The sequence below is a fragment of the Kitasatospora sp. NPDC059646 genome (genome assembly GCF_042734615.1).
Taxonomy (GTDB): domain Bacteria; phylum Actinomycetota; class Actinomycetes; order Streptomycetales; family Streptomycetaceae; genus Kitasatospora.
Map to the genome: position 1 here is coordinate 45,786 of NZ_JBHWDS010000002.1, position 56,039 is coordinate 101,824.

Sequence of the window (56,039 nt, forward strand, 5' to 3'; positions counted from 1 at the left end):
CCTCCTTTTTTTTTCATTCCCCCCCCCCCGGTCTCTTGTAATAATAACCCCCCCCCCCCAACCCCTCCCCGGGGCCCCCCTGCGGGGGGGGGGGGGGGCCCCCCCCCCCCCCACCCCTCTTCCGCGTTCCGCGCCCGCGCGGGTCAGAAGCGGTCCACCGGCGTGTAGGTGCCCCACACGCCGCGCAGCGCGTCGCACACCTCGCCGACCGTCGCCCGGGCGGCCAGCGCCTCCTTCATCGGGTACAGCACGTTGTCGCTGCCCTCGGCGGCCTTGCGCAGCGAGGTGAGCGCCCGGTCCACCGCCGACGAGTCCCGGTCCGCGCGCAGCCGGGCGAGCCGCTCGGCCTGCTGCGCCTCGATCGCCGGGTCGACCCGGAGCGGCTCGTAGGGCTCCTCCTCGGCCAGCTGGAAGCGGTTGACGCCGACCACGGTCCGCGCGCCGGAGTCCTGCTCCTGCTGGATGCGGTACGCGGTGCGCTCGATCTCGCCCTTCTGGTAGCCCTGCTCGATCGCGGCGACCGCACCGCCCATGTCCTCGACCTTGGCCATCAACTCCAGCGCGGCGGCCTCCAGTTCGTCCGTCATCGCCTCGACGACGTAGGAGCCGGCGAACGGGTCGACGGTCGCGGTGATGTCGGTCTCGAAGGCCAGCACCTGCTGGGTCCGCAGCGCGAGCCGCGCGGACTTCTCGGTCGGCAGGGCGATCGCCTCGTCGAAGGAGTTGGTGTGCAGCGACTGGGTGCCGCCGAGGACCGCGGCGAGCGCCTGCACCGAGACCCGGACCAGGTTGACCTCGGGCTGCTGGGCGGTCAGCTGGACGCCGGCGGTCTGGGTGTGGAAGCGCAGCATCTGCGACTTCGGGTTCTTCGCGCCGAACTCCTCCTTCATGACGCGGGCCCAGATCCGGCGCGCGGCACGGAACTTGGCGACCTCCTCCAGCAGCGTGGTGCGGGAGACGAAGAAGAAGGACAGGCGGGGCGCGAAGTCGTCCACGTCCATGCCGGCGGCGACCGCGGTGCGCACGTACTCGATGCCGTTGGCGAGGGTGAAGGCGATCTCCTGCGCGGGGTTCGCCCCGGCCTCGGCCATGTGGTAGCCGGAGATGGAGATGGTGTTCCACTTGGGGATCTCGGCCCGGCAGTACTGGAACACGTCGGCGATCAGCCGCAGCGAGGGCTTGGGCGGGAAGATGTACGTGCCGCGGGCGATGTACTCCTTGAGCACGTCGTTCTGGATGGTGCCGGTGAGCCGGTTCGACGGCACGCCCTGGGCCTCGCCGACCAGCTGGTAGAGCAGCAGCAGCAGCGAGCCGGGGGCGTTGATGGTCATCGAGGTGGAGACCTCGCCCAGCGGGATGCCGCCGAACAGCACGCTCATGTCCTCGACGCTGTCGACGGCGACGCCGACCTTGCCGACCTCGCCGTGCGAGATCGCCGCGTCCGAGTCGTAGCCCATCTGGGTCGGCAGGTCGAAGGCGACGGACAGGCCCATGGTGCCGTTGGCGATGAGCTGCTTGTAGCGGGCGTTGGACTCGGCGGCGGTGCCGAAGCCGGCGTACTGGCGCATCGTCCACGGCTTGCCGGTGTACATGGTCGGATAGACGCCGCGGGTGAAGGGGTACTGGCCGGGGGCGCCGAGCCGGCTCGCGGCGTCGAAGCCGGCCAGGGTCTCGGGGCCGTACACCGGCTCGATCGGCAGGCCCGACTCGGTGCGGCGGGGCTCGGCTGCCATGGGGGTCCTCCGCGGAAGATGGTGAAGGGTCAGCGCCGACGAACGGCTCGGCTGGATACGCAATGTAGTCGCGCCCCCCACGGCCAGACAGATGCCACGGCTGGGAGCTTGCTCACAACACCGGCCGACCGCTCCTTGGGATGATCGCTGCACCGAACACGGGCCGAACACACGAGGAGTGGGACATGAGCGAGCAGAAGGTGGCCGTGGTCACCGGCGCCAGCAGCGGCATCGGGGCGGCGACCGCCCGCCGGCTGGCCGCGGACGGCTTCCAGGTGGTGCTGACCGCCCGCCGCACCGAGCGGATCGAGGCGCTGGCGAAGGAGCTCGGCGCCCGCGCGTACACCCTGGACGTGACCGACCGGGCCGCGGTGGACGCGTTCGCGGCCGAGGTCGGCCGGGTGGACGTGCTGGTGAACAACGCGGGCGGCGCGATCGGCGCGGACAGCGTCGAGGCGGGCGACCCGGCGGACTGGCGCACCATGTACGAGGTCAACGTGCTCGGCGTGCTGCACCTGACCCAGGCGCTGCTGCCCGCGCTGCGCGCCACCGGCGACGGCACCGTGCTGATCGTCTCCTCGACGGCGGCGCTGGCCGCGTACGAGGGCGGCGGCGGCTACGTGGCGGCCAAGCACGCCGTCCACTCGGTGGCGCAGACGCTGCGCCTCGAACTCGTGGGCGAGCCGCTGCGGGTGATCGAGATCGCGCCGGGCATGGTGAAGTCCGAGGGCTTCGCCCTGACCCGGTTCCGCGGCGACCGGGAGAAGGCGGAGGCGGTGTACGCGGGCGTCGACCGGCCGCTGACCTCGGAGGACGTCGCGGACACCATCTCCTGGGCGGTGACCCGTCCGCCGCACGTGAACATCGACCTGCTGGTGGTCAGGCCCCGGGCGCAGGCCGCCAACCACAAGGTGCACCGGGCCGGTTGAACCGCGCTCCACCGGGAGCGGTCGGGAACGGAAACGGCGGCGGGTCACAACTTGATAGCTCGATCGGATGAAATCGGCCCGCCGCCTCCACAACTGATGAACCCTCAACTACCGTGGAGGCGCTGCCCCGCCGAGCCGCAACGGCCCCGCGCGGCGGCGCCGCCGCACGCTTCCCTGTCTCTGCAGCATCCCCCCTTCCCGCCCTCACGAGGAGGATCCGCTGGCCAGCGACATCCCGCCGCAGCGCCTGGACGCGCGGACGGACCCGTCCCTGCTGGGACTCCACCGGTTCAACGAAGCCGACTCCGGTGCGGTCGAGGAGGCGCTGCTCGCCTGCTGCGGCAGCCACCGCTGGGCGCTGCGCCTGACCGCCCACCGCCCCTACCCCGACATCCCGTCGCTGCTCGCGGCCGCCAGCGAGGCCAGTTACGACCTGCGCCCGGCCGACCTCGCCGAGGCGCTGGCGGACGAGAGCTGGATGCCGCAGCCGCTGCTCGGCATGCGCGCCCCCGGCAGCCAGGCGGCGCGCACCGCGCTGCGGGCCGCGCACGCCGCGTACGAGGCGCGGTTCGGCCACGTCTTCGTGGTCTGCCTGGAAGGGGTGGACCCGGAGGAGATGCTGGACGCGGTGCTGACCTCGATCCGCACCCGGCTGGCCAACGACCCCGACGAGGAGCGCCTCGTCTCGGCCGAGGAGCTGCGCCGGATAGCGCTGTCCCGGCTGGAGCACCTGGTGGCCGTGAAGAGCTGACCCGGCGCCGGCGCGCCCGCGGCGCTTTCATTCGTCGGAGTGAACGCGCCGGCGCCGGGGCGTTCGCCACCCGTTCGGTGCACACGCACCGCGCACGCGTGCTCACGGAGGGTGCGGGTTCCCGTTCCGATTAGGCCGTGCGTGCCTGATTGATCACACCAGGGGCCCCCGACGGCGGCGCGGGACGGCGCGTCGATAGGATGCTCGCGGCCGGTGGACCGTATCCGGCCGGGCTGACCGACAGAAAGCCGGCCGAGCCCCCAAACCGCTTCCGGAGGGTTTTCCGTGCCGGCTGGAACGCTGTACCGCGGCCGGGAAGGCATGTGGAGCTGGGTGGCTCACCGAGTCACCGGCGTCCTGATCTTCTTCTTCCTGTTCGCACATGTCCTGGACACCGCCCTGGTGCGGGTGTCGCCCGAGGCGTACGACTCGGTGATCGCCACGTACAAGATGTGGCTGGTGAACCTGATGGAGTACGGCCTGGTGGCCGCCATCCTGTTCCACGCCCTGAACGGCCTGCGGGTCGTCGCCGTCGACTTCTGGGCCAAGGGCCCGAAGTACCAGAAGCAGATGCTGTGGACCGTGGTCGGCATCTGGATCGTCCTGATGGGCGGCGCCTTCTACCCCGTTCTGCAGCACACCCTTCGCACCTGGTTCGGGGGCTGATCCCGCATGTCCGCTGAGACCAAGGACCTGGTGGTCCCCTCGCTGCAGGCCCACACGGGCCAGGGCCTGGGCACCGGCAACCCGGCCGACGCCTTCGTGGTGGAGCCCGCCCGGGCCCGCACGAAGAAGACCCCGCGCCGCACCCGCACCAACTTCGAGATGCTCGCCTGGCTGTTCATGCGCCTGTCGGGTGTCGTCCTGGTGGTGCTGGTCCTCGGCCACCTGCTGATCAACCTGATGCTGGACGGCGGCGTCTCGAAGATCAGCTTTGCCTTCGTGGCGGGCCGCTGGGCCTCCCCGTTCTGGCAGATCTGGGACCTGCTGATGCTGTGGCTGGCGATGCTGCACGGCTCGAACGGCATGCGCACCGTCATCAACGACTACGCGGAGAAGGACGCCACTCGTCTGTGGCTGAAGGGCCTGCTGGCTGTCGCGACCGTCTTCACGGTGGTCCTCGGCACCCTGGTGATCTTCACCTTCGACCCGAACATCTGACGAGCCACCAGAGGCGACTGACCCCATGCAGATTCACCAGTACGACACCGTCATCGTCGGCGCCGGCGGCGCCGGCATGCGCGCGGCCATCGAGTCGACGCAGCGCAGCCGCACCGCGGTCCTGACCAAGCTCTACCCGACCCGGTCCCACACCGGCGCGGCGCAGGGCGGCATGTGTGCCGCGCTCGCCAACGTCGAGGAGGACAACTGGGAGTGGCACACCTTCGACACGGTCAAGGGCGGTGACTACCTGGTCGACCAGGACGCCGCCGAGATCATGTGCAAGGAGGCCATCGACGCGGTCCTCGACCTGGAGAAGATGGGCCTGCCCTTCTCCCGCACCGACCAGGGCCGGATCGACCAGCGCCGCTTCGGCGGCCACTCCCGCAACCACGGCGAGGCCCCGGTCCGCCGGTCCTGCTACGCCGCGGACCGCACCGGCCACATGATCCTGCAGACGCTGTTCCAGAACTGCGTCAAGCACGGTGTGGAGTTCTTCAACGAGTTCTACGTCCTCGACCTGCTGATCAACGAGGGCAAGACCGCCGGCGTGGTGGCCTACGAGCTCGCCACCGGCGAGATCCACGTCTTCCAGGCCAAGGCCGTGGTGTTCGCCTCCGGCGGCACCGGCAAGATGTTCAAGGTCACCTCGAACGCCCACACCCTGACCGGTGACGGCCAGGCCGTCGCGCTGCGCCGCGGCCTGCCGCTGGAGGACATGGAGTTCTTCCAGTTCCACCCGACGGGCATCTGGCGCATGGGCATCCTGCTCACCGAGGGCGCCCGCGGCGAGGGCGGCATCCTGCGCAACAAGGACGGCGAGCGCTTCATGGAGCGCTACGCCCCCGTCATGAAGGACCTGGCGTCCCGTGACGTCTGCTCCCGCGCGATCTACTCGGAGATCCGGGCCGGCCGCGGCTGCGGCCCCGACGGCGACCACGTCTACCTGGACCTGACGCACCTCCCGCCGGAGCAGCTGGACGCCAAGCTGCCGGACATCACCGAGTTCGCCCGCACCTACCTCGGCATCGAGCCCTACACGGACCCGATCCCGATCCAGCCCACCGCGCACTACGCGATGGGCGGCATCCCGACCAACGTCGAGGGTGAGGTGCTGGCCAACAACACCGACATCGTCCCGGGCCTGTACGCCGCGGGCGAGGTCGCGTGCGTGTCGGTGCACGGCGCCAACCGCCTGGGCACCAACTCGCTGCTGGACATCAACGTGTTCGGCCGCCGCGCGGGCATCGCCGCCGCCGAGTACGCCGAGAAGCACGACTTCGTCGAGCTGCCGGCGAACCCGGGCGCGCTGGTCGAGGCCATGGTGGAGGGCCTGCGGGAGTCCACCGGCACCGAGTCCGTCGCGCAGATCCGCAAGGAGCTGCAGGAGTCGATGGACACCAACGTGTCCGTCTACCGCACCGGCAAGACGCTGCAGCAGGCCGTCGAGGACGTCGCGGCGCTCAAGGAGCGCTTCAAGAACGTCTCGATCCAGGACAAGGGCTCGCGCTACAACACCGACCTGCTGGAGGCCATCGAGCTGGGCAACCTGCTCGACCTGGCCGAGGTCCTGGTCGTCTCCGCGCTGGCCCGCGAGGAGTCCCGCGGCGGTCACTACCGCGAGGACTTCCCGACCCGCGACGACGTGAAGTTCATGCAGCACACCATGGCGTACCGCGAGGTGGCCGAGGACGGCTCCACCTCCATCCGCCTCGACTACAAGCCGGTCGTGCAGACCCGCTACCAGCCGATGGAGCGTAAGTACTGATGTCCACTCCGACCGTCGAGACGCACTCGGCCGCGCTGGACGCGGCCGAGGCGGGCAGCGTCCAGCTGATCAGCGTCACCTTCCGGATCCGCCGGTTCAACCCGGAGGAGCACCCGGACCCGGTGTGGGTGGACTACCAGCTGGAGATGGACCCGAAGGAGCGCGTCCTGGACGCGCTCAACAAGATCAAGTGGGAGCAGGACGGCACGCTCACGTACCGCCGCTCCTGCGCGCACGGCATCTGCGGTTCGGACGCCATGCGGATCAACGGCCGCAACCGGCTGGCGTGCAAGACCCTGATCAAGGACGTCAACCCGGAGAAGCCGATCACGATCGAGGCCATCAAGGGCCTCGCGGTCCTCAAGGACCTGATCGTGGACATGGACCCGTTCTTCCAGGCGTACAAGGACGTCATGCCGTTCCTGATCACCTCGGGGAACGAGCCGACCCGCGAGCGCCTGCAGTCGCAGGCCGACCGCGAGCGCTTCGACGACACCACCAAGTGCATCCTGTGCGCCGCCTGCACCTCGTCGTGCCCGGTGTTCTGGAACGACGGCCAGTACTTCGGCCCGGCGGCGATCGTCAACGCGCACCGCTTCATCTTCGACTCCCGCGACGAGGGCGCCGAGCAGCGCCTGGAGGTCCTCAACGACCGTGAGGGCGTGTGGCGTTGCCGCACCACCTTCAACTGCTCGGAGGCCTGCCCGCGCGGCATCGAGGTCACCAAGGCGATCCAGGAGGTGAAGCGCGCGCTCGTCACGCGTCGCTTCTAGTCCAGCGCTGTCGAAGGGCCCGTCCGGAGTGCGCTCCGGGCGGGCCCTTCCGCGTCGTCAGGAGGCGGGGCCCCGGCCGTTCCTGACGGTGGCCAGGGTGAGCAGCAGCGGGCCGAGGAACAGCGCCGCGGCCATCGTCCGGTAGTCCTGGCCGGCCGCGGCGGCGGTGAGCGCCAGCTGGGTGCCCAGGACGGCCGCGCCGGCCACCGGGACGACCGCGGGCAGCCGGTGCCGCCAGGCGTACAGCAGGGCCGCCGCCAGGCCCAGGTACGCCCACAGGGCACCGCGCCACAGCAGCCAGTCCAGCTGCGGGGCGCGCAGCAGGGTGCGGCTCCACGCGGCGGCGGAGTGCAGCGGCCGCAGCAGGCCGGGCGAGGACGGGGACGCCTCCGGCACCTCGGTGGCCGCGTGCGGGCCGTCGGCGGCCGCCCACACCGACCAGGCGAGGCGGCCCCGGCAGAGCCGGGCGTCCAGCACCCGGTCCGGGTGGTCGCGCAGCAACTGCCGCCAGGCGGTGGCGAGTCCGTCCTGGTCGCGGCGGGCGGCCGCGGCGTCCCAGCGGTCGGTGAGGGCGGCGGTCGACGAGCAGTCCGCGCCGGCCGCGTCCCAGGCGGCGGGCGGCGCGACGGCCGCCGGCGCCGCGCCGCCGGGGTCGCGGTGCCGGGCGAGCGCCAGGTCGGCGGCGCGCAGGGTGTGCAGGTCGCCGGTGCGGGCCGCCGGGTGGCCGAGCAGCGCCAGCGCGATCGGCACGGCCAGCGCGAGGGCGGTGAGCAGCGCGAGCCGGACCCGCACCCGGGGCAGCGCCGCCACCAGGACCAGGGCGGCGACCAGCGCGGCGCCCGCGCCCCGGGTGCCGGTCAGGGCGAGCAGCGCGACGGCCCCGAACAGCACCGCCAGGTCCAGCCGCTGCGCCGGGCCGCCCCGCTGCAGCGTGCCTCCGGCGCGCCGGGCGAGCAGCCGCAGGCCGGCCGCGGTGAGCAGCAACGCGCCTGCGGTGAACGGCACTTCGGGGCTGAGCGAGACCACCAGGCTGCCGGTCGGCGGCAGCGCGGCCAGCGCGAGGGCGACCGGGCCCGACCAGCGGCCGCGCACCCCGAACCGGGCCAGCGCGGCCACCAGGTACCCGAGTGCGAACGCCACCGCCACGGTCTGGGCCAGCGTCACCGCGCCCGGGTGCAGGGCGCGCACGGCGGCGTCGTACAGCGGTGCGCCGGTCGGTCCGCCCCCGGTGAACGCCGGGTACCCGGCGGCCCACCACAGCAGCAGGACCGCCTGGCAGGCCGCGGCCGCCGCGAACGGCAGCCGCAGCCGGGACTTGGCGCGGCGGTGCCGCCGTTCGCGTTCCTGGCGCTGCGCCCACTCGGGGCGGGTGTCGCCGAGGGTGGTGCTGGTGCTCATCGCGGAGCCTCCCACATCCCCTGCTCCCCGGCCCGGCCGCCGGCCCCTCGCCGCCATCCGCCCGGAAGTCGTGCCGGGCAGGCTAGCAGCAGGATTCGGCCACCTCCAGAGGCCAGGACGCGGACGTTCCAGGGGGCCCGCCCCGGCCGTGGCCGGAACGGGCCCCCTGACGTCGGATCAGGCCAGCGCGCCCAGGTCCTTCGGGTTCGCGACGCCCTTGAACGTCACCAGGTGCCGGCCGGCGGTGACGGCGTACAGGTCGGCCTGCCCGTCGCCGTCCAGGTCGCCGGAGCTGCCCAGGGTCGGGTAGTCGGCCACCGGGAAGCTGCCGATGACGGTGCCGTTCGCCGGGTCGGCGAGGCCGGAGTAGTCGTAGCTGCCGTCGGCGAGCTTCGGCACGGCGTGCGCCCGCAGGGTGCCGGTGGCCTGCTCGCGGGACCACAGCGCCAGGTTGCCGTCGGCGTCGGGGCCGGGGGCGACCAGGTCGTAGCCGTTCCACAGGCCGGCGGTGGTGAGCTGGGTGGACTTGCCGAACCGCGACGGGTCGCGCTGCAGCCACAGGTTGCCCTGCTCGACGTCCAGCAGGGTGATGCCGTTCGGGTTGGCGGCCTCCACGGAGCCGAACGCCACCAGCTGCTGGACGTCCTTGTAGCTGGTGCTGTGGTCGGCCGGGCAGGCGACGGCGAGCTTGGCGGCGTCGACGCACGAGGTGGCGTGGCCGACCAGCGACGGCGACCGGGTGCCGAGCGGCAGCCCGCCCTGGTTGACGTACTGGTAGAGGTAGCCGGAGTTGCCGGGGGCGGCGTCGCGGACGTACACGGTGTCGGCGGGCGCACCGCCGCCGCTCCAGCCCTTGTGGACCACCTGGAGGCCGCTCCAGCTGCCGCCGATCGGCGCCTGCGCGGCCGGGACGACGGTGGTCGGGGCGGTGCTGCCGGTGCCGCCGCCGATCACCAGCAGGTTGCCCTGCGAGTCGGGCAGCAGGATGTCGGGGACGCCGTCGTTGTCGACGTCGCCGAGGGCCTTCGGCGGGTTCGGGTTCGACGGGGCGTAGAAGGTGTAGGAGACCGGCCCGCCGGCGTTGCCCGCCCGGTCGACCGCCTGCACGGTGAGGGTGTGGCTGCCCCACGCGGCGGGCTTGAGGGTGACGCTCGCGGTGCCGTCGGCGGCGGCCTCCACGACGCCCTGGCCGGGGGCGCAGCCGCCCACGCCCGGGGTGTTGTCGAGCACGTAGCGGAAGCAGACCACGCCGGAGGACGCGTCCGTCGCGGAGAAGGTGAAGACGCCGTTCTGGCCGGCGTACTTGCCGCCGCCGGCCTCCGGGAAGTCCGTGGAGGCCACGGCGGGGCCGGCGGGCGCGGCGGTGTCGACGCCGAACCGGCAGGTCTCGGTGGGCGCGCCGGAGCCGGGCTGGAAGTCCGGCCAGACCTGCCAGGTGTAGCCGGCGCCGTCGGCCAGGCCGGGGACGGTGACCTGGACGGTGCCGTCGGCGGCGGTGGCGGCGGTGTCGTCGAACACCTTGGTGCCGGCGGCGTCCCACACCTTGAAGCGGGCGGAGGGCGCGGTGGTGTGCGCGGTGAGGACCGGGGAGGCGGTGGTCAGCCAGCCGGGCGTGCCGGTGGCGTCGCAGCCGTCACCGGCCAGGCTCGGCGTCGACCGGACGGTCGGGCCGGTGACGGCGTGGCCGGGAACCGCCTGTGCGGCGGGCGCGGCGAACAGGCCGGCGGCGAGGGCCGCGGTGGCGCAGGCGGCGAGCAGCCGCGGAGAGGTGGCGCGGGACATCGGGAGTTCCCCCCAGGAAGCGTTGCCCGGGCAGGTCGGTCACCTGCCCGGCCGGGCATCCTGACACCCGGCGTGACCTGCGCGCAAGCAGAATCTCCGCAGCCCGGGCGGCTACTGGGCGGCGGCCGCCCGGCGCAGGGCGCGCAGGCCGCGGACGCCGATCCAGCCGATGCCGAGGCCGAGCAGCAGGGAGGTGACGGCGAGCAGCAGGTGGACCCAGAAGAAGGCGGTCGGCTGGGAGTGGTCGCCGTTGACGAAGGCCTGGCCGCCGGAGTCCTTCCAGAGGTTCTTCGCGAAGGTCGTCCAGATCATGACCGACCAGGCGCCGAAGGCGGTGAGGAACCAGGAGACCGGGCGGCTGAGCTTCATGACGGGGTCCTTCGCGGCAGGCGGGTGGCCCGTCCAGTATGCGCGCCCGCCGTTCGGAGCAACCGCCGGTACTCGTTCGTGGCGACGGGCGGCGGCTCCGGCGGCGGGACGGCGGTCGGCCGGGGGGTGCGGGTTAGTTTCCCGGAATGCAGATAATCCGCCGGATCGTCCACGGTTCGTCCGCTGCCGCCCTGGTGCTGCTCGTGACGGGCCCGGTGACCGCGAGCGCCGCGACCGGTGACGCCCCGCCGCCCGCCGTGGTGGGCGGCGACCGGCTGGGCGCGGCGGGCGTGCAGGTCGCGCCGGGGCCCGGCGCGCCGCCGCTGCCGGGCAGCCTGACCGGCAAGTCCTGGATGGTGGCGGACGCGACCAGCGGCGAGGTGCTCGCCGCGTTCAACGCCCACGCGCAGCTGCCGCCCGCTTCGACCCTGAAGATGCTGTTCGCCGACACCGTGCTGCCCCGGTTCAAGGCCGACGAGGTGCACCGGGTGACCTGGGCGGAACTCCAGGGGATGGGCGCGGGCAGCAGCCTGGTCGGCATCAAGGAGGACCTGGACTACAAGGTCGAGGACCTGTGGCGCGGGGTGTTCCTGTCGTCCGGCAACGACGCCGTGCACGTGCTCGCGCACATGAACGGCGGGGTGGCGAAGACCGTCGCCGACATGCAGGCCCGCGCGGACCAGCTGCAGGCCCGCGACACCCACGTGGTCACCCCGGACGGCTACGACATGGACGGGCAGGTCACCTCGGCGTACGACCTGACGCTGTTCGCCCGGGCCGGCCTGCGGATGCCGGAGTTCCGCGGGTACTGCGCGACCCGCTCGGCGCAGTTCCCCGGCGCGGTGGACAAGAAGACCGGGCAGCGCGGCAGCTTCGGCATCGCCAACACCGACCGGCTGCTCGGCAAGTACCCGGGCCTGATCGGCGTGAAGAACGGCTACACCACCAACGCGGGCGCGACGTACACCGGCGCGGCCGAACGCGACGGGCACACCCTGCTGGTGACGGTGATGCACCCGACGAGCAGCCCGAAGGTGTACGACGAGGCGGCCTCGCTGCTCGACTGGGGCTTCGCCGCGGTCGGCAAGGTCACCGCGGTCGGCGTGCTCGCCGACGACCAGGCGCCGCCCGCCGAGGCCACCGAGGCCCCGGCCCGGCCGGTCACCGACGCCCCTTCCGCGCCGCCCGCCGCCGAACCGCCGACCGCCCCGCCCGCGCAGCAGCCCCCCGACCGGGCCGCCGCCCGGCCGGACGCCGTGCAGGCCGGGCACGCCGCGGCGGACGGGCCGGGCGCGGCGACCTGGTCGGCGGTCGGCCTGTGCGCGGCCGTGGCGGCGGCCGGCCTGCTGCGGCTGCGCGCGCTGCGCCTCCGGGCGCTGCGGGACGCCCGCCTCCCCGGCCGCCCGCCCGGCCCGCCCCGCCACCCGAGGAACCCGGGGCCGCGGCGCTAGCGCCGCCGTGTGCGGCCGGCCTGCAGGGCGCGGCGGACCGCCCGGGTGGCGACGGGGGGCAGGACGTCGAGGAGGACCCGGCGGGTGAGCGAGCGGCGGGGGCGGGGGCGGCCCCCGTTCTCGCCGCGGCCGTCGGGGTCGTCCCAGGCGAGGCGGTGGCAGCGCTGTCCGGCGAAGTGCTCCTCGTCGAGCCGGAAGCCTTCGGCGCGCCAGTCCCGGGCGAGCAGGTCGGCGCGGACGGCGTCGGGGTCGCCCCAGGTGCCGTAGAACTTCTCGGGGGTGAGCAGCACCGGTTTCAGTCCGAGGGTGAACACGGCCTCCCAGACGGCGGCGGCCACGCCGGGGGTGTGCGGGGCGCGGTAGTCGTCGAGGGCGATCACGCCGTTCCCGGCGAGGGCGTCGCGGGCCACCAGGATGTCGCCGGCGACGTGCTCGTACAGGTGGGAGGCGTCGACGTGGACGAAGCGGCAGCTGTCGGCGGGGATCCGGCCGCCGGCCAGCACCGAGGTGGGGCCCTGCACGATCACCGGGAGTTCGGCGTGGAAGGCGAGGTAGTTGGTCTCGAAGGCGCGCCGGGTGAGGGTGGAGCGGTAGGACATCGACATCTCGGCGGAGTTGTCGTCGTCGGGCGCGTCCAGGTCGAACAGGTCGCAGACGGTGAAGGTCTCGCCGGGGCGCAGGTGCTCGCCGAGCAGGATGGCGGAGCGGCCCAGGTAGGCGCCCATCTCCAGCAGGTCGCCGGTGACGCGGGCGGCGCTCTGCCGGGCGAGCAGCCAGCCGAACGCCTCGCGGTCGGCGCGGAAGAACCAGCCGGGGACGTCGGCCGGGGTGGCGGGCACGGCCGGTGCGGCGGTGGTGTCGGTGACGGACACGCGGCCTCCAGAGGAGCTGGCCGGGGTGCGGGGCGCCCCGGCGGTACGGTCGGCCCGGTGCACGGGCTCAGCAGAGTGTGACCGGGATCACGCTCCGTTGTCCGGCTGGCGTCCTTCCGGCGGGTTCGGCGTTTCGTTCGCCTTCGCGAGGGCGTCCTCGGCCTGCCGGACGGCCCGCGCCCGGGCGGCCTCGGGGTCGGCCAGGGCGGTCCAGGCGGCGCAGTACATCAGCAGCCGGGAGACGAAGTCGATCCACAGCAGCAGGGCCACCGGCACGCCGAACGCCCCGTACAGGCTGCGGCCGGCGACCGAGCCCAGGTAGGAGGAGAGCGCCAGCTTGAGCACCTCGAAGCCGACCGCGCCGATCAGCGCCCCCTGCAGCAGGGCCCGGCGGCGCTGGCCGCGGATCCGCGGGAACGGGCCGAGCAGGTAGGCGAACAGCAGCAGGCCGGCGCCGACCGCGATCAGGAAGCCGAGCGCGGACAGCAGCCAGCGGCCGATGCCGCCGTCGAGGCCGAGCCGGTCGGCGATCCGGTGCGCGAGGGTGGTGGCGAGCGCGGACGCGGCGAGCGAGGCCAGGCAGACCACGCCGAGGCCGAGCAGCACCAGGCAGTCCCGGGCCTTCACCAGGACCGGGTTGCCGCCCTCGTCGGGCAGCCGCCACACGGTGCGCACGGCGCCGCGCATGGTGTCCACCCAGCCGAGGCCGGAGATCAGCAGCAGCGCGCCGGAGACCAGGCCGACGGTGCCGGCGTTCGCGACCATCGCGTTCAGGTCGAGCGAGTCCGACAGGCCGGGCAGCTGTTCGGCGATCCTGTCCTGGAGCTGGTGCACCCGGGAGTCGGAGAGGGTGGCGAGTGCGATCGCCAGGGCCACGGTGAGCAGCGGGAACAGCGCCAGGAAGCCGAAGAAGGTGACCGCCCCGGCCAGCCGGTTGCCCTGCACGTCGGCGAACAGCCGGTACACCAGGTACGGGCGGCTGCGCAGCACCCGGGCGACCACCGGGCCGATCACGGGCAGCTTGGTGAGGAAGTCCACCTCCGCTGTATACCGGCCGGGCGGTGGCGGGAGCAGTGCTCGGCGGCGCGGCGGAAGAACTCGCGGCGGTCGGCGGCCGGGACGCGTCCGGGCTTGGTGACCACGGTGACGAGGTGGCCGAGCATCATCCGGTAGATGACGGGCCGCCAGCGGTCCAGGTCGGGGCGGGCGTCGAGGAAGGCGAACACCCGGTCGTACTGCTCGAAGACGTCGAAGTGCTTGCGGGAGGCGGTGGCGAGGATGTTGCCGCCCTCGCGGCGCTGCCGGTAGTGGACGCCGACCTGGTCGAGCAGGGTGATGGACCCGGCGGCGAGCAGCGCCGGGTAGGTCCACGGGGTGTCCTCGTAGTACCCGGGCGGGAAGGTCAGGCCCTGCTGCTGGACGAACTCGCGGCGGTAGGCCTTGTTCCACACCACCTGGAGCAGGTCGAGCAGGTCGCGGCGCTCGTCGAGGGTGAAGGTGTCGGCGCCGGGCCGGCCGAACACGGGGGCGGACGCGGAGCGCACCACCCGGCCGTCCCAGTAGCTGCGGGCGTAGTCGTACACCAGCAGGTCGGGGTCGCCGGTGGCACGCAGGCGGGCGTCGACGGCGGCCAGCAGGTCGGGGGTGAGGGTGTCGTCGCTGTCGAGGAACAGCAGGTAGTCGCCGGTGGCGAGCTCCAGGCCGGCGTTGCGGGCCAGGCCCAGGCCGACGTTCTGCTCCAGGTGGCGGACGGTGACCCGGTCGTCCCGGGCGGCGGCCTCGTCGAGGAGGGCGCCGCAGCCGTCGGGCGAGCGGTCGTCGACCGCGATCAGCTCGAAATCGGTGAAGGTCTGGTGCAGGACCGATTCCAGACAGGCCGGGAGGTACTCCTCGACGGCGTGGACGGGCACGATCACGCTGAACCGCGGCATCTCTCACTCTCCTGACCTGGCCTGGCCAGGCGCAGACTAGCAAGCCCGGAGAGGTAGGATCGCGGCCGGTGCCGGTCCGGCTTTTCCGCATTTGGCCGGGCCCACCCGGCCGCACTCCCTGAGGAAAGGCTCTGCGCTCCCGATGGCCCCCCGTCTGTCCGTCGTCGTCCCGATCTACAACGTCGAGCGTTACCTCGAGGAGTGCCTGGACTCGATCGCCGCCCAGACCTTCGACGACTTCGAGTGCGTCATGGTCGACGACGGCTCGAAGGACTCCAGCGCCTCCATCGCGGAGGCGTACGCCGCGAAGGACTCCCGTTTCCGTCTGGTCCAGCAGGTGAACAAGGGTCTGGGGGCGGCCCGCAACACCGGGTACCGGCACATCTCCGAGGGCACCGAGTTCCTCGCGTTCGTCGACAGCGACGACACCATGCCGCCGTCCGCCTACGAGCTGATGATCAGCACGCTGGAGGAGACCGGCTCGGACTTCTGCACCGGCAACGTGCTGCGCTTCCGCGCCGTCGGCCACTACCAGTCGGGCGGCCACCGCAAGCCGTTCGCGGAGACCCGGCTGCGCACCCACATCACCGAGATCCCGGCGCTGGTCACCGACCGCACCGCGTGGAACAAGGTGTACCGCCGCGCGTTCTTCGACCGGGCGGGCGTGCTCTACCCCGAGGGCATCCTGTACGAGGACGCCCCGGTCTCCGTGCCGCACCACTACCTGGCCCGCCGGGTCGACGTGCTCGCCGAGCCGATCTACCACTGGCGCGAGCGGGAGGTCGGCGAGATGTCGATCACCCAGATGAAGACCAACCCCAAGGGCGTCATCGACCGGGTCAAGTCGATGGAGCTGGTCCGCGAGTGGCTGGGCAAGCAGAGCGACCCGAAGTTCCGCAAGTACCTGCAGTCCTACGACGAGAACAACCTCGTCGAGGAGATCCCGATGTTCTTCGGGTCGGTGCTGGAGGGCGACCCGGAGTACAACGCCGCCTACCTGGAGTCGGCCGGCCGGCTGCTCCGCGCGATCGGCCCGGAGCAGGTCCGCAAGCTGCGCGCCCCGCTGCGCCTGAAGTACCACCTGACCCTGCAGGGCCGCCTGGACGAGCTGATCGAGCAGCTGCGCTTCGAGAAGGACAGCAACGGCGCCGCCCCGGCCCGCGGCCTGCTCCGCCCGTACGCCGACTACCCGTTCCTGCGCGGCGGCCGCAAGAGCGTCCCCGCGGACGTGCTGCGGCTGAACAACGCCCTGGTGATGCGCTCCCGGGTGCACGAGGCCCGCTGGGCGAACGGCAAGCTGCTCCTGACCGGGCACGCCTTCCCGGAGCACCTGGGCGCCGAGAACAAGCACGACATGGTCAAGGCGCTGATCCTGCGCGAGGCCAAGGGCCGTCGCGTGGTGGCCGTGCAGACCAAGGCGGAGTTCAGCCCGGAGGCCACCGCCAGCTCCCCGCACGACCTGTACAGCTGCGACTGGGCGGGCTTCTCCGCCGCCATCGACCCGCAGCGGTTCAAGCACCGCGGCGAGTGGAAGGACGGCTCCTGGCGGGTGCTGGTGGCCGGCGCCGGCAAGGGCGGCATCTACAAGGGCCGGGTGTCGGTCGGCTGGCACGACCGCGCCGAGTACCCGCCCTCCCAGTGGGTCGAGGACGACGTCCGGATCGTGCCCTGGCAGCGCGACAACCACCTGCTGCTGCGGGTGGAGCGGGTCCGGGCCCGCGCCGTGTCGGTGACCGCGCAGGGCGGCACCGTCGAGCTGCGCGGCCTGGTCCGCTCCGGCGCCGACCTGGCCGGCGCGGAACTGCGGCTCAAGCACGCCGAGTCCGAGCGCGACGTGTTCGCGGCGCTGGAGCTGGGCGTCCCGGTCGGCCGCGACGTCCCGTTCACCGCGCAGGTCCCGGTCGCCGAGCTGACCGCCGTCCGGGAGGCCTGGAACGCCCTCGACCCCGCCGCCGAGAAGCGCACCCGGGACCGCTGGGACCTGGAGCTCAAGCTCACCGACGGCACCGGACTGCCGGTCGTCCTCGACGACCGCACCGCGCCCGTCGAGCTGCACCTGCCGCTGGCCGGCGGCACCCGCGCGCTGTTCGCCAAGCCCTCCCCCAGCGGCTACCTGCAGCTGTGCGACCAGGTGCTGCAGCCCGTCGTCGAGGAGGTCACCCGGGCCAAGGACGGCGAGGGCTTCGTGCTCAGCGGCTCCTTCCCGCTGCCCGGCACCCACCGCTACGAGCTGGTGATCCACCACGTCAAGCGCCGCGAGGAGCACGCCTACCCGGTGGAGATCGCCGACGGCAGGTTCCGGGCCGCGCTGCCCGCCGTGCCGACCGCGTCCTTCGCCGGCCGGGTCCCGCTGCACAAGGGCACCTGGACGGTGCAGTTCCGCCCGGTCGGCGCCGCCGCCGACAGCAAGTGGCCGACCGCGGTGCTCGCCGCGTCCACGTTCGACACGCTGCCGCTGGAGGTCGAGGCCCGCGGCAAGCGGATCGCCCTGGAGCGCCGCCTGTTCGACAGCCTGTCGCTGGAGTCGCACGACCCGCTCACCCCGGCCGAGCGCAGCGGCTACCGGCAGCGGCAGCTGCGCCGCTCGTTCGCCGAGCTGCAGCGGCGCCCGCTCACCGACACGGTGCTGTACCACACCGTCCGCGAGGACTGGTGGGCCGCGGACGGCGGCCTGTACGCCGACTCGCCGCGGGCCGTGCACGAGGAGCTGGTCCGCCGCGGCGAGCCGCTGCGCCACCTGTGGACCTCCGTCGACCTGCAGGCCGAGCTGCCGCAGACCGCCGAGTGCGTCCGGCACCGCTCCCCCGAGTGGTTCGAGGCGCTGGCGACGGCCAAGTACATCGTCACCTCCACCCACCTGCCGACGTACTTCCGCCGCCGCCAGGGCCAGGTGGTCCTGCAGACCTGGCAGGGCACCCCGCTGAAGCGGATCGGCACCGACTTCGAGAAGGTCTGGTTCACCGACGCCGGCTACCTGGAGCACCTCAAGGAGGAGGTGCCGCAGTGGAGCCTGCTGGTGGCGGGCAGCCGCTGGGCCGCGCCGGTGCTGCGCCGCGCCTTCGACTACCGGGGGAAGCTGCTGGAGAGCGGCTACCCGCGCAACGACCTGCTGTTCGCGCCCGACCGGGAGAAGACCGCCGAGCGGGTCCGCGAGCGGCTCGGCCTGCCCGAGGGCAAGCAGGTGGTGCTGTACGCGCCGACCTTCCGCGAGGACCGGCGGCTGCCCGAGGGCGGCTACCAGCTGAACCTGCAGCTCGACCTGGCGGCGGCCCGGGCCGCGCTCGGCGACGACCAGGTGCTGCTGGTGCGCGGCCACGAGGTGGTCCGCGGGCAGCTCCCGGAGGCCGGCAACGGCTACGTCTGGGACGTCAGCACCTACCCGGACATGGCGGAGCTGCTGCTGATCGCCGACGTGCTGGTGACGGACTACTCCGCCGCCGTGTTCGACTTCATGAACACCGGCCGGCCGGTGCTGTTCTTCACCTACGACCTGGCGCACTACCGCGACAACCTGCGCGGTTTCAGCCTGGACCTGGAGGCCTCGGCCCCCGGCCCGCTGCTGTCCACCTCCGCCGAGGTGGTCGCCGCGCTCGGCGACCTGCCGCGGGTGACCGCCGAGTACGCCGACAAGTACGAGGCGTTCCGCGAGGCGTACTGCGACCTGGACGACGGCGGCGCCGCCGCCCGGGTGGTGGACGCGCTGCTCGCCGAGGGCGCATAGCGAAAACGCATCGCACACGGACAGAAGCCGGTTCCCACCCCCTTCCGGAGAGGGTGGGAACCGGCTTTTCCGTGCGCCGGCGGAATTCCGCGCGGCCGCGTCAGGCGACCTCCGCGCCGCGCTGGACCGGGAGCGCCACCGCGGGCCGCCCGCCCGGGGTGCGGGCGGCCGGGCGCTCGTAGGGGCCGGGGACGGGGAAGTACGCGGCCAGGAACTCGGCCATCGCCCGGTCCTGCTCGTCCGCGGGGCTGCCGTCGCCGGCGCCGTCGGCCAGGCAGAACACCTTGAGGTCGCGGTCCTCCAGCAGCCGGACCAGCCGGGCCCGGTCCTCGGCCCGGTCCACCGCCAGGTAGGCGTGGGCGATGGCCCCGTCGACCGCGGCGCCGCGCAGCTGCGCGTGGTACAGCGCCAGGGTGACGGGCGCGATGTCCGTCGCGGACCGGAAGACGGAGCGGCCGGTGGCCTCGGTCTCGGTGCGCCAGCGCCGTTCGGCGTCCTCCAGCAGGGTGCGCCGCAGCGCGTACGGGACGTGCGCGAGCACCCGGGTGAAGGCCCGGCCGTGGTCGCGTTCGAGGGCCCGGCGGGTGTTCTGCTGGACGGCGGTGTACACGTCGGCGGACCCGGCGCCGGCGGACGGCGGGACGATCCGGGTGTCCCGGAACACCCGGGGCAGCCCGTTGCCGAGGAAGAAGTCCTCGGGGGCGACCGGCCCGCCGAGGAACATGTCGTCGTTGAAGTACAGGAAGTGCTCGGCCAGGCCGGGGATCCGGTGCAGCCCGGTCTCGATGGCGTGCGAGTTGAACACCGGCCCGCCGGGCAGCAGCCGGCGGTGCGACACCAGGGTCAGGCCGGGCACGGACGGGTCCAGCCAGGCCGGCGTCTGGTCGTCGGTGACCAGGAAGATCCGCCGGATCCAGGGCGCGTACATGGCGATCGAGCGCAGGCAGTGGCGCAGTTCGTCGCGGTCGCGGTAGCGGTGGTCGGCGTCGTCGTGCCCGGGGTCGCCGTCCGGCGCGCGGTCGCCGAACAGCCGGGCGCGGGCGGCGTCGCGGCGCTCGCGCCAGGCGGGGTCGCTGTCGTCGACCCAGGTGATCACGGCGTCCACCGGGAAGCGGACGTCCTCCGGCAGGGCGTGCAGGAACGGCTCGGCGACCGGGTAGTCGCGGGCGCCGACCCGGACGGTGCCGGCCGCCTCCAGTGAGGGCAGCCACCAGCCGAACGGGGTGGCGTCGATCGACGCGACCGCGCCGTCGGCCGTCCCGTCGGCGTCCCAGAACTCCAGGTCGCAGCCGTGGTCCTGGCCGTAGTGGAGGGTGCGGGTGGCGGTCACCACCGGCCGGTACAGCCGCACGCCCTTGACCCGCTCGGGCGGGTCCGGCGGCTCGACGGGCTCGGCGGCGTCCTGCGGCGCCTCGGGCGCGGGCGGCGGCAGTTCGTGCGCGGCGACGGCGGCCGGCAGGTCCTCGGCGAGCACGGTGCGGTGCACGCTGCCGTGGCCGAGCAGGGCGGCGTACACGGCGGCGCCGGGGAAGGCGTCGGCGACGGCGGCCAGGGCCCGCTCCCGCTGCCCGGGGGGCACGGCCAGCCGGTGGCGCGGGCCGCGGTCGGGGATCAGCAGGTAGGGCACGCCGGCGGCGTCCAGCGCGCCGGCGGCGGCGGTCAGGTTGGCCTCGCGGGCCTGCGGGGCGAGCAGGTCGTCGCGGAGCTCGGCCAGCCGGCCGCGGTGGCGCACCAGGCGGCGGTCGGCGGCGAGCAGTTCGTCCTCGCGGACCCGCTGCGGGTCCGGCGGCGGCGGGGCCGGGGCGGGCGGCGGCGGGGGCGCGGGCAGCACGCCCAGCGAGCGGAGCATCCGGCCCGCCATGCGCCGTGCCGGCCTGAGCACCGACCGCCTGCTCACATCGTTCTCCCGCCGCGTCGATGATCCGTTTCGAAAGTAACAACGACGAAAGGCAGGGTGAAGAAATGGCAAAGGACTCCCAGACAACTCCGGGAATCCCCAGGTGGAACGCTCAGCCTCGGCCGAAGGCGTAACTGCGCCAGGGCCGCCACACGCCGTCCGCGCCGAACATCGACAGCACGAACTCGGTGACCTCGAAAACGGCGCGGAATCCGCGGGACTGCTCCTGCGCCCGGTCGAGGACGGCGTCGGGCAGCCCGTGGGCGACGGTGACGTGCGGGTGGTAGGGGAAGGCGAGCTCGCGGGCCAGCGGGCCGGAGCGGACCTCCGCCTCCAGCTCGCGGCACTCCTGCGCGCCCTCCTCGACCCGGACGAACACCACCGGCGAGACCGGCCGGAACGTGCCGCTGCCCTGCAGCAGCATCCGGAACGGGCGCTGCGCGGCGGCCACCGCCCGCAGGTGCTCCTCGATCCCGGGCAGCAGGGCGGTGCTGGTCGCGGTGGGCGGCAGCAGGGTGACGTGGGTGGGTATCGACCGGGCCTGCGGGTCGCCGTGGCCGGCCCGGGCGTCCTGCACCTGGCTGCCGTACGGTTCCGGGACGTGTATGGACACGCCGATGGTGACGGCCTCGTCGAGACCGTCACCGTCGGGGGCGGCAGCCGTCGGCATCAGCGCTTCGGCGCCAGGAAGCCGACGCGGTCGTACACCTGGTCGAGCGTCTCGGACGCCACCGCACGGGCCTTGTCGGCGCCGAGGGCCAGCACCCGGTCGAGCTCGGCCGGGTCGTCCAGGTAGCCCTGGACGCGGGTCTGGAACGGGGCGACCCAGTCGGTGAACAGCTCGGCCAGCTCGGTCTTCAGGGCGCCGTACATCTTGCCCTCGAAGTGCGCGACCAGCTGGTCGATGCTCATCCCGCTGAGCGCGGAGTGGATCTGCAGCAGGTTGGAGACGCCGGGCTTGTTCGCCTCGTCGTACGTGACGACGGTGTCGGTGTCGGTGACGGCGCTCTTGAACTTCTTGGCGCTGGCCTTCGGCGCGTCGAGCAGGTTGATCAGGCCCTTGTCGCTGGCCGCGGACTTGCTCATCTTCGCGGTCGGGTCCTGCAGGTCCTGGATCTTGGCGGTGGCCTTCAGGATGTACGGCTCGGGGACGGTGAACGTCTTCCCGTAGCGGGTGTTGAACCGCTCCGCGAGGTCGCGGGTCAGCTCCAGGTGCTGGCGCTGGTCCTCGCCGACCGGGACGGTCTGGGTCTGGTACAGCAGGACGTCGGCGACCATCAGCACCGGGTAGGTGAACAGGCCGACGGTGGTGCGGTCGGCGCCGTGCTTGAGGGACTTGTCCTTGAACTGCGTCATCCGGGAGGCCTCGCCGAAGCCGGTGAGGCAGTTCATCACCCAGGCCAGCTGGGCGTGCTCGGGCACGTGCGACTGCACGAACAGCGTGCAGCGCTCCGGGTCGAGGCCGGCGCCGAGCAGCTGCGCGGCGGAGATCCGGGTGTTCTGCCGCAGCGTCGCCGGGTCCTGCGGGACGGTGATCGCGTGCAGGTCGACGACCATGTAGAAGGCGTCGTTGGCCTCCTGCAGATCGACCCACTGGCGCACCGCGCCGAGGTAGTTGCCCAGGTGGAAGGAGCCTGAGGTGGGCTGGATGCCGGAGAGCACCCGGGGACGGTCCTTCACCGGACCGGTGACCGCTGCGTTGACCATGCCGCCCATTGTTCCAGTTCTCCCGCCCGCTCAGGAAACCTCCGGCCCACCGGGGTTGGGCAGTGTGACGGCGCTCACCCGCAGCCGTTCGATCCGGCGCCCGTCGAGCCGGGCCACGGTGAGCCGCGCGCCGGACCCGGTGACCACCTGGTCGCCCTTCTCCGGCAGCCGGCCCAGCTCGCGCACCACGTACCCGGCCACCGTCTCGTAGGGGCCCTCGGGCAGCGTGAAGCCGGTCTCCTGGGCGAAGTCGGCGAGGTTGAGCAGGCCGTCGAGCTCCATGCCGCCGCCGGCCAGCCGGCGGGTCGCGGTGGTGTCCTGCGCGTCGTACTCGTCGCGGATCTCGCCGATCACCTCCTCGACCAGGTCCTCCAGGGTGACGATGCCCGCGGTGCCGCCGTACTCGTCGACCACGATGGCCAGGTGGTGGCCCTCGCGGCGCATCTCGCTCATCGCCTCCAGCACCCGCTTGGTGGCGGGCAGCAGCTTGACCGGCCGGGCCAGGTCGCGGACCCGGGCCGCCTCCTCGCCGCGCACCCCGTACAGGTCGCGGACGTGCACGAAGCCGGTGACGGCGTCGTACGAGCCCTCCACCACCGGGTAGCGGGAGTGCGGGGACGAGTCGGTCTCGGCGCGGACCTCGCGCACCAGCCGGTCGCCGTCCAGGAACGTCACCTCGGTGCGCGGCACCATCACCTCGCGCAGCTGCCGCTCCCCCGCCGCGAACACCTCGTTGATCAACTCGCGTTCGTCCGGGCCGAGTTCGGTGTTGGCGGCGACCAGGCCGCGGAGCTCCTCGGGGCTCATCACGCCGCGCCCGGCGGTCGGGTCGCCGCCCAGCAGACGCACCATCAGGTTGGTGGAGCGGCCCAGCAGCCAGATCGCCGGCCGCAGCACCACCGACATCACGTCGACCACCGGCGCGGCCAGCAGCGCGATCGACTCGGCCCGCTGCAGGCCGATCCGCTTGGGCGTCAGCTCGCCCAGCACCAGGGACGCGTAGGAGATCACCAGGGTCAGGCCGACCAGCGCGACGGCGTCCGCGACCCCGTCCGACAGGCCTGCCCGGACGAACACCGGGGCGAGCTTCCCGGCCAGCGTGTCGGCGCCGAACGCGGCCGACAGGAAGCCCATGCACGTCACCCCGACCTGCACGGCGGCCAGGAACCGGTTCGGGTCCGCCGCCAGGTGCGCGGCCCGGGCGGCCCGGCGCGAACCGGCCGCCTCCAGGGTGCGGATCTGCCCCTCGCGCAGCGAGATCAGCGCGATCTCGGCGACGTTGAACAGCCCGCCCAGCATGATGAACACCAGGACGAGCGCGGCGTCCTGCAGGGTTTCGCTCACGGCCCGAGTGTAGGAGAACGGCCGGGCGCCCCGTGGGCGCCCGGCCGTTCCTTCACACGTGGTGGGGCGGCGCTCAGATGAGGCCGAGCTCCTGCACCGCGTCGCGCTCCTCGGCGAGCTCCTTGACCGAGGCGTCGATGCGCTTGCGGTCGAACTCGGAGAGCTCCAGGCCCTGGACGATCTCGAACTTGCCGTCCTTGGTGGTGACCGGGAACGAGGAGATCAGGCCCTCCGGCACGCCGTACGAGCCGTCGGAGACGATGCCCATCGAGGTCCAGTCGCCGGCCGGGGTGCCGTTGACCCAGGTGTACACGTGGTCGATGGCGGCGTTGGCGGCCGAGGCGGCCGAGGACGCGCCGCGGACCTCGATGATCTCGGCGCCGCGCTTGGCGACCTTCGGGATGAAGAAGTCCTCGACCCAGGCCTGGTCGGCGCCGACGGCGTCGAACGCGGCCTTGCCGGAGATCTCCGCGTGGAACAGGTCCGGGTACTGGGTGGCCGAGTGGTTGCCCCAGATGGTGACCTTCTTGACGTCCTCGACCGTCACGCCGGCCTTCTTCGCCAGCTGGGCGACGGCGCGGTTGTGGTCCAGGCGGGTCATCGCGGTGAAGCGCTCGGCCGGCACGTCCGGGGCGTTGCGCTGGGCGATCAGGGCGTTGGTGTTGGCCGGGTTGCCGACCACCAGGACCTTGATGTCGTCCGCGGCGTGGGCGTTGATCGCCTTGCCCTGCGGGCCGAAGATGCCGCCGTTGGCGGACAGCAGGTCGCCGCGCTCCATGCCCGCGGTGCGCGGACGGGCGCCGACCAGCAGCGCCACGTTGGCGCCGTCGAACGCCACGTTCGCCTGGTCGGTGATGGTGATGTCGCGCAGCAGCGGGAACGCGCAGTCGTCGAGCTCCATGGCGACGCCCTCGGCGGCCTTCACGCCCTGCGGGATCTCCAGCAGGCGCAGGTTCACCGGAACGTCGGCACCCAGCAGGTGACCGGAGGCGATGCGGAAGAGCAGCGCGTAGCCGATCTGGCCGGCCGCTCCGGTAACGGTGACGTTGACGGGGGTGCGAGTCATATCTACCTTCTCCAGCTGATCGCCAGGCGCCCCAGGCACATCGGCGCGCTGGAGCCGAGGATGATCTCTCGATGTCGAGAGACCCGAGACAGGCTATCGCAAGCCGATGGGGCGGACGGACAGGGGCGCGGGGACGGGCCGCGGGAGCGGGCGGGCGCGGGAACGGCGGCGCGGGGAACCGCGCGAGCGAGGAGCAGAACCGCAGGATCGCGACGCGGACAGTGACCTGCCCGCGACCGCGACCCGACCGGCCCCCGCTCCTCGTTCGCGCGCGGTTCCCCGCGCCCCCTGGTCGTGCGTCGCCGTGCTCTCAGTGCACCGGGTGCCCGATCAGCCGGCCGATGTTGTCGAGCACCGGGACGTTCAGCCACGGGCCGGGCTGGGCCACCAGCGTGAGCAGCACGATCACGCCGCCGAGCGCGAACATCAGGGTGACGTCGGTGAACCGGCTGCGGACGGCGAGCATGCCGACGTCCGGGAGGCCGAGTCGCAGCAGCGCGCCGAGCAGCGGCGCGGCGCCGACGGCGAGCAGCCCGAGCCGGAAGTTCCCGGCCCAGGTGATCAGCAGCCCGAGGGCGGCGACGGCGAGGACCAGCGTGATCGGCCACTGCCGCACGGGGAGGGTGTGGCCGCGGCCGAGTGCCGCCGCGGAGCCCTCCGGCGGCAGGGTGCCTTCGGTGGTGACGGGGCGGCGGCGGGTGCGCCTCATGACGCCGGGCACCGGTGTCAGACGCCGGCGCGGCGCTCGGCCGCCTCGACGATGTTGTTGAGGAGCATCGCGCGGGTCATCGGGCCGACGCCGCCGGGGTTCGGGGAGATCCAGGCGGCGACCTCGGCGACGCCGGGGTGCACGTCGCCGACGATCTTGCCCTCGCTGCGGGAGACGCCGACGTCCAGCACGGCCGCGCCGGGCTTGACGTCCTCGGGCTTGACCAGGTGCGGGACGCCCGCGGCGGCGACGACGATGTCGGCGTTGCGCAGGTGCGCGGCGAGGTCGCGGGTGCCGGTGTGGCAGAGCGTCACGGTGGCGTTCTCGCTGCGGCGGGTGAGCAGCAGGCCGATGGAGCGGCCGACGGTGATGCCGCGGCCGACCACGACCACCTCGGCGCCGTCGATGGCGACGTCGTGGCGGCGCAGCAGTTCGACGATGCCGAGCGGGGTGCAGGGCAGCGGGCCGTCGATGCCGAGGACGAGCCGGCCGAGCGAGGTCGGGTGCAGGCCGTCGGCGTCCTTGTCGGGGTCCATGAGTTCGAGGACGCGGTTCTGGTCCAGGCCCTTGGGGAGCGGCAGCTGGACGATGTAGCCGGTGCAGGCCGGGTCGGCGTTGAGCTCGCGGACGACGTTCTCGACGTCCTCCTGGCTCGCCGTGGCGGGGAGTTCGCGCTGGATCGAGGCGATGCCGATCTCCGCGCAGTCGCGGTGCTTGCCGTTGACGTACCACCGGCTGCCCGGGTCGTCGCCGACCAGGACGGTGCCGAGGCCGGGGACGACGCCCCGCTCCTTGAGGGCCGCCACGCGGACGGCGAGTTCGGACTTGATCGCGGCCGCGGTGGCCTTGCCATCGAGAATCTGGGCAGTCATGGGCACCATTCTCCACCCCGGCCCTCCGCCCCCGCGAAGGGTTGCGGTTGTGCCACATTCGTGCGCGCCACGCCGCAGTCGGCTGGACATCGCAGGTGGGTGCGCACAACGATGTTGCCCGAGCACTGCGCCCGCCGGCCCGGTGACCGGCCGTCGGACCAGACGGGGGAGAGCACGGGGGACCGAGAGATGAGCAATCCGTACCAGCAGCCCGACCCGTACAACGGGAGCGGCTACGGCCAGCAGCCCCAGCAACCGGGCTACGGCTATCCGCAGCAGCCGCCGCAGCCCAACTACGGCTATCCGCAGGCCCCGCAGCAGCCGCAGGGCTACGGGTACCCGCAGGCGCCGCAGCAGCCCTACCCGCCGGTGTACCCGGCGGCTCCGCCGCAGAACACGCTGGCGACCGCGTCGGCCGCGATCGGCGTGGTGTCGATCCTGACGGTGTGTTTCTACGGGTGGCTGCTGGCGCTGGTCGGGGTCGGCCTGGGCATCGGCGCGTTGAACAAGTCGTCGCAGCTCGGCGGCCAGGGTCGCGGCGTGGCGATCGGCGGCATCGTGATCAACACCTTGGCGCTGTTGATCGGTGTGGCGGTGGTCGTGCTGTACGTCGTCATCCCGAAGTGAGCACGGTCCGGCAGTCCGGCCCGGTGGAGCGCTGGCGCAGGTCGGCGGGGACCACCGCGGGCGGGCTGTCGCGGGTGCTGGTCCGGGGTGCGGGCGCGGCGGTGGTCGCGGTGGCGGCGGCGCTGCTGCACGACGCCCACGACCCGGGCGTGCTGTGCCCGTTGCGCCGGTTCACCGGGATCCCGTGCCCGGGCTGCGGGTCGACCACGGTCTTCATCGAGGCAGGCCACGGGAACCTGCTCGGCGCGGTGGCCGCGAACCCGGTGACGGTGGTGGTCGCGCTCGGCCTGCTGGTGGCCCCGCTGGGGCCCGGCCGGTGGTGGTGGCGGCTGCCCAACTCCCGCCGCAACGCGGTGATCTGGGGGGCGGCGGCGCTCTCCTGGAGCTGGCAGCTGCACCGCTACGGCTTCCTCCCGGTGTGAACCGCCCTACTCCTTCGTCCTTCCCCCTTAGCGCCGTCAGGGCCATCCGCTAGTCTCCCGTCCCGGTCGGTACGTCAACTGCCCGTCCGTCCACGGGGCTTCCAGCCGTCCGTCCACAACTCGCATCCTGCCCGGAGGCATTGAAAATGAGTTACCCGCCCGACCCCAACAACCCGTACGGCCAGCAGCCCCCGCAGCAGCCGGGCTACGGCTACCCGCAGCAGCCGCCGGCCGCCCCGGGCTACGGCTACCCGCAGGCCCCCGCGCCGGGCTACGGCATTCCGCAGCAGGGCTACGGCTACCCGCAGCAGGGCTACCCGGGCGTCCCGCCGTACGCGGGCTGGGGCAGCCGCGTGCTGGCGTACATCATCGACTACCTGATCGTCGGTCTCCCGGCGGGCATCCTGTACGGCATCGGCGCCGCGCAGGCGGTCGGCAGCGTCAACTGCACCACCAGCTCGTCCGGTCTGAGCCACTGCACCACCTCGGGGTCGAGCAGCGGCAGCATCTTCGTGATGCTGGGCGGCCTGGTCGCGCTGGTCGGCTGGCTGATCCTGCTGTACCGGGTCGGCACCACCGGCCAGACCCCGGGCAAGAAGGCGATGGGCATCCGCCTGGCGCGTGAGGCCGACGGCCAGAACATCGGCTTCGGCCTGGCGGTCGTGCGCTTCCTGTGCCACATCCTGGACGGCTTCTGCTGCATCGGTTACCTGTGGCCGCTGTGGGACGAGAAGAAGCAGACCTTCGCCGACAAGATCATGAGCACCGTGGTCGTCCGGACCAAGTGACCGTGAGCCCGAAGGGCCCGCACGCCTCGCGGTGTGCGGGCCCTTCGGCGTTCGGGGCGGCTCAGTGGAAGAAGTGCCGGGTCCCGGAGAAGTACATGGTCACGCCGGCCTTCTCGGCGGCGGCGATCACCTCTTCGTCGCGGATCGAACCGCCGGGCTGCACCACGGCCCGGACGCCCGCGGCGAGCAGGATCTCCAGGCCGTCGGCGAACGGGAAGAACGCGTCCGAGGCGGCGTAGGACCCGGCGGCGCGCTCGCCGGCCCGGGTGACGGCCAGCTTGCAGGAGTCGACCCGGTTGACCTGGCCCATGCCGACGCCGACCGAGGCGCCGTCCTTGGCGAGCAGGATCGCGTTGGACTTGACGGCCCGGCAGGCCCGCCAGGCGAAGGCGAGTTCGGCCAGCTCGGCCTCGTTCAGCGCGTCGCCGGTGGCCAGCGTCCAGGTGGCCGGGTCGTCGCCCTCGGCGTCGACGCGGTCGACCTGCTGGAGCAGCACGCCGCCGGAGATCCGGCGGGACTCCAGCTTGTCGGCGGGGGCGTCGGGGGCGAGCAGCACCCGCAGGTTCTTCTTCTTGGTCAGCACCTCCAGGGCGCCGTCCTCGTAGCCGGGGGCGACGACGACCTCGGTGAAGATCGGGGCGATCTGCTCGGCCAGCTCGACGGTGACCGGGCGGTTGACGGCGATCACGCCGCCGTACGCGGAGACCGGGTCGCAGGCGTGCGCCTTGCGGTGCGCCTCGGCGACGTCCGCGCCGGTGGCGATGCCGCACGGGTTGGCGTGCTTGATGATCGCGACGGCCGGGCCGGCGTGGTCGTAGGCGGCGCGGCGGGCGGCGTCGGTGTCCACGTAGTTGTTGTAGGACATCTCCTTGCCGTGCAGCTGCTGCGCGCCCGCGAGGCCGCCCGTGCCGTCGGTGTAGAGGGCGGCCTGCTGGTGCGGGTTCTCGCCGTAGCGCAGGACGTTGCCCAGCTCCCAGGTGCTGCCGAGGAAGGACGGGAACGCGGCGTCGGACTCGGTGTAGCCGGACTCCTCGAACCACGTGGCGACGGCCACGTCGTACGCGGCGGTGTGCGCGAACGCGGCGGCGGCCAGCCGCTTGCGGGCCAGCAGGTCGAAGCCGCCGGACTGCACGGCGCTCAGCACGTCCGCGTAGCGGGCCGGGTCGACGACGACGGCCACCGAGGGGTGGTTCTTGGCGGCGGCGCGGACCATCGACGGGCCGCCGATGTCGATCTGCTCGACGCACTCGTCGGGGGTGGCGCCGGAGGCGACGGTGGCGGTGAACGGGTAGAGGTTCACCACGACCAGGTCGAAGGGCTCCACGCCGAGCTCGGCGAGCTGCGCGCGGTGCGACTCCAGGCGCAGGTCGGCGAGGACGCCGGCGTGCACCCGCGGGTGCAGGGTCTTGACCCGGCCGTCCAGGCACTCGGGGAAGCCGGTCAGCTCGGAGACCTCGGTGACCGGGACGCCGGCGGCGGCGATCCGGCCGGCGGTGGAGCCGGTGGAGACGATGGCGACGCCGGCGGCGTGCAGCCCCTGGGCCAGCTCCTCCAGACCGGTCTTGTCGTACACGCTGATCAGCGCGCGCCGGATCGGGCGAACGTTCTCGGAGACGGGGGGAGTGGCGGAGGAAGCGGCGCTCATGCCGGAATCCATACCTTTCGGTCTTCGATGCGGTGTCCTTCGCGGGCCAGCCGGCCCACGACCTCGACGAGCAGCTTGCGCTCGACAGTCTTGATGCGCTCGTGCAGCGCCTCGCCGCCGTCCGCGTGGTCGGCGTCCTCGACCTGCACCACGCCCTGGGCGATGATCGGCCCGGTGTCGACGCCGGCGTCCACCAGGTGCACGGTGCAGCCGGTGACCTTGACGCCGTACGCCAGCGCGTCGGGGACGCCGTGCGCCCCGGGGAAGGCGGGCAGCAGCGCGGGGTGGGTGTTGACGGTGCGTCCGGCGAAGGCGGCGACGAACGCGGAGCCGAGGATCTTCATGAACCCGGCGGTGACCACCAGGTCGGGCTCGTACGACGCGACGGCGGCAGTCAGCGCGGCGTCCCAGGCGGCCCGGTCGGCGTGGTCCTTGACCCGCTCGACGAACACCGGGATGCCGGCCTTCTCGGCCCGGTCGATGCCGGCGATGCCGTCCCGGTCGGCGCCCACCGCGACGATCTCCGCGCCGTAGGCGGGGTCGGCGGCGGCGTCGATCAGCGCCTGGAGGTTGGTGCCGGAGCCGGAGACCAGGACCACGAGCCGGGCCGGTCCGGGGGTGCGGGGCGGGAACACTTGGGCGTCAGCGGCAGCCACGGCGCGAGTCTCCGTAGGTCGGTGTCGCCCGCTGGTACGTCCACCGTCGGTGGGGCCACTACGGGCGGCGGCAGGTCGGGAGCCTTCGGCGGGCGCCGGGCGGCCGCGGCGCTGCGGGGCCCGGGGAACCGTCGGGAGCTGCCGACCGTCACCACGATAACGGCTGGTGGGAGGCCACCCGTAACCACCTGGCAACGCTACGCGCGTAGTTGAGACGGGGATCTCCCGGCCGCCGGGCAGCGGTCCGGCAGGGTGCCGTACAGCCGCCGGGCGCTTGGGGGATCATTGACCGACCGCCCACTCCCCCACCGCCGGGCGGACAACCGACGAGCAGAAACGGCCGACACCATGAGCAGCGGCGAGGACAGCGGCGAGCGCAACCCCTTCGCGCCCCCTCCGCCCGGCGCCCCGGACCAGCCCTGGCGTCCGCGCGTCCCGCAGCCGCCCGCCTCCGGGGACCGGCCGGACGGGCCGCCGGACGGCGAGCGCCCGCAGCCGCCCGGCTGGGGCCCGCGCCCCGAACCCGGCCCGCCGCAGCCCCGCCTCGACCTGTCCGACCCGGCGCACCGCACCGCCCGCAACGCCCTGCTCTCGGGCTTCGCGGCGCTGCTGTGCGTGCTGTTCGGCCTGTTCTGGATCGGCTTCCCGCTCGCGCTGCTCGCCGTCTGGTACGCCGTCACCGTGCTGCGGGTGCCGGCCGAGCCGGTCGCCGACCCGTTCGCGCCGCGCCCGGTGCGCCCGCAGGTCCCGGCCGCGCTGTCCGCGCTGCTCACCGGCGGCCTCGCGCTGGTGATGTCGCTGGCCACCTTCACCATGCAGTTCGCCTACCACGACTACCTGGACTGCGTGGACGCGGCGATCACCAAGGAGGCCGTGCACAGCTGCGGCGTCGACGTCCCGACCTGGGTGACCACGCTCTACGAGGGCCCCGCGGAGTGACCCGCCGTCAGTCCCCGTCCGCGGACGGGGTGACGAAGCCCGACTCGTAGGCGGCGATCACGGCCTGGGTGCGGTCGCGCGCGCCGAGCTTGCCGAGCAGGCTGCTGACGTGCGTCTTGACGGTCTGCACGCCCAGGTGCAGCCGGTCGCCGATCTCGGCGTTGGACAGTCCGCGGGCCATCAGCCGCAGCACCTGGCCCTCGCGGTCCGTGAGACCGGCCCGGGCGACCGCCCCGCCGTCCGCGGCCCGTCCGGCGCGGGCCGCGGCGAGCCGGCGGATGGCCGCCGGGAACAGCAGCGACCCGCCGGCCGCCACCAGCCGCACCGCCTGGACGATCTCCGCCGGGCGGGAGCGCTTGAGCAGGAAGCCGTCCGCACCGGCCCGCAGCGCCTCGTACACGTAGTCGTCGGCCTCGAAGGTGGTGACCACCAGGATCTTCGGCGGCTCGTCGGCGCCGCGCAGGATCGCCCGGGTCGCGGCCAGCCCGTCGACGCCGGGCATCCGGACGTCCATCAGCACCACGTCGGGGCGCAGCGAGCGGACCAGGCCGAGGGCGTGGGCGCCGTCCTCGGCCTCGCCGACCACGGCGATGCCGTCCTGGGCGTCCAGGACGGCCCGCAGGCCGGCCCGGATCAGCTCCTCGTCGTCGACCAGCAGCACCTTGATCATCGTCACCGGCCCAACCGTAGCGGCAGCCGCACCCGCAGCAGCCAGTCCGTCCCGTCGGGGCCGGCCTCGCACGCGCCGCCGAGCAGCACCGCGCGCTCCCGGACGCCGCGCAGGCCCTTTCCACCGCCCTTGCGGCCGCCGCCCCCGCCGGTGCGCGGGGTGCGGCACTCCAGGACGAGCGCGCCGTCGGCGACCGCGCCGCGGATCCGGATCGGCGCACCGGGGGCGTGCCGCAGCGCGTTGGTGACGCCCTCCTGCACGATCCGGTACGCCTCGCGGGACAGCACACCCGGCAACTCGCCCGTCCGGACGTCCAGTTCGGCGTCGACGCGGCTGCCGGCGGCGCGCGCGGCGGCGAACAGCTCCTCGGCCCGGTCCAGGCCGGGCCGCTCGGTGGCGGCCGTCTCGGGGGCCTCGCGCAGCAGCACCAGCATCCGCTCCAGGTCGTCCAGGGCGCGGCGGCCGGTGGTCTCGATCGCCTCCAGCGCCCTGTCCCGGAACGCCGGGTCGGCGACCTCGCGGGCCGCGCCGGCCTGCAGGACCGTCACGGTCAGCGCGTGGCCGATCGAGTCGTGCAGTTCGCGGGCCAGCCGGTTGCGCTCCAGCAGCCGCTCCGCACGGAGCTCCGCCGCGGCCAGCCGCTCCGCCGCCGACGGCCCCAACAACCTTGTCGCCAGCAGGAGTTGGAGCCGCCCGGCGAGGACGACCAGCCACAGCAGGGCGAACAGCACGACCGGCGCGAGCAGCGCCCGCGGCCCGAACGGCGGCCCGACGGCCGCGTCGGCGGCGCTGACCGCCACGATCATCAGCACCCCCACGGCCGTGCCCAGCGCCACCCGGGCGACCAGCCAGCACGCCGTCCGCCCCCGGTCCGCCCAGCTCGCCGACGGCGCGATCCCGATCGCCTCCTCGCGCCGCGGCACCAGCAGCAGCCGCGCCTGGACGCCCTCCGCCCGCCGCACCGCCGGCACCAGCGCGATCAGGCACAGCAGCGGCACGTCGACCGCGCAGCAGGTCAGCAGCATCCGGCCGGTCGAGATCCCCTCCGTGCCCGGGTAGACCAGCAGCACCACTCCGGCGAACAGCATGCCGATCAGCAGGTGCAGCCAGCGGGCGTACGTGGCGGGCAGCAGCAGCGGGGCGATCACGGCGGGCATCGCGCCATCCTCCCCCACCCCCGCCCCGCCGCGCCCTCCCTCCCGGGAGGGAGACGGACCACTCCCGGGCGGGATCTCCCCCGCGCCGCCCGCCGGTTGACTGGTGCTCACAGCCGAACGGCACCGACGGAAGGAGAGCCGCCGTGATCGAGATCCGCGACCTGACCAAGGCGTACGGGGAGCGCCGGGCCGTGGACGGCCTCGACTTCCGGGTCGAGCCGGGCCGGGTCACCGGCTTCCTCGGCCCGAACGGCGCCGGCAAGTCCACCACCCTGCGGATGGTGCTCGGCCTGGACCGGCCGACCTCCGGCGCGGCCCTGGTCGACGGCGTGCCGTACGAGCGGCTCACCGCGCCGCTGCACCGGGTCGGCGCGCTGCTCGACGCCCAGGCCGTGCACGGCGGCCGCACCGCCGCCGGCCACCTGCGCTGGATCGCCGCCTCGCACGGACTGCCGGCCCGCAGGGTCGACGAGGTGCTCGCCCGGGTCGGGCTCTCCGACGCCGCCGGCCGCCGGATCCGCGCCTTCTCGCTCGGCATGCGCCAGCGCCTGGGCATCGCCGCCGCGCTGATCGGCGACCCGGCCGCGCTGCTGCTGGACGAGCCGGTCAACGGCCTGGACGCGGAGGGCATCCGGTGGATCCGGACGCTGCTGCGCGGCCTCGCCGACGAGGGCCGTGCCGTGCTGGTCTCCTCGCACCTGATGGCGGAGATGGCGCAGACCGCCGACCACCTCGTGGTGATCGGCCGGGGCCGGCTGCTGGCCGACACCTCCACCGCCGACTTCCTGGCCGAGAACGGCCGCCGCCGGGTCCGGGTCCGGGGCGTCGACCGGGCCGCGCTGGCCGCGCTGCTCGCCGAGGCCCACCCCGGGGCGGTGCCGGCCGGCGACGGCGCCTGGGACGTCCCCGACGCCGACCCCGGCGAGCTGGGCGCACTGGCCGCCGCCCGCCGGGTGGTGCTGGTCGAACTGTCCGTCACCCACGACTCACTGGAGGAAGCCTTCATGCGGATGACCGCGGACGCGGTCGAGTACCGGGCGGTGACGGCATGAGCACCACGTACCCGCTGCGCGCCGAGTGGGCGAAGTTCACCACGCTGCGCTCGCTGTGGACGACGCCGCTGCTGGCGGTCGCGCTGAGCGCCGGCATCACCGCGGCCGCCCAGTTCGCCTACGGCAGCACCGACACCTCGCTCACCGAGGACCCGATGGAGGGCCTGTACTACGGCCTCAACTTCGGCCAGGTCGCGGTGGCCTGCCTGGGCATCCTGCTGATCGGCCAGGAGTACGCCTCCGGCACCCTGGCCACCTCGCTGGCCGCCGTCCCCGACCGGCTGCGGTTCTACCGGGGCAAGCTGCTCCTCGGCGCCGGCCTCGGCCTGGTCGTCGGCCTGCTCACCGTGGGCGGCCAACTCGCCGCCACCGCCGCCTCGGTCGGTCTCGACCTGTCCGCCCCCGGCAGTCTGCGGGCGCTCGCGGCGGGCGTGCTCTACCACCCGCTGCTGCTGGTGCTCTGCCTGTCGCTGACGACCGTGCTGCGCAGCCAGACCGCCGCTCTCGGCCTGCTCTCCCCGATGCTGTTCCTCGGCACCACCGTGCTGTCCGCGATCCCCGGCGTCCGCGAGGCGGCCCAGTTCCTCCCCGACCGGGCCGGCCTCTACGCCCTGCGCCTGCACGACGACCCGGGTGTCCACTACGGCCACGGCACCGGCCTGGTGCTGATGGCCGCCTGGACCGCCGTCGCCGTCCTGGCCGGCCTGCGCACCCTGCGCCGACGCGACGCCTGACCCCGCGTCAACCGCCCTCGGTCGCCGCCCCCGCACCTCCGGGGCGCGGCGCCAAACGGCACACCAGCCGGTACGCACCCGCCCGCACCCGGACCACCGGGCCGGGCCCGCCGCGGGTGCGCCACCAGCGGGACGCCAGCACCCCGGGCACCGCCACGGCCAGCAGCCAGGCACTCTGCGCCAGCCCGAACTGCCAGGGCGCCGGCCCGAGTTCGGACATCCGCCCGGCGCCCAGCGCTCCGCCGCACGCCCAGCCGGCCAGCACGCCCGGCGGGGCCGCGGCCAGCGCGACCGCGGCCGTCACCGCCGCGGCCTGCGGCGCACTCCAGCGGACCGCCGCCCGGCCCAGCAGCAGCGCCGTCAGGACGGCCGCCGCGGCCGGGACGGCGCAGGCCAGCAGGTGCCAGTCCGGGCCCCGCTGCCCGGGCAGCACGGCCAGCAGCGGAAAGTCCGGGACGGTGCCGAGCCGGGTGCCGAGCGGCCCCGCGTGGCTGCCCGTGCCGACCGCGAAGCCGGTGCCGAGCGCGTAGGACACCGACCACAGCAGCGCGTTGGGCACCAGCGTCAGGCAGGCCAGCAGCATGCCGAGCCACCCGGCGCTGCCGCCGCCGAGCCGCTGCGCGCCGTGCCCGGCCGAGCCGAGCACCACCGCCACCACGAACACCGCCCCGCCGCCGGCCAGCAGCGTGCCCGCCCATCCGGCCAGCGCCCGCAGCGCCACCCGCTCCGCACCGCCCGCCGGCCACAGCGCCGCGGACAGCGGCAGCCGCCGCAGCTGCCCCGGCCGGCCGAGCCCGGCCCACAGCCCGTAGCCGAGCGCACCGGCCGTCAGCACCGCCACCGCCAGCAGGTCGGGCAGCGCCCGGGAGCGCAGCGCGGCCTGCGGGTCCGCGCACTGCGCGACCGCCCCGGCCGCGACCAGCAGGTAGCCGGCGTACGCCGCCAACGGGGAGCGCCAGCGGACGAATCCGCGCCCCCGGGCGCGCCGGGCCAGCCGGCGTCCGGCGCGCACCTGCAGCGCCGAGACGAGGACGGTCAGCAGCAGCGGGGTGACCGTCACGGGCGCGGCCTCCGGCCCTCGCGCGAGCGGCGCGCCGTGCCCGAGCAGCCACAGCCCGAACGCCGTCCGCGCCGCCCCCTGCGCCGAGTCGTCGCCGTACGGGGCCAGCACCCACAGGCCGAACACCGGGACGGCGACCACGGACAGGGTGAGCAGCGCGGTACGGACTCCGGCGAGCAGATCGGCGAGGGGTGAGCGGCTCTCGAGTTCGCTCGGCAGGCCGAGGATCGGACGGCCCATCAGCTGCGTCATGGCCCTCATGCTGCCAAGGCCACTCCTTGCGGGGTGTCAACGCGCAAACCTTCGCCGTGTCCCGGATTATCAGTACATGTGCCTTTTTCCGGGATGGATTCGCAGCGGAGGAATGCGGTGACTTCACCTTCGACCGCCGAGCCCGAGCGCACCACCGGAAGCCCGTCCCGGTCCCGCGAGGACGCCGAGCGCCTGCTGCGCCGCCTCTCCCCCCGCGAGGCCCAGGCACTGGCCCGGCTCGCCGCCGGCGACGACCTGCGCACCCTGGCCCGCAACCTGGGCATCGCCCCCGGCACCGCCCGCGCCCACCTCAACCGCGCCATGCGCAAACTCGGCGCCCGCAGCCACGAGGAGGCCGCCGCCCTCGCCGCAACGCTGGCCGTGCCGACCGCTGCTGACGCACCGCCGGAGGCCGGGCGTCCGGCACCCGGCGCGCCGCCCGCTGCCGACTCCCCGTCGGCCGCCGGTCCGGGCCGGAAGGACCGGGAGCGGCCCGGCAGCCGGGAGCCCGCCGCGCCGACCGACCGCCCCGGGGCACCCGGGCACTCCCCGGCCGCGCAGCCTCCCGACACCCCGCCGACTGCCGGTTCCCGCCCCGAGCAGGGCGCACCGGACCGGGGCCGACAGCCCGCGCCGCGCCCCGCCGAGCCCACACAGCCCGGGCCGCGCCCCGCCGAGCCCACACAGCCCGCGCAGCCCCCGCAGCCGGACCCCGGCGTCGCGGCCGACGACCCGCGCCCCGCCGCGTTCGCGGACTTCGCCGCCCTCGTACACACCCGCCTGGTCCAGCAGACCTTCCTGCTGACCGGCCACCGGCACCGCGCCGCGCACTGCGTGCACCTCGCGCTGGGCGCGGCCGGCCGGCGCTGGGACGAGGTCGCGGCGGCGCCGGACCCGGAGGGCCGGGTGCGGTCGGCGGCGTTCGACCTGGCGCTGTCGCCCTGGCACCGGGACGGCCCGCGCCGGACCGGGGCGCTGTACCGGCGGCGCCGGATCAAGGTCGCCGAGCAGACCGACCCGGAGCCGCCCGAGCGGCTGACGCCGCACGACCGGGCGCTGCTGAAGGCGCTGCAACGGCTGTCTCGGCCGCGCCGCCGCGCGCTGGTGCTGCACGACACGCTGGGACTGCCGGTGGAGCGGGTGGCGCTGGAGGCGGAGTCGAGCAGGGCCGCGGCCGAGGCCCGGGTGCGGTCGGCGCGGGAGTCGCTGGCCCGCGAGGTGCCGTCGCTGGTCGGCGCGGACCCGGACGCGGCGGGGTTCGGGGAGCGGCTCGGCGAGTTGCTGCACCGGGCGGCGGTGCACGGCTGCCCGGGCCCCCGGCTGCCGTCGCCCGCCCTGCTGGTCGCGGACAGCCGCCTGCACACCGGTCTGCCGACGGGCGCGGCGGCGGCCCTGACCGTGGGGGTCGCGGTGGCCGTGGCGACCACCCTGTTCGGGGTCGGTCCGGCCGAACTGGTGCGCCCGGAGGTGCCGGAGGCGACGGCCTGCACGGGGACCGGGTCGGGCAGCGCGGGACCGGCGGCCGAGGACGGCGCGCCGGGGCTGCAGACGCCGTGGTGCGGCCCGACGCCGGGGGTGCCGGCCCGGCTGGTCGGCCCGCCGGGGCGGGTGCTGCCGCCGGTCGGACCGGCCGGGAGCACCGGCGGTGCGGACGGCGCGCGAGTGCTGCCGGCGGGCCCGTTCGACGCCCGCCGTCCGCCGATCGTCCCGCTGTCGGCGCGCCGCCCGCTGCCGCCGCCGCTGGCCGTCGCGTGCGTGCCGTTCGAGCGCTGCCGGCCCCCCGGGGCCTGAGCCGTCCGCCGGGACGCCGAAGGCGCCGCCCACCTCGCGGTGGACGGCGCCTTCGTGCCTGAGCGGTGTCGCCGGGTGCCTTACTTGGCGGCGGCGATCAGCTCGCGGGCCAGGCGGGCGGTCTCGGACGGCGTCTTGCCGACCTTGACGCCGGCGGCCTCCAGGGCCTCCTTCTTCGCCTGGGCGGTGCCGGAGGAGCCGGAGACGATGGCGCCGGCGTGGCCCATGGTCTTGCCCTCGGGCGCGGTGAAGCCCGCGACGTAGCCGACGACCGGCTTGGTGACGTGCTCGGCGATGTAGGCCGCGGCACGCTCCTCGGCGTCGCCGCCGATCTCGCCGATCATGACGATCAGCTCGGTCTCCGGGTCCTCCTGGAACGCCTTGAGGGCGTCGATGTGGGTGGTGCCGATGACCGGGTCACCGCCGATGCCCACCGCGGAGGAGAAGCCGAGGTCGCGCAGCTCGTACATGAGCTGGTAGGTCAGGGTGCCGGACTTCGACACCAGACCGATCTTGCCCGCGCCGGTGATGTTGGCCGGGATGATGCCCGCGTTGGACTGTCCGGGGCTGATCAGGCCGGGGCAGTTCGGGCCGATGATGCGGGTCTTGTTGCCCTTGGCGCCGGCGTGGGCCCAGAACGCGGCGGTGTCGTGCACCGGAACGCCCTCGGTGATGACCACGGCCAGGCCGATCTCGGCGTCGATGGCCTCGACGACGGCGGACTTGGTGAACGCCGGCGGGACGAAGATGACGGTGACGTCGGCACCGGTCTTCTCCATCGCCTCGACCACGGTGCCGAACACCGGGACCTCGGTGCCGTCCACGTCGACGGTGGTGCCGGCCTTGCGCGGGTTCACGCCGCCGACGATCTGGGTGCCGGAGGCGAGCATGCGGCGGGTGTGCTTCATGCCCTCGGAGCCGGTCATGCCCTGGACGATGACCTTGCTGTCCTTGGTAAGGAAGATAGCCATGGTGTTAAGTCCCCTTCCTTACTTGTTGGCCAGCTCGGCGGCGCGGTCAGCGGCGCCGTCCATGGTGTCCACCTGCTCGACCAGCGGGTGGTTGGCGTCGGTCAGGATCTGGCGACCCAGCTCCGCGTTGTTGCCGTCCAGGCGGACGACGAGCGGCTTGGTGACGGCCTCGCCCTTGCTCTCCAGGAGCGCGAGGGCCTGCACGATGCCGTTGGCGACCGCGTCGCACGCGGTGATGCCGCCGAAGACGTTGACGAAGACCGACTTGACGTCGGGGTCGCCCAGGATGATCTCCAGGCCGTTCGCCATCACCTCGGCGGACGCGCCGCCGCCGATGTCGAGGAAGTTGGCCGGCTTCACACCGCCGTGGTTCTCACCGGCGTACGCGACGACGTCCAGGGTGCTCATGACGAGGCCCGCGCCGTTGCCGATGATGCCGACCTGGCCGTCGAGCTTGACGTAGTTGAGGCCCTTGGCCTTGGCCGCGGCCTCCAGCGGGTTCGCGGCGGCCTTGTCCTCGAGCGCCTCGTGCTCCGGCTGGCGGAAGTCGGCGTTCGCGTCGAGGGAGACCTTGCCGTCCAGGGCGATGATCTTGCCGTCGCCGGACTTGATCAGCGGGTTGACCTCGACCAGGAGGGCGTCCTCCTTGACGAAGACGGTCCACAGGGTCTGCAGGACCTCGGCGATCTGGTCCGCGACCTCGGCCGGGAACTTCGCGGCGGCGACGATCTCGGCGGCCTTCTCGGCGGTCACGCCCTCGTTCGCGTCGACCGGGATCTTGGCGAGCGCCTCGGGCTTGGTGGCCGCGACCTCTTCGATGTCCATGCCGCCCTCGACGCTGGCCATCGCCAGGAAGGTGCGGTTGGCGCGGTCCAGCAGGTAGGAGACGTAGTACTCCTCCTCGATGGACGCGGTCTGGGCCAGCATGACCTTGTAGACGGTGTGGCCCTTGATGTCCATGCCGAGGATCGCCTCGGCCTTGGCCACGGCGTCCTGCGGGTCGGACGCGAGCTTCACGCCACCGGCCTTGCCTCGGCCACCCACCTTCACCTGAGCCTTGACGACGGCTCGGCCGCCGAAGCGCTCCGCGATGGCGGCAGCGTCTGCGGCGGTCTCGATGACATCGCCGTCAAGCACGGGTACACCGTGCTTGGCGAAGAGGTCCCTCGCCTGGTACTCGAACAGGTCCACGTGTTTGTCCTTGTTCGTGGTCGCGGAATGTGTCTCTACGAGCGTGCCACGGCAGGATCTTCGCTGCGGGTCGTCGGCGCTGAGCGGGTACGCAGATGTACGGCCTTGCGGCCCGCTCAGGTGCCGTGCGCATCGTCAATCAACACGCGCGTCACGTCCGCATGGCAGGTTATCCCCGGACGACGGGCGTGTTTCCCCCGGGACCGACTCCGCCATCGTGAGAACCGTCACAGCAGGCCGGGCCCGGCGTGTCGCCGGGCCGCCCCGGAGCCCGGGGCGCACGACGGCGGGCCGCACCACAGGATCACCCGCACGAGTGGTGGCGCGGCCCGTTGACGCCTCACTGCCGGTCCGGCACCGGCAGCGGACGCTTCTCGATCGCGGCCGCCATGATGTCCGGGAACGCGTCCGGCGTGCAGGCGAACGCCGGCGCCCCCAGCGCGGCCAGCGCCTGCGCGTGCGCGTGGTCGTAGGCCGGCGCGCCCTCGTCGGACAGCGCCAGCAGCGCGATGAACTGCACCCCCGACGCCTTCATCGCCGCCACCCGCTTCAGCATCTCGTCCCGGATGCCGCCCTCGTACAGGTCGCTGATCAGCACCACGATCGTCTCGGACGGCCGGCTGATCTTCGACTGGCAGTACGCCAGCGCCCGGTTGATGTCGGTGCCGCCGCCCAGCTGGGTCGCGAACAGCACGTCCACCGGGTCGGTGAGCTGCTCGGTCAGGTCCACCACCGAGGTGTCGAACACCACCAGCCGGGTGTCCAGGCTGTGCATCGACGCCAGCACCGCGCCGAACACCGCGGAGTGCACCACCGACGGCGCCATCGACCCGGACTGGTCGATGCAGAGGATCACGTCCTTCTTCACCGCCCGCTGCGCCCGCGCGTAGCCGACCAGCCGCTCCGGCACCACGGTCCGGTACTCGGGCAGGTACTTCGACAGGTTGGCGCGGACGGTGCGGTCCCAGTCGATGTCCCGGTGCCTGGGCCGGTTCACCCGGGCGCTGCGGTCCAGCGCCCCGCCCAGCGTGGAGCGGGTCCGGTCGGCCAGCCGGCGCTCCAGCTCCGCGACCACCCTGCCGACCACCAGGCGGGCGGTCTCCCGGGTGGTCTCCGGCAGCGCGTGCTTCAGCGACAGCAGCGTGCCCACCAGGTGCACGTCCGGCTCGACCGCGGCCAGCATCTCCGGCTCCAGCAGCAGCCGGTCCAGGCCCAGCCGGGAGATCGCGTCCTGCTGCATCAACTGCACCACGCTGGTCGGGAAGTACTCCCGGATGTCCCCCAGCCAGCGCGCCACCTGCGGCGCGGACCCGCCGAGCCCCGCCGACCGCTTCCCGTCCTCCCGGTACAGCGCCCCCAGCGCCCCGTCCATCGCCGCGTCCCGCCGCGACAGGCGCACCCCGGTCCCGTCCCCCTCGGCCCCCAGCACGAGCCGCCAACGGCGCATCCGCTCATCATCCTGACGGACAGTCACCTGAGATCACCCCTAACCCCCGCGCCCGTCGAGGGCGCGGGGAACTGCGCGAAGCGGAAGGAACAGAGGGAAGGACCGGGTCGGCGCGGCAGCAGCGGGTCACCGCCGATCCTGCCGCCCGCCGGTGACACGTCAGCCGGCGCGGCGGTCCGGCTGCCGCGGGATCCGCGGCCGCGGCACGCCGAGCAGCAGGGCCAGCACCGGCGTCGTCGCGTCGGCGCGCTCCTCGTCGAGGCCGAGGTCGGGGCCGCTGTCCACGACCGGGGCCGCGAGCGGGCCGGCGGCCACCCGCGAGCCGATGGTGTGGCGGACGCCGGTCTCCAGGGAGGAGAACGTCCGGCGCAGCACCGGCAGCAGGTCGGTGAAGGTGTCGGCGGGAACCCCGCACAGCCAGCCGTCGAGCAGACCGAGCAGGGCCGGGTCGTGCAGCAGCAGCGCGCCGCCGCCGGAGACGAAGCCCTCGACCCAGCCGGCGGCGTCCAGCGGGCCGGAGGCGATCGAGAGGACCAGGCCGAGCCGCCGCCCCGCCTCCTCGGCGTCGATCCGCCCGTCGTCCAGCAGCAGCCGGACCGCACGCCCCCGCAGCAGGCCGGGGACGCCGGTGGCCGGGCCGCCGTGCGGCTCGCGGGCGGCGAGCGCGGCGAGGGCGCCGGCCCAGCGTTCGGCGACGGCGGGGTCGGAGAGCAGCGCGATCGCCTGGTGCACGGCGTCGATCTCCGTGCGGCGGGCGGCCGCCCCGTCCGCGTCCAGCCCGGTGCAGGCGGCGGGCAGGGCGACGCAGAGGCGTTCGGCGAGGCCGAGGGCGACGGCGGTGAGGGCGCCGGTGTCGGTGGCCCGGACGTCGCCGTAGCGCAGGGTGCGGACCAGCGCGGGGAGCGCGGCGGCGAGGTGCCCGGCGTCGGTGTCGAGCGCGGCGCGGTCGGCGAGCCGCCGCATCACCTCGGGCAGCGCGTCGGGCAGCCCGGCCAGCAGGCAGTGCTCGGCGAGTTCGGTGAGCGCGGTGAGCTCGGCGGTCGCCGCGTCGGCGATCGCCTTGCCGGTGGCGGCGCCCTGCACCGTGGTGCCCCACTGACCGGCCTCGACCAGGCGGACCGCGTACTCGGGCTCCCAGGCGAGCTGCCAGGACTCCCGGAAGGTGCCGGTGGACTGCACGCCGTCGCGGGTCGGCCGGCCCCAGTGCAGGCCGAGCAGGCGCAGCCGGTGCAGCAGCCGGGAGCGTTCCGCGTCGAGGTCCTTGCGCAGGTCGAGGACCAGGTCGCGGGTGGCGGCCTCGGGCTTGAGCCGCAGGGTGCGCTGAAGGCGCGTCAGGTCGCGCTGCAGCGGCACGGCGGGCGCCCCGTCGGGGACTTCGCCGAGCGCGTCGCCGACCACCAGCCGGTCGTGGACCAGGGCGAGCGCCACGTCGGAGCCGTCGCACAGGACGGCGCGCACCGCGTCGAGGGTCTCGGTGAGGCCGGGCAGCGGGCGGCCGCGCATCGCGGCGAGGGTGTCGGCCAGCCGGACCGCCTCGATGACGTGCGCGGAGGAGACCGGGTGGTCCTCGGCGCGGAGCAGTTCGGCGACCCTGGTCATCCAGCGGGCGACCGGCTGCTCGGGCGTGGAGTACAGGTGGTGGTACCAGCCGGGCGAGTCGATGCCGGCGCCGTAGCCGGTGTGCTGGGACAGCCGGCGGTGGGTCCACGGCACCCAGGTGAGTTCGGCCTTGAGCTTCTTGGGGAGTTCGGCGAGCAGCGCCCGGTCGTGCGCGACGGTCGGCATGGCGGCGAGCGCGGGCACGTGCCAGGCGCCGCAGACCACGGCGACGGTGCGGTGGCCGGCCCGGCGGGCGGCGCGGATCTGCTGCCGCATGGCGGCCTCGCGGATCTCGTCGCGCCGCTCGGCGGGGTGGTGTTCGCGCAGCGCCGTCATCGCCTCCGCGAGGGCGGCGAACGGGGCGAGGGGGTCGCCGTCGGGGACGCGGTGCTCGATCACGTCCTCCCACCAGGCCTCCGGGTCCGGATGCCCGGCGGCGGCGGCGAGTTCGGCGATCGGGTCGACGGGATCGGGCCCGGAAGTGCCCCCCGGCACTCCCGACCCCTCCCCCTCTTCTGACGCGCCGTCGGGCCCGGATGTCGCAGCCGGGTTTCCGCGCGGCCCGAGCGCGAGGCTCTGCCCGGCCGGCAGGTCGATGAAGCGGACCGGCACCCCGGCGTCCGCGGCGTACCGCAGCGCCACCCACTCCGGGGAGAACTCGGCGAACGGCCAGAACGCGGCGCGGGCCGGGTCGTCGCTGACGTGGGCGAGCAGGGCGACCGGCGGCACCATGTCCTTCTCGGCGGCCAGCGCGGCGAGTTCGTCGGCCTCCGGCGGGCCCTCGATCAGCACCGCGTCGGGCCGCAGGGCGGCCAGCGCGGCGGCGACCGCGCGGGCCGAGCCGGGGCCGTGGTGGCGCACCCCGAGCAGCGTCACCGGGGCCGTCACGCGGAGACCTCGCGGGCGGCCCGGTAGAAGTCCTTCCAGCCGTCGCGGTCGCGGACCACGCCCTCCACGTACTCGCGCCACACCTGCCGGTCGGCGACCGGGTCGCGGACCACCGCGCCGACGATGCCGTCCGCGACGTCCCCGGCCCGCAGCACGCCGTCGCCGAAGTGGGCGGCGAGGGCGAGGCCGTTGGTGACCACCGAGATCGCCTCGGCGGTGGACAGCGTGCCGCTGGGGGTCTTCACCTTGGTGCGGCCGTCGGCGGTCAGGCCGGCCCGCAGCTCGCGGAAGACGGTGACCACGCGGCGGATCTCCTCGGCGCCGCCCGGCAGTTCGGGCAGGTCGAGGGAGCGGCCGAGCTGGCCGACCCGGCGGGTGACGATCTCCACCTCCTCGTCGAGGGTGGCGGGCAGCGGCAGCACCACGGTGTTGAAGCGGCGGCGCAGCGCGGAGGACAGCTCGTTGACGCCGCGGTCGCGGTCGTTGGCGGTGGCGATCACGTTGAAGCCGCGCACCGCCTGCACCTCGGTGCCGAGTTCGGGCACCGGCAGGGTCTTCTCGGACAGGATGGTGATCAGGCTGTCCTGCACGTCGGCGGGGATGCGGGTGAGCTCCTCGACCCGGGCGATCTGCCCGTCCCGCATCGAGCGCATCAGCGGGGACGGCACCAGGGCGTCCTCGCTGGGACCGTGGGCGAGCAGCTGGGCGTAGTTCCAGCCGTAGCGGACGGCCTCCTCGGGCGTGCCGGCGGTGCCCTGGACGAGCCGGGTCGAGTCGCCGGAGATCGCGGCGGCCAGGTGCTCGGACACCCAGGTCTTGGCGGTGCCGGGCACCCCGAGCAGCAGCAGCGCCCGGTCGGTGGCCAGCGTGGTGACGGCGACCTCGACGACCCGGCGCGGGCCGATGTACTTGGGCGTGATCACGGTGCCGTCGGCGAGTTCGCCGCCCAGCAGGTAGGTGGCGACCGCCCACGGCGAGAGCCGCCAGCGCTCCGGCCGCGGCCGGTCGTCGTGCCGGGCGAGGGCGGCCAGTTCGTCGGCGAAGGCGTCCTCGGCGTGCTGCCGCAGGACCTCGCTGGTCGTCTCGGTGGTCATCGACTGCTCCGATCTCACGGGACGTCAGAACACTGCGCAGAAAGGGCGCGAAGAACGAACGACACGGCCCTGACCTGGGGAGACGCACTCCCGTTCGGGCCGTGTGAGACCTACTCTGCCGCCCGCCACTGACAATCGGCGCCCCGTCGGCCGGCCGCCCACGGCCACAGCTGCGCCGCGCCGAACGCCGCTTCCACGGCCAGGAATCCCCACAGCAGGCCGGTCGCGCCGTGCGCCAGCGCCCAGGCCTGCCAGCAGGCGAACAGCACCCGGGCCGCGCCGTCGTAGAGGCCGTGGACCGGCAGGGGGCGGAGCAGTCGCAGCAGGGCCCAGACCACCACGAGGGAGCCCATCAGGTTGGCGAAGAGCGTCAGCATCGGCTCCGGTGGCGGGAGTTCGCCCGCGTGGAGGGCCCGGCCGGCCGCGGAGAGCGCGCGGTGGGCGAGGGCGAACGTCCAGGGGGTGGCGAACGGGGCGGTGACCAGCAGGTCGTACCAGGCGCTGGCGCGGACGGTTCGGAGGTGACGGGTCGTCATCGGGCGGGCTCCTTCGGCCTCGGGGACCGCTCCAGGCTCGGCCCTGGAGTACTGTCCAAGGTCAAGTCGCCGACGGAGGCAGGGACATGAGGATCGGGGAACTCGCCGCGCGGACCGGCCTGAGCCGCGACACCGTCCGGTTCTACGAGCGCACCGGCCTGCTGAGGGCCCGCCGGCTGCCGAACGGCTACCGGGACTTCCCGCCGGAGGCGGTGCCGTGGCTGCGGTACGTCCGCACCGCGCAGGCGCTCGGCTTCACGCTGGCCGAGATCGCCCGCACCGGTGCCGAACTGGACGGCGCTCCGGACGCCGCCGAGCGGCTGTCGGAGCTGCTCCGGCAGAAGGTCGCGCTGATCGACGAGCGCACCGCGGAGCTGGCCGCGCTGCGCGCCGAGCTGGTCGAGCGGGCCGGTTCGGGCTGTCCGCTGGCCCCGGCCTGACCGCCCCTCAACTGTCAGTGGCGCCTCCTAGTGTGGTGGTCATGGAGGAACGCTGGAGCACCGAACACGTCCTTTCCCTGGCTCCCGACCCGGCGTCCCAGAAAGCCGCGGGCAAGCTCTCCGGGCCCGCCCCGTGGAGTTCCACCGGCACCGGTCAGGGTGCGCTGTGGGGCCTGTGCAAGGGCAGCGGCAGCACGCCGTACCGGACGGCGGTGGAGCTCGGCACGCCCGCCTACAAGTGCAGTTGCCCGAGCCGGAAGTTCCCGTGCAAGCACGCCCTGGGCCTGCTCCTGCTGTGGGCCTCCGGTCCGGAGGCGGTCGGCGCGGCCGCCGAGCCGCCGGACTGGGTGTCGGAGTGGCTGAACGGCCGCAGCCAGGCCGCCGCCGACAAGATCGCCAAGGCGCAGGCGAAGGCCGCCGACGCCGACCCGGAGGCCGCCCGCAAGCGGGCCGCGAAGCGCTCCGCCCGGGTCGCCGCGGGCGCGGTCGACCTGCGGCTGCGGCTGGCCGACGGGGTCCGCCGGGGCCTCGCCGACCCGCTGCCCGTCGGCGCGTGGCAGGAGGTGGCGGCCCGGATGGTCGACGCCCAGGCCCCGGGCCTGGCCGGCCTGGTCCGGGCGCTGGCCGACACCCCGCAGGACGCGCTGCTGGAGGAGTTCGCGATGCTGCACCTGCTGGCCGGCGCGTACGGCCGGATCGACACCCTGCCGGAGGCGCTGGCCGCCACCGTCCGCGCCCGGGTCGGCTTCACCACCGACACCGCCGACCTGCTCGCCGGGCCGACCGTCCGGGACCGCTGGCTGGTGCTGGGCAGCCGGGACAGCGCGGACGAGCGGCTCACCACCCGCCGGGTGTGGCTGCGCGGCGCGAAGACCGGCCGGGACGCCCTGCTGCTGGCCTTCGGCCGCCTCGGCCAGGCGCCGGACCTCGCCCTGCCCACCGGCCGCGTGCTGGAGGCCGACCTGGCCTTCCACCCGGGGGCCCGCCCGCTGCGGGCCGTCCTCGGCACCCGCTGGGGCAGCCCCGAGCCGGGCCCGGCCGCCGCGCCCGCCGGGCTGTCGCCGGAACAGGCGCTCGCCGCGTACGGCGAGGCCGTCGCCGAGGACCCGTGGCTGGACAGCCGGCCGGCCGTGCTGGCCGACGTCGTGCCGGTCCGCACGCCGGACGGCTGGCAGCTCACCGACGGCCGCGGCACCCTGCCGGTGCGCCCCGGCGCCCTCACCGACGCCGCGCTGTGGCGGCTGGCCGCGGTCTCCGCCGGCCACCCCGTCACGCTGTTCGGCGAGTGCGGCCACGCCGGTTTCTCGCCCGTCACCGCGTGGGACGCCGAGCAGCGCCCGGTCGCCCTCGGCTGACCCGGAACGACCACCCCCGCGCCGCCCTGACGCCGCGTCACGGCTTCGGCGTGCCCGGCCGCGCCCGGATTGCGCGGGCCGGCCACGAACCACCACACCCGACCGACCGGCCCGCCCGGCGCTCCCCGGCGCCTCCCGACGGCCTGTCAACCGGAGGAACCACATGTACTGCACCACCCGCATCCGCCAGCGTGCCGCCGTCCGACGCATCTGCCTGCACCACGCCGCCCGCCGCGCCGCCACCGCCAGCGGCTGGGGCCGCCGCCACCGCACCGCCACCCGTCCGATCGGAGGCCGCGCATGACCGCCCCCGCCGTCGCCGGCGACCAGTGGGCCGACCTGCAGGGCGCGGCCCTGCTCGGCACCGACCGCCGGCCGCTGCCCGAGCCGGGCACGCCGCTCGCCGGGTCCGTGGACCGCACCGACCCGGCCACCGCCCTGCTCGACCTGGCGGCGCTGGCCGTGGTCCGCCGCCGGGCCGGCGCACTGCCCGGTCCCGCCGTGGAGACGCCCGCGCCCGCCCCGGACGACCCCCGGCCGGCCCTGCCCGAACCGGCCGCCCGCCGCCTCGCCGTGCTGCTCGGCACCCGCGGCGGCCACGGCTCCACCGCCAACCTCGCCGAACTGCTCCCGCAGTGGCTGTCCGCGGCCCGCGCGCGCGGCTACCGGCTGCCGCCGGCGCTCGTCCCGGCGCTGCTGGACACCGCGCGGGCCCGCTCCGAGCTGCGCGCCGACGCCGTCACGCTGGCCGGCCCGCTGGGCCGCTGGCTGGCCCCGCTGAACCCGGACTGGCGGTACGTCACCCGCACCGCCGCCGACACCGACCTCGGCGGGGCCGCCGACCGGCCGGGCGAACTCGTCTGGCAGGAGGGCCTGTTCGCGGAGCGGGTCGCCCACCTGACCCGGCTGCGCCGGACCGACCCGGCGGCCGGCCTGGCGCTGCTCGCCTCCACCTGGTCCACCGAGCGGGCCGAGGACCGGGTGCTGTTCCTCGACTCGCTGCAGGACGGCCTGTCCGGCGCCGACGAGGAGTTCCTGGAGGCCGCGCTCGGCGACCGCTCCAAGAACGTCCGCGCGACCGCCGCCGAACTGCTGTCCACGCTGCCCGGCTCCGCGCTCGCCGAGCGGATGGCCGCCCGCGCCCGCGAGGCCGTCCGGTACGAGGGCGGCCGGCTGCACGTCACGCCGCCGGCGGCCTGCGACCCCGCCATGCAGCGCGACGGGATACCCGTCAAGTCGCCCACCGGGCGCGGCGAACGGGCCTGGTGGTTCGGCGAGGTGGTGGCCGCCGCGCCGCTCTCGCTGTGGACGGCCGACACCGGCCTGACGCCCGATCGGCTGCTCGCCGTGCCGACCGTGGACGCGGCCGACGGCGGCGGCGCCGAATGGGCCGAGGACCTGCGCGAGGCGTGGGCCCGCGCCGCCGTCCGCCAGCAGGACGCCGGCTGGGCGCGGGCGCTGCTCGGCGGCCCGCCCCGCCCGGGCCGGGCGGGCCGCACCCCGGGCGCGCCGGCCAAGCTGCTCGCCGTCCTGCCGCCCGCCGAACGCGCCGCCTGGACGGCCGCGTTCGTGCAGACCCACGGCCTCGGCGACGCCTTCCAACTGCTCGGCGCCTGCGCCACCCCGTGGACGCCGCCGCTGTCCACCGCCGTGGTCGCCGCCCTCAAGCGGGCCGCGGAGCTGGGTTCCTACCCGTGGAGCCACAGCGGCGTGCTCGGCATGACGGAGCGCGCCCTCGCCCCGGAGACCGCCCCGGCGGTGGAGGCGCTCGCCGCCGACACCTCGCCGGACACCGCCTGGTCCGACACCTTCACCCGGCTGGCCGGCACCCTGCGCTTCCGGCAGGCCATGCTCGCCGAACTGGCCGGCTGACCCGGCGCGGGAACGGCACGGCGGCCCCGGGCAGTGCTGCCCGGGGCCGCCGTGACGGTGCGTCAGCTCGCGGTGCGCAGGTTCGCCTCGACCCAGCTCACCACGTCCTGGGTGGGGGTGCCGGGGGTGAAGATGTCGGCGACGCCGAGGGACTTCAGCTCGGCGATGTCGGCGTCCGGGATGATCCCGCCGCAGAACACCTTGATGTCGGCCGCGTCGCGCTCCTTGAGCAGCTCGATCACCTTGGCGCACAGCGTCATGTGCGCGCCGGACAGGATGGACAGGCCGATGCCGTCGGCGTCCTCCTGGATCGCCGTGTCGACGATCTGCTCGGGGGTCTGGTGGAGGCCGGTGTAGATGACCTCCATGCCGGCGTCACGCAGCGCCCGCGCGATCACCTTGGCGCCCCGGTCGTGCCCGTCGAGACCGGGCTTGGCGACCACCACTCGGATCGGCCCTGACACAACCATCACTGCCTCCTGGACCACGTCGTCCACCACCCGTCCGACGTCGTCGCGGGCGCGTGTTAACCACTTTTAACAGACCTGAGGGGAGGGTAGCGGCCCGGCGGGGCCCACCGGTCAAGAGGAGGGGAAAATCACAGCCCTCCGCTGCCCGGTCGGCCCCGCCGGGCGGCCGCTCAGAGCTTCTCGACCGGCGCGTAGCGTAGCAGCAGTTCCTTGCGCCCGGCGGACCCGAAGTCGACGGTGGCGCGGGCCTTGTCGCCGACGCCCTGGGTGGCGACCACGGTGCCCAGGCCGAAGCTGTCGTGGCTGACCCGGTCGCCGACGGCGAGCGCCACCACCTCGCGGTCCACCACGGTGCGCGCCGACCTGCCCCAGCCGGCCTTCGGCGAGGCGCCCGTCGAGAACCCGCCGCCGCCGCTGCCGCCGCCGCGGGACGAGCCGGCGGAGCCCGAGGACGGCGAGAAGCGGGACGCGGGCACGGCCGCCGCACCGGTGCGCTTCCACTCGATCAGGTTCTCCGGGATCTCCTCCAGGAACCGGGACGCCGGGTTGTACGACGGCTGCCCCCAGGCGCTGCGCAGCACCGACCTGGTCAGGTAGAGCCGCTGCCGGGCCCGGGTGAGGCCGACGTACGCGAGCCGCCGCTCCTCCTCCAGCTCCTTGACCTGGTTCAGCGCCCGCATGTGCGGGAAGATCCCGTCCTCCATGCCGGTGAGGAACACCACCGGGAACTCCAGGCCCTTGGCGGTGTGCAGGGTCATCATCGTGATGACGCCCGCGCCCTCCTCGTCGTCGGGGATCTGGTCGGAGTCGGCGACCAGCGCGACCCGCTCCAGGAAGTCCGCCAGCGAGCCGACCGGCGGCCCCTCGTCGCCCTCCGGCCGCTCCCCCGGGTCCTTCTCGTACTCGAGGGCGACCGAGGCGAGCTCCTGCAGGTTCTCCACCCGGGTCTCGTCCTGCGGGTCGGTGGACGACTGGAGCTCGGCCAGGTACCCGGTCTCCTCCAGCACCGCCTCCAGCACGGCGGCCGGGCCGGCCCCGGACTCGACGACCTGCCGCAGCCCGGCCAGCAGCTCGTTGAACTTCTTCACCGCGTTGGCGGAGCGCGCCGCCATGCCGTACGCCTCGTCGACCCGCTTCAGCGCCTGCGCGAAGGAGATCCGCTCGCGCGCGGCGAGCGCGTCGATCATCGCCTCGGCGCGCTCGCCGATGCCGCGCTTGGGCACGTTGAGGATCCGGCGCAGCGGCACGGTGTCCTCCGGGTTGGACAGCACCCGCAGGTACGCGAGGACGTCCTTGACCTCCTTGCGCTCGTAGAAGCGCACGCCGCCGACCACCTTGTACGGCAGGCCGACCCGGATGAACACCTCTTCGAACACCCGGGACTGGGCGTTGGTGCGGTAGAAGATCGCCACGTCGCCGGGGCGGGCGTGGCCGGCGTCGGTGAGCCGGTCGATCTCGTCGGCGATGAACTGGGCCTCGCCGTGCTCGTCGTCGGCGACGTAGCCGACCACCTGCTCGCCCTGGTCGCCGGCCGTCCACAGGTTCTTCTTGCGGCGGTTGGTGTTCCGCTCGATCACCGAGTTCGCGGCGGTGAGGATGGTCTGCGTGGAGCGGTAGTTCTGCTCCAGCAGGATCGTCGTCGCGTTCGGGTAGTCCTCCTCGAACGCCAGGATGTTGCGGATCGTCGCGCCGCGGAAGGCGTAGATCGACTGGTCGGCGTCGCCGACCACGCACAGCTCGGCGGGCGCGATCTGCGCCAGCCGGGCCTCCGCCGGGTCGACGAACTCGCCGTCGGCGGTCATCCGCGGGGCGTGCGCGGCCGAGCCGCCGGACAGCTCCCGCACCAGCGTGTACTGGGCGTGGTTGGTGTCCTGGTACTCGTCGACCAGGATGTGCCGGAACCTGCGCCGGTAGTGCTCGGCGACGTCCGGGAACGCCTGCAGCAGGTTGACGGTGGTCATGATGATGTCGTCGAAGTCCAGCGCGTTGGCCTCGCGCAGCCGCCGCTGGTACAGGAAGTACGCCTCGGCGAGCTTCTTCTCCATCGGGTTCGCCGCCCGGTCGGCGTACGTCTCCTCGTCGATCAGCTCGTTCTTGAGGTTGCTGACCTTCGCGGTGAACGACTTCGGCGGGAACTGCTTCGGGTCGAGGTCCAGGTCCCGGCAGACCAGCGCCATCAGGCGCTGCGAGTCCGCGGAGTCGTAGATGGAGAAGCTGGAGCTCATGTTGAGCAGCTTCGCCTCGCGGCGCAGGATGCGGACGCACGCGCTGTGGAACGTCGACACCCACATCGCCTTGGCGCGCGGGCCGACCAGCGCCTCGACGCGCTCGCGCATCTCGCCGGCGGCCTTGTTGGTGAAGGTGATCGCCAGGATCTCGCCGGGCTGGACGCCGCGGGCGGCCAGCAGGTGGGCGATCCGGTGGGTCAGCACCCGGGTCTTGCCGGAGCCGGCGCCGGCCACGATCAGCAGCGGCGAGCCGTGGTGCAGCACCGCCTCGCGCTGCGGGTCGTTCATGCCCTCCAGCAGCTGCGCCGGGTCGACGACGGTGCGGGCGGCGCCGTTGCGGTGCCAGGCGTCGCGCTCGGCCTCGGCCGCGTGGTCGGTGGCGAACAGCCCGTCCGGGATGTCCTCCTCGGCCGCGTACCCGGGGTCGTACGGGACCTCGTCCCACGGCTCGTCGGAGGGCGGCGCCTCCTCGTCCGACCACGGCGTCAGGGGCGGCTGCGGCACCGCTGCGGGGCGGCGGCTCGACCCGACGGCAGGACGCTCGAAGCCGGGGAGCGGGAGGTCATCGAAGAGGCTAGTCATGGCCCTTCGAGTCTATGGCCCCCCACCGACATCCCCGGCCGGTCCGCGGTGGACCGGCCGGGGACGGCGGTCAGGACTCGGCGCCGACCGGCTGCGCCGCGCGGGGAGTCTCCTCCTGGGGCTCCTCGCCGGCGTGCCGGGCCCGGGCCCGCTGCTCGCGCTTGGCCAGCGCCTCCCGGGCGTCGATGCCGCGCATCCGGTCGAAGGACTTCTCCAGCCCGCGCTTGAGCAGCTTGGATCCGGGCTGCTCGACGAATCGATTCACCAGGTACGCGGCGACCAGCATCGCGCCGATCACCAGGCCGGCCTCGGTGTACGGCCCGACCTTGCCCTGGAGGTGGGTCAGGAACCACCAGCCGACGACCTGGTGCAGCAGGTACAGCGGGTAGGTCAGCGCGCCGAGGACGGTCAGCTTGCGCCACTTGACCCAGCGGAACCAGCCCAGCGCGGTGGCCGCGACCACGGCGAACGCCAGCGTCATCAGCAGCAGCAGCTTGGTGTACGACAGCGGGCCGCCGGAGAACGCCTGGTAGTCCGACATGATCTTGTGCAGCTTGTTCTGGGCCAGCAGCCAGGAGAACCCGACGATCCCCCACAGCAGCATGTCCTGCCCGTACCGGTACATCAGGTACATCGCGATGCCGGCGATGAAGAAGGACGAGTAGTCCGGGAAGAAGATCAGGTCCAGCAGCGGCAGGCCCCCGGAGGCGGTGGTGATGACCGACGCGAAGGTCCACATCGCGCAGAACGCGACCACCCGCTTGTAGGACAGCCCGATCGCGACCACCACGCCGAACAGCACGTAGAAGCGCAGCTCGACCCAGAGCGTCCAGTACACCGGGTCGACGTCCCAGACGCCCTCGCCCTTCTGCACCATCGTCAGGTTGGTCAGCACGTCGGAGTAGCGGAACATCTTGCCGTTCCACATCCAGTTCGGCCGGTAGGCCAGCACCACGGCCGCGGCCACCAGCACGCCGAACCAGTAGCCCGGGAACAGCCGGACCACCCGGGAGCGGAAGAACGCGCCCGAGGTCTTGCCCCAGCACGACATGCAGACCACGAACCCGCTGATCAGGAAGAACAGCTCGACGCCGATCCAGCTGTAGCTGCCGATCTTGTGCAGGACGGGTATCACGTCCCCCGGCCGGCCGCCCCAGACGTCGGCCGGCCAGCCCTGGTAGCCCGCGTAGTGCCAGAGCACGACGCCCAGCGCGGCCAGCAGCCGCAGCAGGTCCAGCAGGTACAGCCGGGGCCGGGGAGCCGTGCCCGGGAGCGGCCGGCCCGCGCTGTCACCGGCCGCGGGGCCCGGTCTGCGCAGCCGCGGCCGCACCACGCTCTGGACGAAGGACATCGGTGGGACTCTTTCCGCAGCAGGGACTCCGGCACGGGAGAGGAGCACCGTGCGCGGACGACGACGTCGGGGCGCAGAGGCCTGGCAACGGCTGCCGGTTCAGGGCGAGTAGACGCTCTCGAACACCAGGAACACGCCGTAGAAGCCCGAACAGACAACGGCTGACGATAGCAGCACCCAGAGCGACACCCGGGAACGGATCCGCGACAGTCCGGCGGCCACCGGGAGCAGCAGCACGAAGGCCGGAAGCAGGAACCGCGCGCGCGGCGCGTAGTAGGCGCCGTCACCGAGCGCGATCACCAGCATCATGCCGCCGAACACCAGCAGCGGCAGCGGCTGGCGCTGTTCGACGGCCAGCAGGAAGAGCACCACGGACGCCACCACGATGCCGACCATGACGACCTGGTCGAGGGTGGTGCCCTTGTCCTCCGGGTGGAGGATCATCGTGCTCATCCAGTTCAGCGTGCCGCGACCGAAGTCGAAGTGCGTGCCCCATGCCAACTGGACGTCGAAGTAGCCGCGCCAGGTTCCGCGCTGCCAGCCGACGTACGCCAGGTAGCCGAACCAGCCGGCGGGGGCGAGCGCGGTTCCCAGCAGGACCCGCCACAGCACCGGGCGCTCGGCGCCGGGGCGCTTGCCGCGCCACCACTGCACCAGCTCGACCGCGGCGGTGATGCCGACGGCGGCCGCCACGGCCAGTCCGCTGGGACGGGTCAGGCAGGCCAGGCAGCTCAGCACGCCGGCCCAGATCCAGTTCCGGCGCAGCAGCGCGTACAGCGACCAGGCGGCCCAGGCGGTGAAGACCGGCTCGGAGTAGGCCATGCTCTCCACCGCGCCGTGCGGCAGCGCCCCCCAGAGCACCACCGCGATCAGCGCGACCTTCGGCCGGTAGACGTGCGCGACGACGGCGAAGATGCCCGCCGCCGCCACCAGCGAGAAGAACCAGGACACCAGCAGGGCGGCGTGGCCGGGCGAGATCGGCAGCACGGCGTGGACCGCGCGGATCGCCATCGGGTAGAGCGGGAAGAACGCCCGGGACGAGTAGGGGACGCCGTTCTGGTAGCCGTCGATGCCCAGGTCGTCGCTGTAGCCGTGGATCGCGATCGCCTGGTAGTACGGCGCGTCCCACAGCGTGGCGAGCCGGGTCAGGGTGGAGCCCCCGGCGCCGGGCCGGACCGACTTGGGGTGCAGCCACATCGCCAGCAGCCCGAACGCCCGCACCGCGGTGAAGGCCAGCAGGGCCGGCAGCATCGGGCGCAGGAACAGGAGCGGCCGGCGGAGCACCGAGCGGCTCAGTCCGGTCGCCCCGCCCTCCTGCTCCTCGGGCGCCAGGGGCGCCCGAGTGGTGTCGGTGCTCATCGCGAAGATCCCCCGTCGGTGCTGCGGGCCTGCGCCTCGACCCGGGCGCTGCTCTCCCGGTCGTCGACCTTGGTGACCGTCGCGAACGCCGAGGTGAGGCCGCGCTTCAGGGCGTTCGAGAGCGGAGTCTCCACCAGCTTGTGCACCAGGTACGCGAGCACCAGGATCGACGCCATCACCACGAGCAGGGTCTGCGTCGGCGGCAGCGAGCGGCGCAGCCAGTGGATGGCGCTCAGGCCGATCTCCTGGTGCAGCAGGTACACGGGGTACGTGAGCGCGCCGGCGACGGTCAGCCAGCGCCACTGGATCCAGTTGAAGAAGCCGAGCGAGGCCGCCAGCACCAGCAGGAAGCACAGCGTCATCAGGGCGGCCGCGACGGTGAACGAGATGTGCTGCGGCAGCCACTGCTGGTACATGTCGACGGTGCCCTTGAGGCGGTACTGGGCGACCATCCAGGAGAACCCGAGCATGCCCCAGAGCAGCAGGTTCGGCCCGAACCGGTACATGAGGTACATGGTGACGCCGGCGGTGAAGAACGGCGCGTAGGACGGCTGGGTCAGCGTGTCCAGCAGCGGCAGGTCGACGGTCGGCGCGATCGCGGCGGCGAAGGTCCAGATGCCGCAGAAGGC

48 protein-coding genes and 1 pseudogene (1 of these 49 only partly in view) are annotated in these 56,039 nt (G+C 73.9%); 19 read left to right on the top strand and 30 right to left on the bottom strand.

Translation table 11 applies throughout. From position 1 onward, the window contains the following. Window positions 1-143: 143 nt before the first annotated feature. Window positions 144-1,733 (bottom strand): methylmalonyl-CoA mutase, encoded by a 1,590-nt coding sequence (locus ACFV1L_RS01500; RefSeq protein WP_380361909.1) that lies wholly within the window; start codon window positions 1,731-1,733, stop codon window positions 144-146. A 185-nt stretch (window positions 1,734-1,918) separates the two neighbouring features. On the opposite strand from ACFV1L_RS01500, the gene ACFV1L_RS01505 reads away from it, so the two are divergent. The 6 genes from ACFV1L_RS01505 to ACFV1L_RS01530 all read left to right on the top strand — a co-directional run bounded on the left by ACFV1L_RS01505 (window position 1,919) and on the right by ACFV1L_RS01530 (window position 7,115). Continuing rightward, entirely contained in the window at window positions 1,919-2,662 is a 744-nt protein-coding gene (locus tag ACFV1L_RS01505; RefSeq protein WP_380361910.1) for an SDR family oxidoreductase, read from the top strand. A 232-nt stretch (window positions 2,663-2,894) separates the two neighbouring features. Continuing rightward, on the top strand, window positions 2,895-3,413 hold the full coding sequence (locus ACFV1L_RS01510) for a 2-oxo-4-hydroxy-4-carboxy-5-ureidoimidazoline decarboxylase (protein ID WP_380362179.1): 519 nt from the start codon (window positions 2,895-2,897) through the stop codon (window positions 3,411-3,413). A 285-nt stretch (window positions 3,414-3,698) separates the two neighbouring features. Then, window positions 3,699-4,079 (top strand): succinate dehydrogenase, cytochrome b556 subunit, encoded by a 381-nt coding sequence (sdhC, locus tag ACFV1L_RS01515; protein ID WP_035863365.1) that lies wholly within the window; start codon window positions 3,699-3,701, stop codon window positions 4,077-4,079. 6 nt (window positions 4,080-4,085) lie between these two features. Continuing rightward, complete coding sequence (sdhD, locus tag ACFV1L_RS01520; protein ID WP_035863367.1) at window positions 4,086-4,574, top strand: succinate dehydrogenase, hydrophobic membrane anchor protein; 489 nt, start codon at window positions 4,086-4,088, stop codon at window positions 4,572-4,574. Window positions 4,575-4,599: 25 nt separating this feature from the next. Beyond that, window positions 4,600-6,342, top strand: a complete 1,743-nt coding sequence (gene sdhA / locus ACFV1L_RS01525) for a succinate dehydrogenase flavoprotein subunit (RefSeq protein WP_380361912.1) — start codon at window positions 4,600-4,602, stop codon at window positions 6,340-6,342. Beyond that, window positions 6,342-7,115 carry a succinate dehydrogenase iron-sulfur subunit gene (locus ACFV1L_RS01530; RefSeq protein WP_035863372.1) on the top strand — a complete coding sequence of 258 codons (774 nt, stop codon included), beginning with the start codon at window positions 6,342-6,344 and terminating at the stop codon, window positions 7,113-7,115. Before sdhA ends, ACFV1L_RS01530 begins: the two co-directional genes overlap by 1 nt. 57 nt (window positions 7,116-7,172) lie before the next feature. On the opposite strand, the gene ACFV1L_RS01535 is transcribed toward ACFV1L_RS01530, so the two are convergent. The 3 genes from ACFV1L_RS01535 to ACFV1L_RS01545 form a co-directional block, all read right to left on the bottom strand. Then, window positions 7,173-8,513, bottom strand: coding sequence for a hypothetical protein (locus tag ACFV1L_RS01535; RefSeq protein ID WP_380361914.1), 1,341 nt, complete (start codon window positions 8,511-8,513; stop codon window positions 7,173-7,175). A 177-nt stretch (window positions 8,514-8,690) separates the two neighbouring features. Next, window positions 8,691-10,295 (bottom strand): hypothetical protein, encoded by a 1,605-nt coding sequence (locus ACFV1L_RS01540; RefSeq protein ID WP_380361916.1) that lies wholly within the window; start codon window positions 10,293-10,295, stop codon window positions 8,691-8,693. Between the two features lie 111 nt (window positions 10,296-10,406). Continuing rightward, window positions 10,407-10,664, bottom strand: a complete 258-nt coding sequence (locus ACFV1L_RS01545) for an SCO4848 family membrane protein (RefSeq protein ID WP_380361917.1) — start codon at window positions 10,662-10,664, stop codon at window positions 10,407-10,409. A 146-nt stretch (window positions 10,665-10,810) separates the two neighbouring features. Between ACFV1L_RS01545 and ACFV1L_RS01550 the strand changes: the two genes are divergently transcribed. After that, window positions 10,811-12,115, top strand: coding sequence for a D-alanyl-D-alanine carboxypeptidase family protein (locus ACFV1L_RS01550; RefSeq protein ID WP_380361919.1), 1,305 nt, complete (start codon window positions 10,811-10,813; stop codon window positions 12,113-12,115). Here the strand turns inward: ACFV1L_RS01550 and ACFV1L_RS01555 are convergent. The 3 genes and pseudogenes from ACFV1L_RS01555 to ACFV1L_RS01565 all read right to left on the bottom strand — a co-directional run. Continuing rightward, window positions 12,112-12,987 carry a class I SAM-dependent methyltransferase gene (locus ACFV1L_RS01555; protein WP_380361921.1) on the bottom strand — a complete coding sequence of 292 codons (876 nt, stop codon included), beginning with the start codon at window positions 12,985-12,987 and terminating at the stop codon, window positions 12,112-12,114. The genes ACFV1L_RS01550 and ACFV1L_RS01555 overlap by 4 nt on opposite strands. A gap of 87 nt (window positions 12,988-13,074) precedes the next feature. Then, entirely contained in the window at window positions 13,075-14,025 is a 951-nt protein-coding gene (locus ACFV1L_RS01560; protein ID WP_380361923.1) for a YihY/virulence factor BrkB family protein, read from the bottom strand. 11 nt (window positions 14,026-14,036) lie between these two features. Then, window positions 14,037-14,918 (bottom strand): annotated as a pseudogene (locus ACFV1L_RS01565) (glycosyltransferase family 2 protein); the annotation flags it as partial. A gap of 142 nt (window positions 14,919-15,060) precedes the next feature. Between ACFV1L_RS01565 and ACFV1L_RS01570 the strand changes: the two are divergent. Then, complete coding sequence (locus ACFV1L_RS01570; protein ID WP_380361924.1) at window positions 15,061-18,639, top strand: CDP-glycerol glycerophosphotransferase family protein; 3,579 nt, start codon at window positions 15,061-15,063, stop codon at window positions 18,637-18,639. Window positions 18,640-18,739: 100 nt separating this feature from the next. Here ACFV1L_RS01570 and ACFV1L_RS01575 read toward each other — a convergent pair whose 3' ends face one another. The 7 genes from ACFV1L_RS01575 to ACFV1L_RS01605 form a co-directional block, all read right to left on the bottom strand. Further along, a complete protein-coding gene (locus ACFV1L_RS01575) occupies window positions 18,740-20,488 on the bottom strand; it encodes a Stealth CR1 domain-containing protein (RefSeq protein WP_380361926.1) in 1,749 nt (582 codons plus the stop codon). Window positions 20,489-20,648: 160 nt separating this feature from the next. Continuing rightward, a complete protein-coding gene (locus tag ACFV1L_RS01580; protein ID WP_380361927.1) occupies window positions 20,649-21,206 on the bottom strand; it encodes a 2'-5' RNA ligase family protein in 558 nt (185 codons plus the stop codon). Then, window positions 21,206-22,243 (bottom strand): tryptophan--tRNA ligase, encoded by a 1,038-nt coding sequence (gene trpS, locus ACFV1L_RS01585; protein ID WP_380361929.1) that lies wholly within the window; start codon window positions 22,241-22,243, stop codon window positions 21,206-21,208. The genes ACFV1L_RS01580 and trpS overlap by 1 nt, the downstream gene beginning before the upstream one ends. Window positions 22,244-22,273: 30 nt before the next feature. Then, window positions 22,274-23,587, bottom strand: coding sequence for a hemolysin family protein (locus ACFV1L_RS01590; protein WP_380361931.1), 1,314 nt, complete (start codon window positions 23,585-23,587; stop codon window positions 22,274-22,276). Window positions 23,588-23,660: 73 nt separating this feature from the next. Then, a complete protein-coding gene (locus ACFV1L_RS01595) occupies window positions 23,661-24,653 on the bottom strand; it encodes a malate dehydrogenase (protein WP_380361933.1) in 993 nt (330 codons plus the stop codon). A 310-nt stretch (window positions 24,654-24,963) separates the two neighbouring features. After that, complete coding sequence (locus ACFV1L_RS01600) at window positions 24,964-25,362, bottom strand: DUF3017 domain-containing protein (protein WP_380361935.1); 399 nt, start codon at window positions 25,360-25,362, stop codon at window positions 24,964-24,966. A 17-nt stretch (window positions 25,363-25,379) separates the two neighbouring features. Then, window positions 25,380-26,234 (bottom strand): bifunctional methylenetetrahydrofolate dehydrogenase/methenyltetrahydrofolate cyclohydrolase, encoded by an 855-nt coding sequence (locus ACFV1L_RS01605; RefSeq protein WP_035863390.1) that lies wholly within the window; start codon window positions 26,232-26,234, stop codon window positions 25,380-25,382. A gap of 189 nt (window positions 26,235-26,423) precedes the next feature. On the opposite strand from ACFV1L_RS01605, the gene ACFV1L_RS01610 reads away from it, so the two are divergent. The 3 genes from ACFV1L_RS01610 to ACFV1L_RS01620 all read left to right on the top strand — a co-directional run bounded on the left by ACFV1L_RS01610 (window position 26,424) and on the right by ACFV1L_RS01620 (window position 28,071). Next, window positions 26,424-26,861 (top strand): hypothetical protein, encoded by a 438-nt coding sequence (locus ACFV1L_RS01610; protein WP_380361936.1) that lies wholly within the window; start codon window positions 26,424-26,426, stop codon window positions 26,859-26,861. Next, window positions 26,858-27,283: a DUF2752 domain-containing protein gene (locus ACFV1L_RS01615; RefSeq protein WP_380361938.1), complete on the top strand. Its 426-nt coding sequence runs from the start codon at window positions 26,858-26,860 to the stop codon at window positions 27,281-27,283. The genes ACFV1L_RS01610 and ACFV1L_RS01615 overlap by 4 nt, the downstream gene beginning before the upstream one ends. A 146-nt stretch (window positions 27,284-27,429) precedes the next feature. After that, a complete protein-coding gene (locus ACFV1L_RS01620) occupies window positions 27,430-28,071 on the top strand; it encodes an RDD family protein (RefSeq protein WP_380361939.1) in 642 nt (213 codons plus the stop codon). 61 nt (window positions 28,072-28,132) lie between these two features. Here ACFV1L_RS01620 and purH read toward each other — a convergent pair whose 3' ends face one another. Together purH and purN are read right to left on the bottom strand one after the other, a co-directional pair. Beyond that, complete coding sequence (gene purH / locus ACFV1L_RS01625; protein WP_380361941.1) at window positions 28,133-29,716, bottom strand: bifunctional phosphoribosylaminoimidazolecarboxamide formyltransferase/IMP cyclohydrolase; 1,584 nt, start codon at window positions 29,714-29,716, stop codon at window positions 28,133-28,135. After that, window positions 29,713-30,372 carry a phosphoribosylglycinamide formyltransferase gene (gene purN, locus ACFV1L_RS01630; protein WP_380361942.1) on the bottom strand — a complete coding sequence of 220 codons (660 nt, stop codon included), beginning with the start codon at window positions 30,370-30,372 and terminating at the stop codon, window positions 29,713-29,715. The genes purH and purN overlap by 4 nt, the downstream gene beginning before the upstream one ends. Before the next feature lie 348 nt (window positions 30,373-30,720). Between purN and ACFV1L_RS01635 the strand changes: the two genes are divergently transcribed. After that, a complete protein-coding gene (locus tag ACFV1L_RS01635) occupies window positions 30,721-31,311 on the top strand; it encodes a hypothetical protein (protein WP_380361944.1) in 591 nt (196 codons plus the stop codon). Between the two features lie 7 nt (window positions 31,312-31,318). Here the strand turns inward: ACFV1L_RS01635 and ACFV1L_RS01640 are convergent, their stop codons facing one another. Together ACFV1L_RS01640 and ACFV1L_RS01645 are read right to left on the bottom strand one after the other, a co-directional pair. Next, the gene (locus ACFV1L_RS01640; protein WP_380362180.1) at window positions 31,319-31,981 is read right to left on the bottom strand and encodes a response regulator; all 663 of its coding nucleotides are present in this window, start codon (window positions 31,979-31,981) and stop codon (window positions 31,319-31,321) included. 2 nt (window positions 31,982-31,983) lie between these two features. Next, window positions 31,984-33,138: a sensor histidine kinase gene (locus ACFV1L_RS01645; protein WP_380361946.1), complete on the bottom strand. Its 1,155-nt coding sequence runs from the start codon at window positions 33,136-33,138 to the stop codon at window positions 31,984-31,986. 143 nt (window positions 33,139-33,281) lie between these two features. On the opposite strand from ACFV1L_RS01645, the gene ACFV1L_RS01650 reads away from it, so the two are divergent. After that, the gene (locus ACFV1L_RS01650; protein ID WP_380361948.1) at window positions 33,282-34,190 is read left to right on the top strand and encodes an ABC transporter ATP-binding protein; all 909 of its coding nucleotides are present in this window, start codon (window positions 33,282-33,284) and stop codon (window positions 34,188-34,190) included. After that, complete coding sequence (locus tag ACFV1L_RS01655) at window positions 34,187-34,924, top strand: ABC transporter permease (protein ID WP_380361950.1); 738 nt, start codon at window positions 34,187-34,189, stop codon at window positions 34,922-34,924. The genes ACFV1L_RS01650 and ACFV1L_RS01655 overlap by 4 nt, the downstream gene beginning before the upstream one ends. Before the next feature lie 7 nt (window positions 34,925-34,931). On the opposite strand, the gene ACFV1L_RS01660 is transcribed toward ACFV1L_RS01655, so the two are convergent. Next, the gene (locus ACFV1L_RS01660) at window positions 34,932-36,236 is read right to left on the bottom strand and encodes a DUF6350 family protein (protein ID WP_380361951.1); all 1,305 of its coding nucleotides are present in this window, start codon (window positions 36,234-36,236) and stop codon (window positions 34,932-34,934) included. Window positions 36,237-36,353: 117 nt separating this feature from the next. Here ACFV1L_RS01660 and ACFV1L_RS01665 point away from each other — a divergent pair, with 117 nt between their 5' ends. After that, a complete protein-coding gene (locus ACFV1L_RS01665) occupies window positions 36,354-38,027 on the top strand; it encodes a LuxR C-terminal-related transcriptional regulator (RefSeq protein ID WP_380361952.1) in 1,674 nt (557 codons plus the stop codon). 80 nt (window positions 38,028-38,107) lie between these two features. Here ACFV1L_RS01665 and sucD read toward each other — a convergent pair whose 3' ends face one another. The 6 genes from sucD to ACFV1L_RS01695 all read right to left on the bottom strand — a co-directional run bounded on the left by sucD (window position 38,108) and on the right by ACFV1L_RS01695 (window position 45,753). Continuing rightward, window positions 38,108-38,998, bottom strand: coding sequence for a succinate--CoA ligase subunit alpha (gene sucD, locus ACFV1L_RS01670; RefSeq protein ID WP_380361954.1), 891 nt, complete (start codon window positions 38,996-38,998; stop codon window positions 38,108-38,110). An 18-nt stretch (window positions 38,999-39,016) separates the two neighbouring features. Next, the gene (gene sucC / locus ACFV1L_RS01675) at window positions 39,017-40,189 is read right to left on the bottom strand and encodes an ADP-forming succinate--CoA ligase subunit beta (protein WP_380361956.1); all 1,173 of its coding nucleotides are present in this window, start codon (window positions 40,187-40,189) and stop codon (window positions 39,017-39,019) included. A 340-nt stretch (window positions 40,190-40,529) separates the two neighbouring features. Beyond that, entirely contained in the window at window positions 40,530-41,636 is a 1,107-nt protein-coding gene (locus tag ACFV1L_RS01680; protein WP_380362182.1) for a VWA domain-containing protein, read from the bottom strand. 159 nt (window positions 41,637-41,795) lie between these two features. Continuing rightward, window positions 41,796-44,162 carry a DUF5682 family protein gene (locus tag ACFV1L_RS01685; protein WP_380362184.1) on the bottom strand — a complete coding sequence of 789 codons (2,367 nt, stop codon included), beginning with the start codon at window positions 44,160-44,162 and terminating at the stop codon, window positions 41,796-41,798. Beyond that, window positions 44,120-45,217 (bottom strand): AAA family ATPase, encoded by a 1,098-nt coding sequence (locus ACFV1L_RS01690; RefSeq protein ID WP_380361957.1) that lies wholly within the window; start codon window positions 45,215-45,217, stop codon window positions 44,120-44,122. The genes ACFV1L_RS01685 and ACFV1L_RS01690 overlap by 43 nt, the downstream gene beginning before the upstream one ends. A 110-nt stretch (window positions 45,218-45,327) precedes the next feature. Next, the gene (locus tag ACFV1L_RS01695) at window positions 45,328-45,753 is read right to left on the bottom strand and encodes a hypothetical protein (protein ID WP_380361959.1); all 426 of its coding nucleotides are present in this window, start codon (window positions 45,751-45,753) and stop codon (window positions 45,328-45,330) included. 86 nt (window positions 45,754-45,839) lie between these two features. Between ACFV1L_RS01695 and ACFV1L_RS01700 the strand changes: the two genes are divergently transcribed. The 4 genes from ACFV1L_RS01700 to ACFV1L_RS01715 all read left to right on the top strand — a co-directional run bounded on the left by ACFV1L_RS01700 (window position 45,840) and on the right by ACFV1L_RS01715 (window position 49,420). Then, on the top strand, window positions 45,840-46,193 hold the full coding sequence (locus tag ACFV1L_RS01700) for a MerR family transcriptional regulator (protein WP_380361961.1): 354 nt from the start codon (window positions 45,840-45,842) through the stop codon (window positions 46,191-46,193). 41 nt (window positions 46,194-46,234) lie between these two features. Continuing rightward, complete coding sequence (locus tag ACFV1L_RS01705) at window positions 46,235-47,548, top strand: SWIM zinc finger family protein (protein ID WP_380361962.1); 1,314 nt, start codon at window positions 46,235-46,237, stop codon at window positions 47,546-47,548. A gap of 163 nt (window positions 47,549-47,711) precedes the next feature. Then, a complete protein-coding gene (locus tag ACFV1L_RS01710; protein WP_157032063.1) occupies window positions 47,712-47,852 on the top strand; it encodes a hypothetical protein in 141 nt (46 codons plus the stop codon). Next, the gene (locus ACFV1L_RS01715) at window positions 47,849-49,420 is read left to right on the top strand and encodes a DUF5691 domain-containing protein (RefSeq protein ID WP_380361964.1); all 1,572 of its coding nucleotides are present in this window, start codon (window positions 47,849-47,851) and stop codon (window positions 49,418-49,420) included. The genes ACFV1L_RS01710 and ACFV1L_RS01715 overlap by 4 nt, the downstream gene beginning before the upstream one ends. 62 nt (window positions 49,421-49,482) lie before the next feature. On the opposite strand, the gene ACFV1L_RS01720 is transcribed toward ACFV1L_RS01715, so the two are convergent. From ACFV1L_RS01720 to ACFV1L_RS01740, 5 genes are all read right to left on the bottom strand, one after another. Further along, window positions 49,483-49,890 (bottom strand): cobalamin B12-binding domain-containing protein, encoded by a 408-nt coding sequence (locus ACFV1L_RS01720; RefSeq protein WP_380361966.1) that lies wholly within the window; start codon window positions 49,888-49,890, stop codon window positions 49,483-49,485. 170 nt (window positions 49,891-50,060) lie between these two features. After that, on the bottom strand, window positions 50,061-52,700 hold the full coding sequence (pcrA, locus tag ACFV1L_RS01725; protein ID WP_380361968.1) for a DNA helicase PcrA: 2,640 nt from the start codon (window positions 52,698-52,700) through the stop codon (window positions 50,061-50,063). A 70-nt stretch (window positions 52,701-52,770) separates the two neighbouring features. Next, window positions 52,771-54,051, bottom strand: coding sequence for an acyltransferase family protein (locus tag ACFV1L_RS01730; protein WP_380361970.1), 1,281 nt, complete (start codon window positions 54,049-54,051; stop codon window positions 52,771-52,773). A 99-nt stretch (window positions 54,052-54,150) separates the two neighbouring features. Beyond that, window positions 54,151-55,410 (bottom strand): hypothetical protein, encoded by a 1,260-nt coding sequence (locus ACFV1L_RS01735; protein WP_380361972.1) that lies wholly within the window; start codon window positions 55,408-55,410, stop codon window positions 54,151-54,153. After that, on the bottom strand, window positions 55,407-56,039 hold the 3' portion of the coding sequence (locus tag ACFV1L_RS01740) for an acyltransferase family protein (protein ID WP_380361973.1). Its footprint extends 627 nt past the window's final position; only the last 633 of its 1,260 coding nucleotides appear in the window; its start codon lies beyond the right edge, outside the window; it ends in the stop codon at window positions 55,407-55,409. Before ACFV1L_RS01740 ends, ACFV1L_RS01735 begins: the two co-directional genes overlap by 4 nt.

What these genes read in the sequence shown, in the direction of transcription:
- ACFV1L_RS01715 (WP_380361964.1), top strand. Translation starts at nt 47,849, where the DNA reads ATGACCGCCCCCGCCGTCGCCGGCGACCAGTGGGCCGACCTGCAGGGC.
- ACFV1L_RS01695 (WP_380361959.1), bottom strand. Translation starts at nt 45,753, where the DNA reads ATGACGACCCGTCACCTCCGAACCGTCCGCGCCAGCGCCTGGTACGAC.
- ACFV1L_RS01690 (WP_380361957.1), bottom strand. Translation starts at nt 45,217, where the DNA reads ATGACCACCGAGACGACCAGCGAGGTCCTGCGGCAGCACGCCGAGGAC.
- ACFV1L_RS01655 (WP_380361950.1), top strand. Translation starts at nt 34,187, where the DNA reads ATGAGCACCACGTACCCGCTGCGCGCCGAGTGGGCGAAGTTCACCACG.
- pcrA (WP_380361968.1), bottom strand. Translation starts at nt 52,700, where the DNA reads ATGACTAGCCTCTTCGATGACCTCCCGCTCCCCGGCTTCGAGCGTCCT.
- ACFV1L_RS01600 (WP_380361935.1), bottom strand. Translation starts at nt 25,362, where the DNA reads ATGAGGCGCACCCGCCGCCGCCCCGTCACCACCGAAGGCACCCTGCCG.
- ACFV1L_RS01660 (WP_380361951.1), bottom strand. Translation starts at nt 36,236, where the DNA reads ATGACGCAGCTGATGGGCCGTCCGATCCTCGGCCTGCCGAGCGAACTC.
- ACFV1L_RS01735 (WP_380361972.1), bottom strand. Translation starts at nt 55,410, where the DNA reads ATGAGCACCGACACCACTCGGGCGCCCCTGGCGCCCGAGGAGCAGGAG.
- ACFV1L_RS01705 (WP_380361962.1), top strand. Translation starts at nt 46,235, where the DNA reads ATGGAGGAACGCTGGAGCACCGAACACGTCCTTTCCCTGGCTCCCGAC.
- ACFV1L_RS01720 (WP_380361966.1), bottom strand. Translation starts at nt 49,890, where the DNA reads ATGGTTGTGTCAGGGCCGATCCGAGTGGTGGTCGCCAAGCCCGGTCTC.
- ACFV1L_RS01545 (WP_380361917.1), bottom strand. Translation starts at nt 10,664, where the DNA reads ATGAAGCTCAGCCGCCCGGTCTCCTGGTTCCTCACCGCCTTCGGCGCC.
- ACFV1L_RS01710 (WP_157032063.1), top strand. Translation starts at nt 47,712, where the DNA reads ATGTACTGCACCACCCGCATCCGCCAGCGTGCCGCCGTCCGACGCATC.
- ACFV1L_RS01640 (WP_380362180.1), bottom strand. Translation starts at nt 31,981, where the DNA reads ATGATCAAGGTGCTGCTGGTCGACGACGAGGAGCTGATCCGGGCCGGC.
- purH (WP_380361941.1), bottom strand. Translation starts at nt 29,716, where the DNA reads ATGAGCGCCGCTTCCTCCGCCACTCCCCCCGTCTCCGAGAACGTTCGC.
- ACFV1L_RS01610 (WP_380361936.1), top strand. Translation starts at nt 26,424, where the DNA reads ATGAGCAATCCGTACCAGCAGCCCGACCCGTACAACGGGAGCGGCTAC.
- ACFV1L_RS01575 (WP_380361926.1), bottom strand. Translation starts at nt 20,488, where the DNA reads ATGCTCCGCTCGCTGGGCGTGCTGCCCGCGCCCCCGCCGCCGCCCGCC.
- ACFV1L_RS01645 (WP_380361946.1), bottom strand. Translation starts at nt 33,138, where the DNA reads ATGCCCGCCGTGATCGCCCCGCTGCTGCTGCCCGCCACGTACGCCCGC.
- ACFV1L_RS01635 (WP_380361944.1), top strand. Translation starts at nt 30,721, where the DNA reads ATGAGCAGCGGCGAGGACAGCGGCGAGCGCAACCCCTTCGCGCCCCCT.
- ACFV1L_RS01530 (WP_035863372.1), top strand. Translation starts at nt 6,342, where the DNA reads ATGTCCACTCCGACCGTCGAGACGCACTCGGCCGCGCTGGACGCGGCC.
- ACFV1L_RS01580 (WP_380361927.1), bottom strand. Translation starts at nt 21,206, where the DNA reads ATGCCGACGGCTGCCGCCCCCGACGGTGACGGTCTCGACGAGGCCGTC.
- trpS (WP_380361929.1), bottom strand. Translation starts at nt 22,243, where the DNA reads ATGGTCAACGCAGCGGTCACCGGTCCGGTGAAGGACCGTCCCCGGGTG.
- ACFV1L_RS01500 (WP_380361909.1), bottom strand. Translation starts at nt 1,733, where the DNA reads ATGGCAGCCGAGCCCCGCCGCACCGAGTCGGGCCTGCCGATCGAGCCG.
- ACFV1L_RS01570 (WP_380361924.1), top strand. Translation starts at nt 15,061, where the DNA reads ATGGCCCCCCGTCTGTCCGTCGTCGTCCCGATCTACAACGTCGAGCGT.
- ACFV1L_RS01550 (WP_380361919.1), top strand. Translation starts at nt 10,811, where the DNA reads ATGCAGATAATCCGCCGGATCGTCCACGGTTCGTCCGCTGCCGCCCTG.
- ACFV1L_RS01595 (WP_380361933.1), bottom strand. Translation starts at nt 24,653, where the DNA reads ATGACTCGCACCCCCGTCAACGTCACCGTTACCGGAGCGGCCGGCCAG.
- ACFV1L_RS01540 (WP_380361916.1), bottom strand. Translation starts at nt 10,295, where the DNA reads ATGTCCCGCGCCACCTCTCCGCGGCTGCTCGCCGCCTGCGCCACCGCG.
- ACFV1L_RS01730 (WP_380361970.1), bottom strand. Translation starts at nt 54,051, where the DNA reads ATGTCCTTCGTCCAGAGCGTGGTGCGGCCGCGGCTGCGCAGACCGGGC.
- ACFV1L_RS01505 (WP_380361910.1), top strand. Translation starts at nt 1,919, where the DNA reads ATGAGCGAGCAGAAGGTGGCCGTGGTCACCGGCGCCAGCAGCGGCATC.
- sdhD (WP_035863367.1), top strand. Translation starts at nt 4,086, where the DNA reads ATGTCCGCTGAGACCAAGGACCTGGTGGTCCCCTCGCTGCAGGCCCAC.
- ACFV1L_RS01620 (WP_380361939.1), top strand. Translation starts at nt 27,430, where the DNA reads ATGAGTTACCCGCCCGACCCCAACAACCCGTACGGCCAGCAGCCCCCG.
- sdhA (WP_380361912.1), top strand. Translation starts at nt 4,600, where the DNA reads ATGCAGATTCACCAGTACGACACCGTCATCGTCGGCGCCGGCGGCGCC.
- ACFV1L_RS01700 (WP_380361961.1), top strand. Translation starts at nt 45,840, where the DNA reads ATGAGGATCGGGGAACTCGCCGCGCGGACCGGCCTGAGCCGCGACACC.
- ACFV1L_RS01535 (WP_380361914.1), bottom strand. Translation starts at nt 8,513, where the DNA reads ATGAGCACCAGCACCACCCTCGGCGACACCCGCCCCGAGTGGGCGCAG.
- ACFV1L_RS01680 (WP_380362182.1), bottom strand. Translation starts at nt 41,636, where the DNA reads ATGCGCCGTTGGCGGCTCGTGCTGGGGGCCGAGGGGGACGGGACCGGG.
- ACFV1L_RS01605 (WP_035863390.1), bottom strand. Translation starts at nt 26,234, where the DNA reads ATGACTGCCCAGATTCTCGATGGCAAGGCCACCGCGGCCGCGATCAAG.
- sucD (WP_380361954.1), bottom strand. Translation starts at nt 38,998, where the DNA reads ATGGCTATCTTCCTTACCAAGGACAGCAAGGTCATCGTCCAGGGCATG.